Consider the following 57671-nt stretch of genomic DNA (forward strand, 5'->3'; position numbering starts at 1 on the left):
ATGTTGGCGTTGTCCCAGATCCGGAGTTCGCCTTCGCTCGGCCCCAACTCATCGCCCGATGGCTGGATCGCATCCGGCAGCGCGGTGATGGGGCGGGCCTGTAAAATCCACAGGGCGTCGTCCGCGAACGCCCACTCGATGTCCTGCGGAGTGTCGAAGACCGTCGCGATGTGCGCCCCGGCCTCGTGCAGCCGCGCTATGTCCTTCGGCTCCAGCGACAGCTTCTCCCGGTCGGCCCGCTCCACTTCGGCGATCAGATATCCGGAACCGGCCGGATCCAGGCGATAGCGCTCCTGCTTGTCGCCCAGCACGGTGTCGTCCACCGCGCCCGTGGCGCCGTCGAGGACGACGGTGTCGGCGTCCACCGCGCCCGAGACCAGGCCCTCGCCCAGTCCGTACACGGAACTGATCACATACTGCCGCCGGTTGCCGGTCACCGGGTTGGCGGTGAACATGACGCCGCTGAGCTCGGCATCCACCATGTCCTGCACCACGACGGCGATGCCCGCGTCACGCAGTGGCAGCCCGTGGCGCAGCCGGTAGTGCAGCGATCGCTCGGAGAACGCCGAGGCCCAGCACTTCTTGACGTGCGCTGTCACTTCGGGGAGCCCGGACACGTTGAGGAAGGTGGCGAACTGTCCGGCGAAGGAGAGCTCCGAGCCGTCCTCCTCGACACCGGAAGAGCGCACCGCGACCCGGGGGCGCCCCACATGCGAATATGCCTCTTCGACGACCGACGCGGCGTCGTCGCTCAACTCCCCCGACTCAATGATTTCGGCCAACTGCCGGGAGATTCGTTTCACATTGTCCTGAGTGACCTCGGCGAGCAGATCCTCGATGCGTCCCGCCTCGTCAAGTGCGGCGATGAATTCCTGGAACACATCGAGCCCGACGACTGCCCACCGGGGGACGGCGAGCCCGTTCCTGGAGAGCTCATGGAGATTCTTCCCCTTCCCGCCCGCCAGCTTCGCAGCCTCACCTGGGAGGCTGTCGTCGACTATGGCTCGCATCGGTTTCCTTGACCTCCGGGCACGCATGTCGCGAAACACACCCCGCTTGATCACGAGGAAGTTTCACCGTACCCCACGGGTCTGGCGATTGCGATCCGTCCCCCCTCTTTTGCAAGGCCACTTCATGACGTCCTGATTCAAGACGCCGTGAGACTTTGGCTGGTTGCTACGCATTTCCCTAGCGATTGCCGGCCGGCTCCCCCTGGTGCCCGGCCTTCGCCGGGGGTAGTAGTGAGCTGGTAACGCTAGGACCCTTGCCATTGCTCCCGCCCGTTTCCTGCCCCCCACGCCCTTTGTTCTCCCCGGACGGTGGCGAATCCCTGGTGGGCCGCACAGTGGCCACTAGTGGCCGCTACCGACTAGTGGCCGCTACCTCGTGGACGCCGGAGAACCGAGCGGACGCTGGACAACTGGAGAATACCGATGTCCCTCCTTCCTCCCGGCTCCCGGCAGCCCGCCCTTCTGCAGACCATGCGCATGCGCGACCCGGTCCACTACTTCGCGTCACTCCGGCGGCGCTACGGTCCGGTGTTCCGCATGCAGCTGATCGGCTTCCCGCCCCAGGTGGTGGTGTCCACCGCGGAACTCGCCGCGGAGATCTACAGCACGGACGGCGACGGCAACCGGGCCGGGGCGCTGCGCGCGGGATACGTGCCCTGGCTCGGCGACTATTCGCTGTTCACGAACGACGGCGAGCCGTGGTGGCGGCACCGCAAGCTGCTCAGCCCGGCCCTGCACGGCCGGTCCATCGCGAGCTACCCGGACCTCATCGCCGAGATCGCCGCGGAGGACATCCGGACGTGGCCGCTCGGCAGGCCGTTCGCGCTCCAGGAGCACATGCAGGCCATCACGCTGGAGGTCACCCTGCGGCTGGTCTTCGGGATCCGCGACGTCACGCAGCTGGCCCGGCTGCGGGCGTTACTCCTCACCCTGTCCAAGGCCAGTGGCTCCCCGCTCCTGTTCCTGATGCCCGCGCGACTGCGGGCATGGGCGGAGAAGTCACCGCTGGCGATGCGCATACCGGTCCTGCCCACGACCCGCACCATGAAGGCCGGCGCGGCGGTGGACGAGATCCTCTTCGCCGAGATCGCCCGGCGCAGGGACGAGGCGGACAGCGGCGCCACCGATGTGCTGGGGCGGTTGCTCCAGGCGCGGGACGACCAGGGCCGCTCGATGAGCGACCAGGAGATCCGCGATGAGCTGCTCACTCTGTTGGAGGCCGGACTCGAGACCACGGCGACGGGCCTCTCCTGGGCCTTCGAACGGTTGATGCGTTCCCCCGACGTACTGCGGCGGCTGCGGGAGGAGTTGGAGCGCGGCCAGGACGACAGCTACCTCGAGGCGGTCGTCAAGGAGGTGCTGCGGCTGCGCCCGGTGATCACCGGTTCGGGGCGTCTGCTGGACAAGCCGCTGCGGCTCGGCGGATACGAGATCCCGGCCGGGTGGGTGGCCATCCCCATGTTCTCGCTCATCCACCAGGACAGCGAGGCGTATCCGGACCCCGAGGAGTTCCGGCCGGAGCGGTTCCTCGGCGAAGCGGCCCAAGCGGCGCAGAAGTCCTTCCTGCCGTTCGGTGGCGGCCGACGCTACTGCGTCGGCGCGCAACTCGCCATGATGGAGATGAAGGTGATCATTCGGGAGGTGCTGCGGAGGGTGGAGCTGACCGCCGCCGACCCCGCGCCGGAGGCCCAGCGCATGTGGCACGTCACCCTGGTCCCGGGAAAGCGCGCCGTCGCGGTGGCCCGCGAACAGCCCCTGAACCGCGCGCCGTTGAGCGAAGAGCCGAGGTGCCCCGTACACCCGGCCCCGTCCGAATAGGCCATCACTCGCGCGGGGCGGCGGCGAGTCGGTCACCGAGGGGACTTCGCCGGTACAGCACCTGCCGCCCGTGGCGCGCCCGGGTGACCAGCCCGGTGGCGTGCAGGACGCGCAGGTGCTGGGACACGGCGCTCGGAGTCACCCTCAGCCGGCGGGCGAGCTCAACCGTGGGCAGGGGCTCCTCGAGGAGACCGAGGAGCCTCGCCCGTGGCGCGCCGACGAGTGACACCAGCGCGGCCGCGTCGTGGCTGGGCGCCGAGGCCCACAGCGTCGCCACGCCACGGCTGGGGTAGACCAGCGACGGAGGTTCTTCCGGGCTCAACGGGGGCGCGGGCTTGTGCGCGAAGACGGAGGGCAGGAGGAGCAGACCTCGGCCGGATGCCACGACACGGTGCCGGCTGATCATTTTGGCGATGTGCAGCACCCCGTCGTGCCAGCGCAGATTGGGATGCATATCGGCGAAGAGCAAGCGGGCGCCTCCCATGGCCAGTTGGCGCGCGCGGTAGGTCATGTCCGCCTCCACGACGAGTCGCATCCGCGGCCACATCGGCTTGACGGCGATCTCCCAGTACTGGCGCAGGAGAGCGCAGATGGTGTCGCGGAGTCCGGCGACGGACGCGTCGTCGGCGGCGGTGGCATCGCGCAGCGCCGGGGGCGGCGGGTCCGGCGCGTGCGTGGCCAGCAGATCGCGGCGGACCAGGCCGGGAGGGGTCTGGCGGACGACGGCGAGTTCGTCCTCGAAGGCCGGGGCGAAGCTCGCCGGCCGTGGAGTCAGAAAGTCCGGAAGGGTGCGTCGCCGCGCCACCAAGGACATCAGCAGGTCGGTGTCCAGGTCGCCGAGTCTGCCCAGCACGGATCTGCGCCACGACAGATGTACCGCGGACAGGCTCGGGTCGTGCAGCACCCGCAGGCTGAACACCGTCTCGTTCAAGGGCGATACGGCGAACCGCGTGTCCGCCAGATCCTCGACATCGAGCACAAAGCTGATCATTAAGCCATACGCTACATCGATTGGCAGCGGGGCTCCGGTGCCATGGACTTCGGCCCATGACACATCCCGCGACACATCCCACGACACATTCCGTGAGACACCCCCTGAGCCACCCCCTGCGTGTGCGGCCCCCGCGTGTGCGGACCACGGCCGGATGAGCCGCCGCATGGTCCTGCTCCTCGCCATCACCTGCGCGGTGGCGGTGGGCAACATCTACTTCCCGCAGGCCATCGGCCCGCTGGTGGCCGACGGGCTGAAGGTGTCCGCCGATTCGGCCGCCGTGGTGGTGACCGCCACCCAGGTCGGCTACACGGCCGGAATCGTCCTGCTGGTGCCGCTCGGCGACCGGATTCCGCACCGTACGTTCCTCGTCGTCCTGCTCGGCCTCACCGGCCTGGCGCTGCTCGCCGCGGGTTGCGCACCGGCCCTGCCGCCCCTCGTCGCCGCCAGTGCTCTCGTCGGCCTGACCACCGTGGCGGCGCAGATCGTCGGCCCGCTGGCGGCCGGTCTCGTGGCCGCCGACCGCCGGGGAGCGGTGATCGGCACCCTGCTGAGCGGATCGACCGGCGGCATGCTGCTGGCCCGCACCTTCAGCGGCACCCTCGGCGATTGGCTGGGCTGGCGGGCCCCGTATCTCGTGGCCGCGGTCCTGGCCGTGCTGCTCGCCACCGTCCTGGCGTTCACCGTCCCCGCCACGACCCCGACTTCCCGGCAGTCCTACCCCGCCCTCCTGGCCGAACCGCTGCGTCTGCTGCGCACCGAGCCGGAGTTGCGCCGCTCCTGCTGGTACCAGGCGACCGTATTCGCCGGATTCTCGGCCGTCTGGACCTGCCTGGCGCTGCTCCTCACCAGTCCCGCCTACGGGCTCGGCGCCCAGGCCGTCGGCATGCTCGCGCTGGTCGGCGGGGCGACCATGCTGTGCACTCCGCTCGTCGGGCGCCTGGTGGACCGGCGAGGGCCCGATCCGGTGAACCTCGTCTGTCTGCTCGGGGTGCTCCTCTCCGCCGCGGTCCTCGCCGCGGGCGCCCTGGGCGGGACGCCGGGCCTGGCCGCCCTGACGGTCGGCACACTGCTGCTGGACATCTCGATGCAGTCCGGCATGGTGGCCAACCAGGCCCGCGTCTACGCCCTGCGCCCGGACGCCCGCTCCAGGCTCAACACCGCCTATATGACCTGCGCCTATCTGGGCGGCAGCGCGGGTTCCTGGCTCGGGGTACGCGCCTGGGGCCGGTCCGGCTGGTGGGGCGTGTGCGCACTCGTCGCGCTTCTCACCGTCCTCGCCCTGGTCCGCCACCTGCCGGTCCTGCGCCGACCTCGGGGGAGCCTGCCGGTTCCGGCTCAGGCTCCACGCCGTAACACGGCCCCTACGCCGCCGGACCCTCCCCTCGCAGCGCGGTGAGGAGCTCCCTCGTGGTGAGGATGGCATGGGCGAAGGTGGGGCCGTTCAGCTCGTGCGCGGAGTGCATCATCTCGGGTTTGAAGGCGGCTGTGGCGTCGCGGACCAGTGTGACGTGGTAGCCCAGCTCCATGGCGAACCGGCCGGTGGACTCGATGCAGGTGTTCGCCAGCAGCCCGACGAGGATCACATGAGAGATGCCGTGCTGCTTGAGCTGCATATCCAGGTCGGTGTTGGCGAATCCGCTCTGGGACCAGTGTTCCCGGGCCACCACCTCCCCCGGCCCCGGCTGGAAGTCGGGGTGGAACTCCCCGCCCCAGGTGTCCCGGGCGAAGGAGTGGCTCACCATGATGTTCCGCTGGGTCGGGTTGGGGTGGTCCCACGACTCGTAGTCACCCGGCTCCCAGCGGCGGTGCGGGACGAACACCACCCGCACCCCGGCCTGCCGGGCGGAGCCGACGATGGCGCGCAGATTGTCCAGCAGACCTACCTCCCGCGCGACGCTCTCCACGGCCGGCCAGATCTTGCCTCCCTCGGAGAGGAAGTCGTTGTAGGGATCGACCAGCAGCACCGCCGTCCGCCGGGGGGCATAGGTCTCGGCCATGACGTCTCCTCCGTGGGCTCGTGGAAGATCACTCATCGCCTGAACAGGCACATCCCGAAGGCTCCGAGTACCCATCCGTCGCCCTTCGAACGCCGCACGGCATACCCACCCACTTCCGGGAGGCCCTCGGCGCCTCCTATAGTAGGTAGACCTACCTACCTAATCTGTCAGGGTGTATGCGATGAGTGAGACGGGCGTGAGGACGTCGGAGCCCGGGAGGCGGCGGCCCGCGCGGGAGCGTCTGCTGGCGGCCGCCGCGCGCCGCTTCTACGCCGACGGCGTGACGGCGACCGGAATCGACACGATCACCGCCGAAGCGGGCGTGGCGAAGATGAGCCTGTACAACAACTTCTCCTCCAAGGCCGATCTCGTCAGGGCCTATCTCGACGCCCGCCACGAGGAGTGGCTGGCGATGTACCGGTCGCGGCTGGAGCGGGCCGAAAGCCCCCGCGACGGCGTCCTCGCGGTCTTCGACGCCTACGCCGATCACGCGGCGTTCGCCTACGAGCGCGGCTTCCGCGGCTGCGGCCTGCTCAACGCGGCCGCCGAGCTGCCCGCGGGGGACGACGGGCGGACCGTCGTGCGCCGCCACAAGGAGGAGGTCGAGCGACTGATCGCCGGTCACCTCGAGGAGCTGCTGCCCGAGCGCCCCGACGACGCCCGGACGATGGCGGAGCACCTGGCGTTCCTGCTGGAGGGCGCGATGGCGCGCGCCGGTCTGGAAGGGGACGACAGCCGTCTGCGGCACGCCCGCGCGATGGCGGCGGCCCTGCTGGACCGGCTGTGACGGCCCCCGGACACGGCGCCCGCCCGGCGGGCGCCGGATCGTTGTGCGTGCTCGCCGCGTCCGTACTGTGGGGCACCACCGGCACGGCGGCCACCTTCGCCCCGGACGTCGGCCCGCTCGCCATCGGCGCCGTCGCCATGGGCCTCGGTGGGCTGCTCCAGGCTCTGTTCGCCGCTCCCCGCATCGCCCGCCAGGCCCCGCGGCTGCGTGCCCGGCGTGGCACCGTACTGCTCGGCGCGGTCGCGGTGGCGGCCTACCCCCTGGCGTTCTACAGCGCGATGCACCTGGCCGGAGTGGCCGTGGGCACGGTGGTGTCGATCGGCATGGCCCCGCCGGCCTCGGCCGTGATCGAACGCGTCATGGACCGGCGACGGCTGACCCGCCGCTGGAAACTCGGCGCCGCCCTGGGCCTGCTGGGCACCCTCATGCTGTGCGCGGGCCAAGCCGCCGGGGCCCCTGGCAGCGCGGAGCAGACATCCACGGCCGCCACGGTGGTCGGTGTGGGGCTTGGCCTCGTGGCGGCCACGACCTATGCCCTCTACTCCTGGGCGGCTCACCGCCTGATCACCCAGGGGATCACCTCGCGCGCGGCGATGGGTGCGGTCTTCGGCGTGGGCGGACTGCTCCTGGTGCCGGTCCTCCTGGTCACCGGCGCCCCGCTCCTCGACTCCGGGTCCAACATGGCCGTCGGGGCGTACATGGCGCTGGTGCCCATGTTCGCGGGTTACGTCCTGTTCGGCTGGGGGCTGGCGCATGTGCCCGCCAGTACGGCGACCACGCTCTCCCTGCTGGAACCGGCCATCGCGGCCGTCCTCGCCGTGCTGGTCATCGGCGAACGCCTCCCCGACGCGGGCTGGGGCGGTATGGCACTCGTCCTCGCCTGTCTGGCCGTCCTCACGGCCCCGGCGGGCGTCTCCGGGCGACGCCGAGAGCGGCGGGACGGCGTGACGCCGCCGCGGCGCACAGCGGTGGAGCACACCGTTGCCCGGTCGGACCCGGCGCCGTAGCGAGGCTCCGGCCCGACGCCAGGGCGTCCGCCGTGCGGTGATGTCATTCAGCCCTTCGCGGGCCGGAAAACCTCTCCGCGAGCTCGCGATGCTTTTCGGCGGCCAGCTTGGCCTGGGCCGTGCTGATGGCCGATCCGGCCATCCCTCCCAGACGTTCGATCTCGCCCGCGAAGCGCAGATGCTCCTGCCACGCATGCTCACGGCAGGCGAGGCAGGTGACGTTCTCCGGGCGGGGCGAGGTCATCGCGTACGGCGCCCGCAGTCCGCATCCAGTGTCGACGAGGCTCGGCAGGTCACCGGCCAGGCCGAATGTGGATGCCATCATCTCGCGGACGGCGGCCACTCCGCGGACGACCTTCGACTCGACATGGATATGCGGATCGTCCCCGCCCAACGCGTCCTCCTCGCCACGGCGCGTGGCCGACCGGGAGTGCTCCCGGTCGGCCACGGAGTGCGGGACGAGTCTCCCACGTCCGCGCGCCCGCCGGGTCAGGTCGCGGTCGCGGACGCCGCCGCGCGGCCCGCGGTGCGGCCCGAGAAGAGGCAGCCGCCGAGGAAGGTGCCCTCCAGGGAGCGGTAGCCGTGCACTCCTCCCCCGCCGAAGCCCGCCACCTCACCGGCCGCGTACAGGCCGCCGATCGGGTGGCCGGAGGCGTCCAGGACGCGGCCGGAGAGGTCGGTCTGGAGGCCGCCGAGGGTCTTGCGGGTGAGGATGTTGAGGCGCACGGCGATCAGCGGTCCGGCGCCCGAGTCCAGGATCCGGTGCGCGGACGCGGTGCGGCTGAGGGTGTCCCCGGGGTAGGCGAGCGCGTTGCGGATGCCCATGACCTGGACGTCCTTGGTGTACGGGTTCTCGATCTCCCGGTCGCGGGCCTCGATCTGCCGTTTGAGGTCCGCCAGGTCGATCAGGTTGTCGCCGGTCAACTTGTTCATGCCCGCGACCAGTTGGGGCAGGGAAGTGGCGACGACGAAGTCCTCGCCCTTGTCCCGGAACCGCTGGATCGGCTCGGGGGTCTGCCAGATGCGGGAGAGGAGCTGCAGGATGTCCTTGTTGGTCAGGTCCGGGTTCTGCTCCGAGCCCGAGAGCGCGAACTCCTTGGCCATGATCTTCTGGGTGGTGACGAACCACGAGTAGTCATAGCCGGTGGCGGTGATCGATCCGAGGGTGTGCAGGGTGTCGTAGCCCGGGATGTCGGGGCTGGAGAATCGTCTGCCCTTCGCGTCGAACCACATCGACGACGGGCCGGGCAGAATGCGGATGCCATGGCCCGGCCAGATCGGGTCGTAGTTCCTGAGGCCCTCGGTGTAGTGCCACATCCGGTCGGGGTTGACGATTCGTCCGCCCGCCTGCTCGGTGATCGCCAGCATGCGGCCGTCCACATACGCCGGGACGCCCGTGACCATGAACTTCGGCGGCGAGCCCAGCCGGTCGGGCCAGTTCCGGCGTACGAGGTCGTGGTTGGCGCCGATACCGCCGGAGGTGACGATCACCACCGGGGCGTTGAGCTCGAAGTCGCCCACCACGGTGCGCGAGGTCTGCTTGCCGCGGGCGGCGTCGCTCGGCTCCAGGATCGAGCCACTCACCCCGGTGACGGCGCCACCGGTGACGATCAGCTCGTCCACCCGGTGACGGAACTTGAAGGTCACCCGGCCGTCCTTCGCGGCGGCCCGCACCTTCTTCTCGAACGGCTCGACCACGGCCGGACCGGTGCCCCAGGTGACATGGAAACGCGGCACCGAGTTGCCGTGGCCGTCCGCGAGACCGCCGCCGCGCTCGGCCCAGCCGACGATCGGGAACCATCGCACACCGAGTCCGTGCAGCCAGGACCGCTTCTCCCCGGAGGCGAAGTCCACGTACGCCTCGGCCCACTTGTGGGCCCAGTAGTCCTGGCCACCGGGGTCGCTGACACCGCGGTCGAAGCCGGCCGTGCCGAGCCAGTCCTGCCAGGCCAGTTCGGGGGAATCCTTGATCCCCATCAGCCGCTGTTCCTCGGAGTCGACGAAGAACAGGCCACCGAAGGACCAGAACGCCTGGCCGCCGAGGTTGCTCTCGGGCTCCTGGTCGAGGAGGAGCACCTTGCGCCCCGCGGCGGCCAGTTCCGCCGTGGCCACCAGGCCGGCGAGCCCGTGGCCGACCACGATGGCGTCCGCGTCCGAGGACGCCCCGGAGGCGGCGAAGGCCGGGACCGCCGCCTGGGCGAGCGCGGCGCCGGCGAGCACCCCGCCCGCCGCCGTCAGGGCGCGGCGGCGGCTGATCCCGCTGGTCCCGCTGGCCCCGCTGATCCCGGCGGGCGACGCGGAATTCTCTGTGGAGTTCTCCATGAGCTGCCTTCCGGAAGGGGGTTCGGAGGGTGCGGGAGATACGGAGGGGGTCGCCGGGACGGAATCGTGTTACCGGCCGGCAACGTGTTACCGACGGTAGCCCACCGGGTGCGAGGCCGCCAGAGTTCTGCTCACCAGAGCAACTCCCGCTCGCGACAGGGGACTTCGGGAGTTCAGCGACCGTCCGGCGACATCTCGGCCGAGGCACTCCCCCGTGGCGAGAAGGCGTACAGATCGAGGATGTCGGGCAGCGGTGCCACCCCGGGGCCGCCCGCCCGGACCCAGGCCACGATGTCCTCCGTCGCGTCCGGGTCGTTGACCAGACCGAGCCACACCGGCCGGCCCCCGGCGGCCCGTCCGGCGGCCGACGGCTGCACCACGATCACATTGGCCTGGTCGCAGACGTCCAGACACTCGGAGACGCGTACAGGCGCCTCCTCGCCGAGCCGCGCGAGCTGGGCGGCGTGGTCGACGCCGGTCACCTTGGGACTGCCGCAGCAGCAGTCCCGGCACACGGTCACCCGGCACGGCAGTGGGTCGGTCGGCCTTACGGGCACGCCGCATCACCCCTACTCCGGGGAAGTCCGCCCCGGTGTCGTCGCTCGAGGAGGCGACCGCGTGAGTCTCCTGGCTCCCGGGTCGATGCTCGTCCCGGCCTTCCCACCCGCGTAAGCGGGCAGTGGCCTGTTCGGGATCCGCTCGCCGATCACAGTGGCGGTACCGCGCCGGATTCACACCGGCTTCCTCGTTCCGCCGTCGCCTTTGTCGCCCGGCATCATCGCATCCCGGACCCCACCACACCACGCGGCCCCGGCCCCCGGCGGGGCGACGGGCGGCCCGGCGTCAGTTCCGACGAAGGCCGGAGCCACCCGGAGAAGCCGGGGCTTGACGTCGAGGGCCGGCGGGACCCGATGGCCGATCGTGTCTCACGTATTGACTTGCAGAAGCGCTTCACCAAGGATGTGCCACACAGTTTGCAGAAGCGCTTCTGCTGCGCAATCCAGGAGGTATGTCGTGTACACATGGCCTGACATCAGCATCGACCGGCTCCGCACGGAGCGGCGCGAGCGACTGACCTCGCTCATGCGGGAGCAAGGCCTGAGCCACTTGGTTCTCACCGGGTTCGATCACATTCGGTACGCATCCGACTACCGTACGCAGATAATCGCGGAGGCGTTCGACTGGTTCGCCGCCGTGGTCGACGCCGACGGAGTCATCGAGCTCTTCGTGCCTTGGGCGGATGAGGACGTCAAGCAGCCCGACGCCGATCTGCCGTGGATCCGAGCGATCCACCCCATCCCGTCGTGGGCGCCGGCGGTCGGGCACCCCGTCTACTGGACCACCCACGTGGCCCAGGCGCTTACCGGTGCGAGCCGGGTGGGTCACGAGCTGATCGACCCGCAGGTCCTGGACGGGCTGCGGGCCGCCTCGCCCACCACCGGTTTCGTTCCGGTCGGACACCTGCTGTACGAGCTGCGGATCGAAAAGACAGTGGAGGAGATCGCGCTGCTCGATGCCGCGAGCAAGGTCAACGCTCGCGCCGCGGAAGCTGCCCTGCACACGGCCGCCCCCGGTCTCGCCGACTTCGACGTCCTGGCAGCCGCCATGGCCTCCGCGCAGCGGGACGGAGCGGAGTTCCTGTCGCACTCGCTGTGTAACCACCGCCGCGGCAGCGGCACCTGGTTCGGCCAGGGAACAACCTTGCGTGAGGGCGATGCGTACTTCTTCGACATCGGCCTGTACGGCGCCCATGGCTATGCCTCCGACATCGCCCGCACCGGCTTCGTGGGGGAGCCTCCGAAGGCCGTCGCGGACGCCTACCGCACGCTGATCACGGCCCATCACATCGGTGAGGAGGCCGCGAAACCGGGCGTACGCGCCTCGGAGGTCGACGCCGCGGTCAACACCTATCTGGAGAGTCGAGGACTGCCGCGCACCCCGTACGCCATGGGCCACGGCGTGGGCCTGCGGGCCTGCGAACTGCCGACGATCTACCGTTCCCATCTCGTCGACCGCGACTTCGTCCTGCGGGAGAACAGCGTTATCTCCCTGGAGCCGGAAACCGGCGTGAGGGTCGGCGACCAGTTCGTCCTGCTGAAGGTCGAGGACAACTACCACGTGCGCGCCGACGGCCTGCGCCGCCTGTCCGACGCCGGCTACGGCCTGGGGCTGACGTGAGCGCACCCATCGGACCGGCCCGGGAACTGCGGGTGGTGTTGGCCCAGCTCACACCTCACCCGGCGGACGTCGTTGCCAACCTCACGCGCCTTGAGACCCTTGTCGGCCAGCATGCGCAGGCCGAACTGATGGTGTTCCCCGAGCTGTTCCTCACCGGCTACAACCTCGACGCGGTCCACCAACTGGCCCTCGCCCCGCAAGGCGACGTGGTCGTGCGGGTACGGACGCTGGCACGTCACTGGCGCACCGCCATCATCGTCGGCTTCGCCGAGATACACGGCGACAAGGTCGCCAACTCCCTGGCATGCATCGACAGCGACGGCTGTATGACAGGCATCTACCGCAAGACCCACCTGTTCGGCCGGGAACGAGACCACTTCACCGGCGGCGACCGACTCCCTGTCGTCGAGCTCGCCGGGATCCGCGTGGGACCGATGATCTGCTTCGACATCGAATTCCCCGAACCGGCACGGACACTCGCCCTCGACGGCGCACAGCTGCTGGTGAGCGCCGCGGCGAACATGGAGCCCTACGAGCCCGACCACCATCTCGCCTCTCGCGCCCGAGCCCTGGACAACCGGCTGCCCCACATCTACGTGAACCGCACTGGGTGGGAGAGCCCGTTCGTGTTCACCGGCCACTCTCGCATCGTGGCCGCCGACGGCTCCGTCCTTCTGCAGTTGGGCGCCGACGAATGCGTGGCCTCGTCCCGCGTGACCATCGATGCCGGGACCAGCGAGCCGACCGACTACCTCAATCAGCTACGTCCCGACCTGTACGGCGGGGAGCTGCGGACAGCGCCAGGCTGACAGCCGACCCACGGGAGCACGTCATGATTCCCCCTCCACACGCACCACCCCACCCCTCGGACGAGGACCAGCTCGCCGCGCTCGGCTACACACAGCAACTTAAGCGCGAGCTGGGCTTCTGGACCAACTTCGGCCTCGGCTTCGCGTTCGTCTCGCCGGTCGTGGGCCTGTACTCCATCGTCGGCGCGGGCATGTTCGCCAGCGGCCCCGCGTGGATCTGGGCCCTGCTGATCGCCCTGAGCGGGCAGATACTGGTGGCCCTGGTGTTCGCCGAACTCGCCTCACAATTCCCCATCAGCGGCGGCATCTACCAATGGAGCAGACGCCTGGTCGGCCCCCGCTACGGATGGTTCTCCGGGTGGATCCACTCCTGGACACAGATCATCACCTTCACTTCCGTCAGCTACCTCGGCGGCTTCTGGATGGCCGCACTCTTCGGCCGCCACCCGGACGCGACCGAGCAGCTCCTTTGGGGATTTGGTGTGCTGCTGCTGGTCAGCGCCATCAACCTGCTCGGGCAGAACCCCCTGAAGTACTCCGTCAACGTCGGTATCGCCGCCGAACTCATCGCCAGCATCGCCATCGGTCTGCTGCTCCTGCTGTTCTTCGCCGAGAACGACTGGTCGGTGCTCCTGCACGACCTCGGCGCGAGCCACAACTGGAACGGTTCCGCCGCGGAAGGGTTCCTTGCCGCCATCGCCGTCGCCGGCTGGGCCTTCGTCGGCTTCGATGCCTGCTCCGCACTCTCAGAGGAGGTCAAGGACCCGCGCCGGCATGTGCCCCGTGCCCTGCTGATGTCCCTCGTAGTCGTCGGCCTGGTCATCGTGATGAACGCGGTAGCGGTCATCCGGGCCCAGCAGGGCGTGACGGGACTGGTTCAGGTACTCAGCGTCGACCCGCTCACCCCGCTGGTCACCGACGCCTTCGGAGCGTGGCTCAGCAAGCCGTTCCAAGCCGTGGTCCTGGCATCCTTCCTGGCCTGTGCCATCGCCATCCAGACCACCGCCACCCGCATACTGTTCTCCCTGAGCCGCGACCAGGCGCTACCCCTGTCCCGCCATCTGCAGAAGGTGGCCCCCAATCAGGTCCCCGCCAACGCGGTACTCACCACCACCCTCATCGGCGCAGTGATCCTTTGCGTCGGGCTCAACGGCTCCGCCGTCAGCACCCTGATCGCCTTCACCTCCGGTGGCTTCTACGCGTCCTTCACCCTCGCCGTCGCAGCCGCTCTGTGGGCCCGGCTGCGAGGACGCTGGGATCCCGGCCTCGGCGCTTTCCACCTCCGTGGCTGGGGACTGCTTGTCAACGTGATCGCCGTGATGTGGGTTTGCTTCGAGACCGTCAACATCGCCTGGCCCCGGCCCCAGCTTCTGGCCCCCGATGCCCCCTGGTACCTCGAATGGGCCGTACCCCTGATTGGCCTTGGCCTGACCCTCACCGGCGCCCTCTACCTGGCGCGCAACCCCCGCCCAGGAGTCCCTGTCTCCACCGAGAAGACTGACACCGCCGCAGCCGTCCCGCAGTAACCCCTTCAGCTGACACCGCTGAACCGAGCCTGTCATGCCGCCGAACCCGGCGTGCGTGACAGGCTCCTGCCGCTCACCGGCGCCACCCAGCTACCTCACGGTTGTCATGAAAAGTCCTCAAGCCGCTCCGCGAGCCACCGATACCAGGAATGACCGCATCACGCCGAAGCGTCGACGATGCGGAGGTCCAGCCCATGGGGCGCCGGTAGCATATGAGGTCAGTCGGACACGGCCTCCGGCGAGGCTGTCCCCGTCGAGCCGCGTACGTGCATCCTTGTCGGCACGAGGAACGACTCCGCGTCCGCGGCCTCCTCGATGGCTTTGATCAGCAGCTGGACTGCTTCTTTGCCCGTCGCGACCGGGTCGAGATCGACTGCCGTCACTGCAGGTCGGGCCTGACGGGCGGCCTCGCTGTCGCTGAGCGTCGCGATCTGCAGGTCGTGCGGCATATCCAGCCCGAGAGACTGCGCGGCAAGGTGCACTCCCAGCGCCAACGAGTCCAGGGTGGTGAACACCGCATCGGGACGTTTCGACTCGGTCAGGAAGCCCCGTGCGGCTTCATACCCCGCACCCTGGGTGAGACCGCCTGCCGCGGTCACGACCTGGGGCGTCATGGCACGGGCGGTGCACCAGACCTGGTATCCGTCGACGCAGTCCCGCACATAAGAGGAATCCGCCTCGCTGGCCAGCAGGGCCGGCCGCTCGGCGCCTGCTTCCGCCATCAGGTCCAGAGCCTCCCGCACGGCCGCCGCGTGATCGTTGTCGACGTGCAGCCGGTCGGGATTCTCCAGATCTCGTCCCACCGTGACGACCGGCTTGCCCTCGGCATCCGCCAGGCGCAGGAGAGCGTCGTGCGGCCGGGGGTCGACGACGATGGCACCGTCGAAGTCGACGGGTACGGACCACTCTCCGCCCGTGGCCGGAGCCAGTACGAGCGCCCAGCCGCGCTGCAGCGCAGCGCCGGAGGCGGCACTCATCAACCGCACGAAGAACTCGATGTCAACAGCCGAGCCCGGCGTGGACTCCGGCAAGGAGACCGACAGCATCAAGATGCCCGAGCGTCCCTTGGCCAGACTCCTGGCCGTACGGTGGGGCTGAAAGCCGAGTTGCTCGGCCACGTCCCGGACCCGTCGGCGAGTGGCTTCGGGCAGGCGCCCGCGGTCATTGAGCGCATCGGAGACGGTCGTCAGTGACACCCCGGCCGCAGCCGCCACGTCCTTCATGCTCACGCGTGATCTGGTCATCTTGCTGCGATTGTAAGCAGGATGCACCGAACAGCAGAAGCGCTTCTCCCGAAAACGGAACGATGACGCACAAGGGTGACCCCTTCCACGCCAGGTACGTCACTCCGACCCCAAGTTGAGGGTCTACGGACGCTGGTGCCCACGACTCCCGCATGTCCGTGGAAGGTCAGGCATCCCTGCGTCGCGCGATACGGAGGCCGACGCATACCTGCCATCCGTGCGTCTCACGCCGGATGTCGGTCCAGTCCGCCAGAGAGTCGACCAAGCGGAGCCCTCGGCCCGCTTCATCCGTGGGTGTGATGATGCAGGATCGCGCACGGGAGCGTCCACCGGTGTCGACAACTTCGATGCGCAGGTCACCATCGACCAGCGAAAGGTGCACCGTCACATCCGACCCGCCATGCCGGACGGCGTTCCCCACCAGCTCGCTGGCAATGAGCTCAGCGCGGTCCCGGTCGGCGTCCACGACACCCCAGCGGGTCAGATGATCAATGGTGAAACGGCGCGCCGCGCGCACCCGGCTCGCCTCCGCAGGCAGGGCGATCATGGCGCGATGGGCCCTCGTCGAGGCAGCCGAGACCAGAGCGGAGGCCCTGAGCAGGACCGATCCAAAGCGCGGCCTCGGGGCAGTGGCGGTGGAACTGAAACTTACGGAGTACACGGTTGCACCTCCAGCGGTGCGGCAGATGCTCCGCCTGGCCGGGAGCCATCTCGGATGGAGGAGGTGCAGAAGCGCTTCTGCACTCACGAGACCCATATTTGCAGAAGCGATTCTGCAAGTCAAGGAAGAGCCGCCCCTCCGCCTAAGGAGAGCCGGCCGTCTCGCCACCCAAGGCCGCGCGCCGCCGCCGCTCACTCCCTCGGGGCCCCGCAGCGCGCACAGCGAGCGAACTGGGCGGTGTCCTGGATCGCGCCGCAGTCGGCGCACACCCTCTCCAGCCAGCAGGCGGGGTCCCCGCCCTCGGGCTCGGCGGGCGCCGGGTCCGCCATCTCCGGGCCCGGGTCCGGGTCCGGGTCGCCGGGCCGAGCCGTGCCGCTCATCGTGTGCGCCTCCTCATCCGGACCGTGCGCGGGTCCGTCAGCCGACCCTCTACCCCTGACCTCGTCTCCGGAAGCAGCCAAGCCATAGATCCGATCTCTCACCCGCCCGCAACCCTTGACGGGGCGTAATACCGCTCAACCCCTCCCCAGTTATCGGATGACTCGGTAACGTATCCGCCTCGGGAGGCAACGATGCCGAGATCTTACCGACGCTCCGCAATGGCATTTCTGCTCTGCGGCGTCCTGGCCATGACGCTCTTCATCACCGGGCCCGCACAGGCGAAGGACTCCGCCTGGACCGTGCGCGGCCCCTCGCCCCACTCCGGTCCCCTCGCCCAGCTGCGGCTTGACGGTGCCTCGGGAGCGCTGACGCTCCAGGTGTCCCGGGGCGGACGTACGGTGGTCGAGCCCTCGCCCGTGGGCATCGTCACCGAGCGGGCGGATCTGTCGCACGGGCTGCGCTATCTGGGACGCCACGACCGCACCGTCGTGGAACGCTACCGGTCGACGGCCGGCAAGCAGCGCTCGCGCACCGCGCGGATGACCGAGACCCGCTTCCGGTTCCGGGGCGGCGGGAACGCCCGGCTGGACCTCGTGGTGCGGGTCTCGGACGACGGGGTCGCCTATCGCTACGACCTGCCCTCCGGCAGCGGCGATGTCCTCGGCGAGGCCTCGGCCTTCACCCTGCCCCCGGACGCGGCCGCGTGGCTGGGCGACTACCGCAAGGACAACGAGAACCTGTTCAAGGAGTACACCGCGGCGACCGCGCCCACCGGTGAGTACATGGCACAGGCGCTCTTCGAGACGGGCGGCGGCTACGCCCTGATCGCGGAGTCGGATCTCACCGGCCGCTACTCCGCCGCCCGGCTGACCCACCAGCAGGGGCTGCCCACGTACCGCATCGGCCTGTGGGACGAGCGGGTCGAGTCCGACGGGCCGCTCAGCACACCCTGGCGCGCCCTCATCGTGGGCGACCTGTCGACCGTTACCCAGTCCACCTTCACCGACGATCTGGCACCGGCGTCGCGCGTCGCCGACACCTCGTGGATCCGGCCCGGCCCCGCCCTGTGGACGTGGCTCGCGGGCGGCAAACCCGCCGGGCAGAGCCTGTCGATGCAGCAGGGGTACGTGGACTACGCGGCCCAGCGCGGATGGCCGTATGTGGTGGTGGACGCGGGCTGGTACTTCGACCCCGACCAGTGGGACGTCACCGACCCCGACTGGCAACGGAACAGCTGGATCCCGCAGCTCGTGGACTACGCCCGCGAGCGGCATGTGGGCATCCAGGTCTGGATCCACCACCGTGACCTCGACACCGCCGAGGAGCGCGAGCAGTGGCTGCCCACGCTGGAGCGGTGGGGGGTGAAGGGCGTCAAGATCGACTTCATGGACTCCGAGTCCCAGGAGACGCTGCGCTGGTACGACGAGATCCTCAGGGCCACCGCGGCCCACCATCTGCTCGTCAACTTCCACGGCTCGACGATCCCCAAGGGCATCCAGCGCACCTGGCCGCAGGTGATGTCGATGGAGGGCGTGAACGGCGAGGAGAAGCGGACCAACACCCCGCAGCACCTGGCGACGCTGCCGTTCACCCGCAATGTCATCGGCTCCATGGACTTCACCCCCGGGGCCTTCCACCGGCCCGAACGCCCCAACGCGGCGTCGGACGCGGGCGAAGTCGGCCTGTCGGTGCTCTACGAGTCCGGGATCCAGAACCTGGCGGGCACCCCGGAGTCCTACGAAGCCCGTCCGCTCGCCCGCCGGTTCCTGGAGCAGATCCCGGCCACCTGGGACCGCACCCGGCTGCTGGCGGGGCGGCCGGGTGAGAGCGCGGTGCTCGCCCGTGCCAGCGGCTCGCGGTGGTTCATCGGCGGTACGTTCACCGGCCCCGCCCACACCGCCGAGGTGCCGCTGCGGCTGGAGCCGGGCCGCTGGCTCGTCGATCTGGTCCTGGACGGCCCGGACGGCCTGGTCCGCACGCCCACCGTGGTGCGCGGCGGGCAGACCCTGTCCGTACCGGTCGCGGCGGACGGCGGGTTCGCCGCCATCGCCTGCCGCTGGCGGCCCGGCCTGTCGACCTGCGACCGCCCCTGACCCTCCCCTGCGACCCGCGCCGACCACCCGTCACGCGGACACCCCGTCCAGGACGCCCGTCCAGATGCCGATCGCCGGAAGGCAGACGCCGGCCGCGAAGACCCATGCGGCGGCGACGGCACGGGCGTAGGGGGCGGGGTGGCCGCCGGTCCAGCCGCGGGAGAGGGCCAGCAGCCGGTCGGCCTTCTGCCGTGTCGGGTTCCTCTTCTGCTGAGCGGTGAGGAAGGCGGACAGCCGGTCCGCCGACTCCGCGTCCGTGACCGCCTCGGCGTCCGCCCGCATCTCCATCAGCGTGACCAGGACCCGGCCGGCGCGGCTGTTGGCGTAGAGGCCGCAGGTCAGGGTGAGGACGAAGACGGCTATCGACGTGAGAGTCTGCGCCGTGCTCTCCACGGGGGTGATGGCGAGGGCCGTCATCCCATCGAAGAACACGGCGGCCTTCCCCGCCGCCGGCGCATGACGCAGATAGCGCCGTCGCATCGGATCACCGTGGCGCAGATGCGAGATCTCATGCCGGAGCAGGACCGCACCGGCCGGGCTTCTGAGCAGAGTGCGCCAGCTGCGCGGGATGGCGACATGGACGGTGGGCCTGCGGACGTTCAGGGTGAGCGCGTGGTACAGGAAGGTGCCCGCGACCGCCCAGAGCGCGGCGACCAGGATGACCGCGGGCACCAGGAGACGATCCCCGTCGAACGGCAGGGAGATCCGGTCCTGCAGTACGGCGAAGGCCAGTCCGCCCGCGGCGCCGACGGCCCAGACGGACTTACGGCGCTGCAGTCTCGTCCCCCAGTCCTCCATCCTGCCGAGCCGTCCCGGGGACGGCTGAGGCACGTGGACCACCTTCAGGTCGGCCACCGGGGACCAGCTGGAGACCGCGTCCAGCCGGGCGGTGTCCAGTCCGGCGGAGTGGAAGGTGTCCCGGACGCGCGCCCAGCCCTTCGCCGACCAGTCAACCGGGTGCGGCGCCTCCTCGGCCTCACGACCGCTGAGGGAGTCGGCCCGCCACTCGTTGACGAGGGGCAGCAGGAAGACCACGAGGAGGACGAGGACGGCCAGGAACGCGGTGGCGCCGACCGCGGCCGGCGCGGACAGCCGATTGTCCCCTGTGGTCAGCACGCTCGCCCCGGTGGCGGGCGCCGCGCACAGTGGCCCGATGAGTACGGCCCAGCAGGTCCGCTCGGCCCGGCGCAGCCGGCGGACCGGGGACACGGAGGTCATGGGCGGCCGAGCGCTGCGGGGTCCGCGGAGTCGGCGGAGTCGGCGTTGTCGTCGGGGTCGGGCTCGGGGCCGGACTCGGAGTGGATGAGCGCTTCCGCCTGGATCCGTACGACGGCCCTTACGGTGGCCGGATCCACCTCCGGGGGAAGCCTCAGCTCCACCGTCACCCGCCGGGCGAGCCCCGCCGCGCCGTCCTCGTTCCCGCCACCCTCCGTGCCCGTCCCGCCGGAGGCGGTGTCGCCGCGCAGACAGCGCTTGAGATAGCCGACGGCGTCCCGCACTCCGCGCTGGACGGCCATCTCGGTCGCCGTCGAGAGCACGGTGAAGGCGATCTGACCGAGCACGGACAGCCCGATGGTGAGGTACACATGGGTGTCGACCGCGGGTGCCCCGCTGAGGTCGTCGAAGAACTCCCCCGCGCCGGGCACCCGCCGCCCGGCACGCATCTCCTCGGCGAACTCCTCGAAGAGTTCCTCGTGTTCGTCCTCGGCGACGGTGCGCGCCGAGGCGTCGACCATCGTCAGGATCCGCTCGATCGCGGCGTCGTCCAGCCCCGTCATGTCTGTCATGCGGTTCCCCCCGTGCGCCACGCCCCCCGGCGGGGACGTACGACCTCTCCACGCTAGCCCGCCCGGAGGAGAAGATGTAAGGACTTACCGCAAATAGGCGAACTCTCCGCCCATTTCGCGTATGGTCCCCGTCAACTCCCGTGCCCCGTACGGCGCGGGGGCCTGCGCGTGCGGGTCCAGTCCACCAACTGGCGGGCCGTCCAGGTGGTGATGACGCGCTCCACCGGCACCCCGCATTCCACGGCCCGTGCGCATCCGCCTGGCTGCCAGTCGAGCTGGCCGGGCGCGTGGGCGTCGGTGTCGATGGAGAAGAACGTCCCCGCCCGCACGGCCTCGCGCAGCAGTCCGCGCGGCGGATCCAGCCGCTCCGGGCGGCAGTTGATCTCCACGGCAGTGCCCGCCTCCGCGCAGGCGCCGAAGACCTCCTCGTGGTCGAAGGCCGACTCGGGGCGCTTGCCACCGAGCAGCCGTCCGGTGCAGTGGCCCAGCACATCGACCAGCGGATCGCTGACGGCGGTGACCATCCGACGGGTCATGGGGCGGGCGTCCATCCGCAGCTTGGAGTGGACCGAGGCCACCACCACGTCCAACTGGTCCAGCAGCTCCGGCTCCTGGTCCAGGGAGCCGTCGGGGAGGATGTCGACCTCGATCCCGGTGAGCAACCGGAACGGGGCGAGTTTCGCGCGCAGCTCCGCCACCACGTCCAGCTGGGCGCGCAGCCGGTCCGCCGAGAGGCCGCGGGCCACCGTCAGCCGTGGGGAATGGTCGGTGAGCACCGCCCACTTGTGCCCCAGCCGCGCCGCCGTACGGGCCATCAGCTCGATCGGAGAACCGCCGTCGGACCAGTCCGAGTGCATATGGCAGTCCCCGCGCAGCGCGGCGCACAGCTTCGCCGCACCCTCGTCGGGCTCGCGCCCGGCCTCGGCGGCCTCGGTCTCCAGCTTCGCCAGATACCCGGGCACCTGGTCCTTCAGCGCCTCCTGGACCACCTGCGAGGTCTTGGGGCCGAGTCCTTTGAGCGACCGGAGGGTGCCGTTCGCGGCCCGCCGCTCCACCTCCTCGGGGTCCAGGTCGGCGAGCACCGACTGGGCCGTGCGGAAGGCACGCACCCGGTAGGTCGGCGCCTGGTCGCGCTCCAGGAGAAACGCGATCCGGTCCAGGGCCTCCAGGGGGTCCATCGGCGCTCCTCGCTGTGGGCGTCCGTGCCTCAGGCGCGGCGGTTGGGGCGGCGGCCGGGGGGCTGATGGGGTTCGGGACGTGCCGTCAGCTCGTCGATATCGCAGGTCCGGGGGGTCTTCTCGGAGACGGTGATGGGCCGGCCGTAGTGCCGGATCTCCAGGGGGGCGCCCTCGGCCAGGGAGTAGGTGACGGAGCGGTCGGTGATCTCCACGCGCAGCCTCCGGCCCAGCACCTGCATGGTGAAGGCGAGCCGGGCCAGCTTCTCGGGCAGTTTGGGCGAGAACTCCAGCCTGCCGTCGCGGTGCCGCATCCCGCCGAACCCGGCGACCAGGGCGATCCAGGTGCCGGCGAGCGAGGCGATGTGCAGACCGTCGCGGGTGTTGTGCTCCAGGTCCTTGAGGTCCATCAGGGCCGCCTCGCCCAGGTAGTCGTAGGCGAGCCGCAGATGGCCGACCTCGGCCGCCATGACGGCCTGGGCACACGCGGAAAGCGAGGAGTCCCGGACCGTCAGCCGCTCGTAGTAGTCGAAGTTGCGTGCCTTCTCCTCCTCGGTGAAGCACTCGCCGCGCAGATACATCGCCAGCACCAGGTCGGCCTGTTTGACCACCTGCTTGCGGTACATGTCGAAGTACGGGAAGTGGAGCATCAGCGGGTACTGGTCGGAGTGCGTGCCCTGGAAGTCCCACTCCTGGTGGCCGGTGAAGTCCGCGGACTGCTCATGGACGCCCAGGGTCTTGTTGTACGGGACGGACATCGACTCGGCGGCGTCCCGCCAGGCGGCGGCCTCCTCGTCGTCGACGCCCAGTTCGGCGCCCTTGTCCGGGTGGCGTTCGACGATGTCCGCGGCGGCCCGCAGATTCGACTGGGCCATGAGGTTGGTGTAGACGTTGTCGTCCGCGACGGCGCTGTACTCGTCCGGCCCGGTCACTCCGTCGATGTGGAAACGGCCGTGGTGGTCGTGGTGGCCGAGGGAGCGCCACAGCCGGGCGGTCTCCACCAGCAGCTCCACGGCGGTCTCGCGCTCGAACTCGTCGTCGCCGGTGGCGGCCACATAGCGCACCACCGCGTCCGCCACATCGGCGTTGACGTGGAAGGCCGCGGTACCGGCCGGCCAGTAGGCGGAGCATTCGGAGCCGTCGATGGTGCGCCAGGGGAAGGCGGCGCCCTCGTGGCCCAGCTGCCGGGCCCGGTCCCGGGCGGCGGGCAGGATGGACTGCCGCCAGCGCAGCGCCTCGGCCACGGACTCGGGGAAGGTGTAGGTGAGCAGGGGCAGGACGAAGGTGTCGGTGTCCCAGAAGGAGTGGCCGTCGTAGCCGGAGCCGGTGAGGCCCTTGGCGGGGATGGCCCGTTCCTCGGCGCGGGCGCCGGCCTGCAGCACATGGAAGAGGGCGAACCGCACGGCCTGCTGGATCTCGGCGTCCCCCTCCACCTCGACGTCGGCGCGGGACCAGAAGTCCTCCAGCCAGGCGCGCTGCTGGTCCACCAGGCCACGCCAGCCGGTACTGGCGGCCCCGGCCAGCGCGGCCTCGACCTGGTCCCGTACGGCGGGCAGCGAGCGGGCGCCGGACCAGCCGTAGGCCACCAGCTTCTCCAGCCGCAGCACCTGGCCCGGCTCCAGCACCGAGGTGACGGTCAGCCGGGCGACGTCGTCGGTGCTCTCGCTGGAGTGGCGGGTGGGCGGCGGCCCGGTGATCAGGTGGTCGGCGGCGGTCGCGACCCGCAGACAGCTGGCGTCGGTGCAGTGGATCAGCCGCAGCCGCTTGTCGGCGGCCGCGTTCTCCTCGGGCTTGAGCGGGGACTCCAGGGCCTCGGCCACCCGGGGGTCGCCGCCGGGCTCGGGGAGTTGCTCGTTGGCGACCAGTTCGGACTGGACGACGACGCGGATCTGGGCGTCGACGGCCTCCACCTCGTAGGCGACGGCGGCGATGGCCCGCTGGGTGAGGGAGACCAGCCGGGTGGAGCGGACCCGCACGCTGATGCCGGAGGGGGAGGTCCATTCGCAGGTGCGATGGAGCAGCCCGCCGCGCAGATCGAGCACCCGCTCATGGGAGCGCAGCCGTCCGTAGCGCAGATCGAAGGGCTCGTCGTCCACCAGCAGCCGGATGATCTTGCCGTTGGTGACGTTGATCATGGTCTGGCCGGCCTCGGGGTAGCCGTATCCGGCCTCGGCGTAGGGCAGGGGACGCCGTTCGTACACCCCGTTGAGGTAGGAGCCGGGGAGGCCGTGGGGCTCCCCCTCGTCGAGGTTGGCGCGCCAGCCCACATGGCCGTTGGAGAGCGCGAAGACCGATTCGCTCTGGGGCAGCAGATCGAGCCGGAGATCGGTCTCCCGCAGCGCCCAGGGGTCGACGGCGTACGAGGAATCGGTGATCACGAGTCGTCCTCCAGCAGCTCGGCGAGATCCTTGACCACGATGTCGGCGCCGTGTGCGCGCAGCGCGTCGGCCTGGCCCACTCGGTCCACGCCGACGACACGGCCAAAGTGCCCGGAATGCCCGGCCTCCATGCCCGCCAGGGCGTCCTCGAAGACGGCGGCCGCCTCGGGCCCGATGGCCAGCTCCCGTCCGGCCTCCAGGAAGGTGTCGGGGTGCGGTTTGCCGGGCAGCTTGCGCTCGGCGGCGACCACACCGTCGATCCGCACCTCGAAGAGGTGCTCGATACCGGCGGCGATCAGCACATCGCGGCAGTTGGCACTGGAGGAGACGACCGCGGTCCGCAGGCCCTCGGCGCGCACGGCCTCCACGAAGCGCACCGAGCCCGGGTACGCCTCCACCCCCTCCTTCCGGATCTTCTCCAGGACGAGGATGTTCTTGCGGTTGCCCAGGCCGTGCACGGTGTCCCGGTCGGGCGGGTCGTCCGGCTCGCCGTCGGGGAGCTCGATGCCCCGGGAGGCCAGGAAGGTGCGCACCCCGTCGGCGCGCGGACGGCCGTCCACGTACTCGTCGTAGTCGCGGCCCGAGTCGAAGGGGCGGAACGAGGGGCCGTCGCGCCGCCGCAGATACTCGTCGAACATCTGTTTCCACGCCGCCGCGTGCACCACCGCGGTCCTGGTCAGCACGCCGTCGAGGTCGAACAGGCAGGCTCGGATGCCATCGGGCAGGCAGAGCTTGGTCATGGCCCCCGGTTCCCCCGGGAACGCCGGAATATGCGGGGGAAGGGGAAGCCTTCCCCCGCTCGGCGGAGCACGGCGCGCACTCGGCGCGGGACGGGCGCGCTCAGCACGGGACGGGTGCGCTCAGCACGGGACGGGCGCACTCGGCGCGGGACGGGTGCGCTCAGCACGGGACGGGTGCGCTCAGCACGGGACGGCGTTCGTCCACCAGGGACGGCGCTAGCTCACCACGCAACAGCGCTCGCTCAACGCGGCACGACGGTGCGCCCCTCGCGGCCGGAGCGGTCGGCGGCCTCCAGGACGGCGACGACCTCCCGGCCGAACCGTACGTCGCACGGGTCGGCGGCGCCGCCGTCGCGGGCGGCGCCCAGCAGCCGGTCGACGGCCGTGGCGAAGGCGTCCAGGGCGGTGGTCCCCGCCTCGGGCACCGCGGCGATCCCCCGCTCGCCGTAGAAGTCGCACGAGAAGCCCTGGGCGGCGGGCCGGGCGTCCAGGGTGAGCGCGAGGGTGCCGATGGCGCCGGAGTGGTGGCGCAGCAGCACATGCGCGGCGCCGCGCGGCCCCTCGAGAGCGGTGACCTCGGCCACCGGGCCGAGGACCGGCAGCAGGACGGACAGCGAGTGCGGGCCGACGTCCCACAGCCCGCCACGCTCCCGCCGCCAGTGGGAGTCGCCGTAGTGGCCGCCGGGCTGGAAGATCGAGGCGAAGGCGGTGGCACGGCCGCCGTCCCAGCCGCCGTCCGCCGCGGCCTGCCGGAGGAAGGACTCGACGGGCGCAGCGAAGCGGTTGGTGAAGAACACGACCGAGGCCAGCCCGCGCTCGTCCACGGCGCGCACGATCCGGTCGGCCTCCTCGGTGCCGAAGGCCAGCGGCTTGTCCAGGAGCAGATGGCATCCGGCGAGCGCGGCCCGCTCGGCGAGGCCGCTCTGGATGTCCGGCGGAAGGGCGATGGCCACGGCGTCCACGTCGGCGATCAGGGCGTCGGCGTCCGGATGGGCGCGGGTGCCCCAGCGGTCCGCCAGCACCTTCGCCTTCGCCGGGTCGCGCCCCCAGATCCCGGCCAGTTCGGCCACGGGGTGCGCGGCGAGCGCCGCCGCGTGGGTCTCGGCCGCCCAGTGTCCGGTGCCCAGCACTCCGAACCGCACTGTCCGTCCCCCTCCGCCTCCGCGCGAAGCCCCCGGAGTCCTCCCCGGGCGTCGGCCGCGATCCTACGCCCGTACGGCCCGGCCGCTTCGGCCGAGGGCGGTACGCCGCTCCCCCGCTTGGCCTCGGGCGGATGCCGGTGGCCAGGGGCGGTGCCAGGGTGAGGCCATGGCCGGCCACGGTGCGGGTGACGGCCGAAGCCCACCCTCACCGCTGGAGGAACCCGTGGCCCGTGGCTCGTCGCGCTCCCTCTCCCGCGCACACCGGCGGCGTGCCACGGTCCGGGCCGCGGCGGCCCTGCTGCTGTGCGGGGCAGCGGTGCCGGCCTGCGCCTCCTCCAGCGAGCACCGGCCGGACCGGGCGGCGTCGGCGTCTGCGCGGCAGCGCGCGCTCCAGGCGTCGGCCGCGGCGAAGAGGAAGGCGGAGAAGGAGGCCGAGCGGGCCCGGCTGCTGCCGGGGATGCCGCCCCCGCTGGACCCGCATGACCTCTACGCGGCCGACCGGCCGGGGAAGCTGTCCCGGACGGTGCGGGACTATCCGTCGCGGGTGTACGTACCCAATACGCTCTCGGACACGGTGAGCGTCATCGACCCGAAGAAGTTCAAGGTCGTCCGCACGATCCAGGTGGGCCATCAGCCGCAGCACGTGGTGCCCTCGTGGGATCTGAAGACGCTGTGGGTCAACAACGACCTGGGCAACACCCTCACCCCCATCAATCCCGGCAACGGCCGGGTGGGCCGTCCGGTGGACGTCCACGACCCGTACAACCTCTACTTCACCCCGGACGGGAAGTACGCCGTGGTGATGGCCTCCATGGACCGGGCGCTGGTCTTCCGGGACGCGCACACGATGAAGGTGGTCAAGTCGGTGCCGGTGGACTGCTACGGCGTGAACCACGCGGACTTCTCACCCGACGGGCGCTACTTCATCGTCTCGTGCGAGTTCTCCGGTGAGCTGCTGAAGGTGGACACGGCGAAGAAGAAGGTGATCGCCAAGCAGCGGCTGCCGATCGCCGGGGCCATGCCGCAGGACGTCAAGATCTCGCCCAACGGCAAGACCTGGTACATCGCCGACATGGTGGCGAACGGCCTGTGGGTGCTCGACGGCGACACCTTCGGCAAGCCGCGGCTGCTGCCCACCGGGAAGGGCACACACGGCCTGTACGTCAGCCGCGACTCCCGCGCCATGTACATCTCCAACCGCGGCGAGGGCACCATCTCGGTGCTGTCCTTCAAGAGCGGCAAGCTGGTGCGACGGTGGCGGCTCCCCGGCGGCGGCAGCCCCGACATGGGCGGGGTGTCCGCCGACGGCAAGGTGCTGTGGCTCTCGGGCCGCTACAACGCCGAGGTCTACGCGATCGACACCCGCACCGGCCGGCTGCGCGCCCGGATCCCGGTCGGCGGTGGCCCGCACGGGCTCGCGGTCTATCCCCAGCCCGGCCGGTACTCCCTCGGCCACACCGGAATCTTCCGCTGAGACGGTATTCCCTGATTCCCGGGGCGCCACCCGGGTCCTGCGGCCTGTGACCATCTGCATAGCCTGCCTATATAGAGGCATGATATAAAACTAGATGTGGAATACACACAGCAGTCCGGTGCCCGGGAATCCGACGCCCCCGCCACCCGTGAGGAGGTCGCGGAGGCGCTGGAGCGGCTGGCGTTCCTCGCGGTGCGCCATCTGACCAACCGGGACATCAGCTTCACCGCGGCCTCGACCCTCGGCCGGCTCAGCCGGGAGGGCCCGTCCCGTCTCACGGCCCTGGCCGCCGACGAGGGCGTCACCCAGCCCTCGATGACCCAGCTCATCCAGCGGCTGGAGCGGCAGGGTCTGGTGACCCGGGTAGACGATCCGCACGACGGCCGGGTGGTGCTGGTGGCGATCACCGATGCCGGGCGGGAGCTGCTCGCCGAGCGGCGCCACGGCCGTACGAACCGGCTCGCCGAACTGCTGGCCACCCTCCCCCCCGAGGACGAACAGGCACTCGCCACCGCCGTCCGCGCCGCCACCCCCGCCTTCCAGCGGCTCGTGGAGAACGCGGCACGGGCGCGGAAGTCCCCGGGAAACACCGCTTCCTGATCAACCGGCACCCTGCCGCGCCACGGCTCGCCATGTCGTCACGGCTCGGGCCCTGAACGACGGAGCATCATTTGTCCGCTCATCCCAGCGCCCCCAACCCCTTCAAGCAGCCGAAGGCCGTATGGGCGGTCGCCTTCGCCTGTGTGATCTCCTTCATGGGCATCGGCCTCGTGGATCCGATCCTGCCCTCCCTCTCCGCCAAGCTGCATGCCACGCCGAGTCAGGTGTCGCTGCTGTTCACCAGCTATCTGGTGGTCACCGCCGTCGCCATGCTGGTCACCGGGTTCGTCTCCAGCCGTATCGGCGCCAAGCGAACCCTGGTGGCCGGTCTGGTACTCATCGTGGTCTTCAGCGCGGCGGCCGGGGCCTCCGGCAGCATCGACGGGATCGTCGGCTTCCGCGCCGGATGGGGGCTGGGCAACGCCCTCTTCATCGCCACCTCGCTGGCCGTCATCGTGGGCTCGGCCAGCGGTGGCTTCGCCGGCGCGATCATCCTCTACGAGACCGCACTGGGCATCGGCATCGCGATCGGGCCGCTGCTGGGCGGCGAGCTCGGCGCGATCAGCTGGCGCGGGCCGTTCTTCGGCGTGGCGGTCCTGATGGCCATCGCGCTGATCGCGACCATCGTGCTGGTCCAGCCCACCCCGACACCGGCGCGCCGGGCCTCGATCGCCGACCCGCTCAAGGCGCTGCGCCACCGCGGGCTGCTCATCATGGGGCTGACCGCGCTCTGCTACAACTGGGGCTTCTTCACGGTGCTGGGCTACGCCCCGTTCCCGATGGACCTGGGCACCCATGAGCTCGGCTATGTCTTCACCTGCTGGGGTGTGCTCGTCGCCCTCTTCTCGGTCTTCGGGGCCCCCTGGCTCCAGGCACGGCTCGGCATAGCCCGCTCCCTGTATCTGAATCTGGCGCTGTTCGCCCTCGACATCCTCGTCATCGGCCTGTTCACCGACTCCAAGCCGACGCTGATCGTGGCGGTGATCGTGGCCGGGGCCTTCATCGGGATCAACAACACCATCACCACCCAGGCGGTGATGACCGTCGCCCCCGTCGAACGGCCCGTCGCCTCCGCCTCCTACGGTTTCGTCCGCTTCATCGGCGGCGGTCTGGCCCCGTACGCGGCGGGGAAGATCGCCGAGCACAACGGCGTGCATCTGCCCTTCTACATCGGGGCGGCGGCGGTCGCGCTGGGTATCGGCGTCCTGGCCACCGGGCATTCGCTGCTCGCCGAGGCCGAGCGTGTCCAGGCGGCGGAGGCGGCCGGACACACCCCGGCCGAGGAGCGGCGCGAGACGCTGGAGAAGCAGGCGCTGGCCGAGGAACTCGGCTCGGCGGGCTGACGCGGGGCGGGGCCCCGGCGGGCCCCGCCCGTCCCCCTCAGATCCGCCGGGACCCCAGATCCGCCGGGAGCCTCAGGTCCGCCGGGAGTCTCAGATCCGCCAGGAGCGGATGTGGCTGGCCGCGTCGAAGACATCCGCCTTGCTGGAGAGGATGTCGCGGACCAGGTCGATCAGCGCACCGTACGGCGGGTCGATGCCCTCGCCGGAAGCGTGCATATAGGCGACCGCGGTCGCGGCGGCGAACCGCGCGTTGCTCGCCGGGAGCGGTCTGAGCAGCGCGATGGTGTGCAGCAGGGCCGCGGCCCGCCACGCCGAGTCGGGATCGACGCCCAGGCGGGGCGGGTCGACGCGGTGGCGGGCGACGGCCGCGACCAGACCCGAGAAGTCCGAGATGGCCGGCTGTTCCGGCATGACCTCCTCATGGCGCTGCAGCAGCCAGGGGACGTCGATATGCAGCAGCGGGGCCATGGTCAGGCGGCCTGCCCGGGTCGGCGGTGCTCATCGTCGGGGAACGCGTCCGCGAACGCGGCGGCGTTGTCCGCGAAGAACCGCCGGAAGACCTCGGCACCCTCCTGCAGAGCGCGGTGACGCGCGATGTCGGCCACGGTCGCCTCGCGGACGAGGGCCTTCATGGTGGTACCGCGTTCCTTGGCGATCTGGCGGAGGTCCTCAAGTTCCCGATCGCTGAATTCCACGTTGAGAGCTGACATGGGGACACCCTACTCACCAGGTACCCCGTCAGCAATCGCCCCAGCTCAGATCATGTTTTTGTAGGTACTTGACAAACCTTTTCAGCCATCAGGGACGGCTGCGGCCGGGGAGGGGACCGCCGTCGGGCCCGATCCTGACGAACGGCTCGCGCACCTCACGGTCCATCAGGCTCCGGTACGCGGCGGGGCGGCGGAAGGCGTCTCCCCAGGTCTCCCGGCGCCGGTTGGCGCGCAGCGCGTCGAGGTCGAAGACCGCCGGATAGACCCCCTCGGCCTCGCCCGCCTCGACCACCAGGGTGTCCCGCGACCGCCCGTCCACGAAGGCGACGCCGTCGTGGGCGACGGAGTGGCCCCAGCCGGGACCGGCGTAGTTGGCCATGGCCATGCCGGTCATGTTCTCCACGGCGCGGGAGCGGAACTGGGAGAGCCGGTTGATCTCCAGCTCGCAGGCGTTCGGGGTGAGGACGATCTCCGCCCCGGCGAGCATCAGGGCGCGGGCACTCTCCGGGAACTCCCGGTCGTAACAGATCATCGCCCCGGTCATCACCTCACCCACCGCCGTGTCCAGGGCGCACGCCTCGAACCCCTCCCCCGGGGTCAGACCCGCCTCCGGCAGGTCGAAGGCGCAGGTGTGCACCTTGGCGTAGGTCAGCACCAGGCGGCCGTGCCGGTCGATGAGGGAGAGGGTGTTGCGCGGCGGTCCGTCCCAGCGCTCCAGATAGGTGAGCGCGATGGCCATCTCGAGCTCGGCGGCCAGCTCGCGGAAGCGGGTGACGAAGGGCGAGTCGCGGGTGATGGGCTCGCCCAGCCAGACGGGCTCGGGCCACGGCTCGGCCGGGGTGCGGACGCCGTCCCACAGCGACGGATGGCGGTAGACGTCACCGCCGGCGGGGCCTTCGGGGACGGCGCAGCTGTAGCCGTTGCTCCACATCTCGGGGAAGAGCGCGATATCGGCGCCGAGCGCCCGCGCCCGGCGGCAGGCCGCCTCGCCGAGGGCGAGGTTCACCGGCAGATCGGGCCCCGGCGGGGCGAGTTGGAGCAGCGCGACGGTGAGGGTGGTCATGGCGGATGCCTCCTTCGGTACCTGACGCCTCCGGATCCCGGCGGCGGGAAGCGGGTAGAGCTGCCCGTACGGCGTGATCGCCGAAGGGACCGGCCACGAGAAATGGGGTATGCGGTGAGGATCGAGTCGGCCGAGGTCGTCGTCACCAGTCCGGGACGCAATTTCACCACCCTGCGCATCGTCACCGAGGACGGTGTCACGGGTCTGGGGGACGCCACGCTCAACGGCCGTGAGCTGGCCGTCGCCTCGTATCTGCGGGACCACGTGGTGCCGCTGCTGCTCGACCGGGACGCCTCGCGCATCGAGGACACCTGGCAGTATCTGTACCGCGGGGCGTACTGGCGGCGCGGGCCGGTGACCATGGCCGCCATCGCGGCCGTCGACACCGCGCTGTGGGACATCAAGGCCAAGGCGGCCGGGATGCCGCTGTACCAACTGCTGGGCGGGGCGTCGCGCAGCGGGGCGCTGGCCTACGGGCACGCCGCCGGCCGGGACGTCCCCGAGTTGCTCGACTCCATCCGCGCCCATCTGGAACAGGGCTATCGCGCGATCCGTGTCCAGACCGGCATTCCGGGGCTGGCCTCGGTCTACGGCGTGGCCTCCTCCAGCGCGGGCGGCGGGGAGCGCTATGACTACGAACCGGCGCGCCGGGGGGCGGGGCCCCGGGCGCTGCCCGCCGAGGAGAGCTGGGACACCCGGGCCTATCTGCGCCATCTGCCGACCGTGTTCGAGGCCGTCCGGGCGGAGTTCGGCCCGGAGCTGCCGCTGCTGCACGACGGCCACCACCGGATGACACCGATCCAGGCGGCCCGGCTCGGCAAGGCGCTGGAGCCGTACGACCTGTTCTGGCTGGAGGACGCCACGCCCGGCGAGGACCAGGCCGCGCTGCGGCTGATCCGGCAGCACACCACCACTCCCCTGGCCATCGGCGAGGTCTTCAACCACGTCCACGACTACACCACCCTGCTGAGCGAGCGGCTGATCGACTACGTGCGCTCGGCGGTGACCCACACCGGCGGGGTCACCGGGATGCGCAAACTGCTGGACCTGGCCGCGGTCTACGGGATCAAGTCCGGGATGCACGGCCCGACCGACATCTCCCCCGTGGGCATGGCCGCGGCGCTCCACCTGGATCTGGCCGTCCACAACTTCGGCATACAGGAGTACATGCCACACACCGCCGACACGCTGGAGGTCTTCCGCACCTCCTTCCGCTTCGAGGACGGGCTGCTGCACCCCTCCGACGCCCCGGGCCTGGGCGTCGAGCTGGACACGGAGGCCGCCGGGCGATTCCCGTACCAGCCCGCGTATCTGCCGGTGAACCGGCTGGCGGACGGCACGGTGCACGACTGGTGAACGGAGGTACGGTGAGCCGCGTCGCCGTAAGTGAGAAGAGGGAGCATGGAGCAGCGTGAGTTCGGCCGGCTCGGCCGGAAGGTCTCGGTCGTGGGCCTGGGCACCTGGCAGCTGGGCGCGGACTGGGGCGAGGTCGGCGAGAACGACGCCCTGACCGTGCTGGACACGGCCGTCGAAGCGGGCGTGACGTTCTTCGACACCGCCGATGTGTACGGGGACGGGCGCAGCGAGCAGTTCATCGGGCGGTACCTGAGGTCGCGCCCGGACGCCGGGATCTTCGTGGCCACCAAGATGGGGCGGCGGCTGCCGCAGCTCCCGGAGAACTACACGCTGGACAACTTCCGCGCGTGGACCGACCGTTCGCGGGCCAATCTGGGCGTGGACACCCTGGATCTGGTCCAGCTGCACTGCCCGCCGTCCTCGGTGCACTCCTCGGCCGCGGTCTTCGACGCGCTGGACACGCTGGTGGCCGAGGAGCGGGTGGCGGCGTACGGGGTGAGCGTCGAGACGTGTGCGGAGGCGCTGACGGCGATCGCGCGTCCGGGCACGGCGAGCGTGCAGATCATCCTCAACCCGTTCCGGCTCAAGCCGCTGGAGGAGGTGGTCCCGGCGGCGCGGGAGGCCGGTGTCGGGATCATCGCGCGGGTGCCGCTGGCATCCGGTCTGCTGTCGGGGAAGTACACCAAGGACACCGTCTTCGCCGAGAACGACCACCGCACCTTCAACCGGCACGGCGAGATGTTCGACCAGGGCGAGACGTTCTCCGGCGTGGGGTTCGAGGAGGGCGTCGAGGCGGCGGTGGAGTTTGCCGGGCTGGCCCCGTCGGGAGCCACCCCCGCGCAGGCGGCGCTGCGGTGGATCGTCCAGCAGCCGGGCGTGACCTCGGTCATCCCGGGGGCGCGTTCGCCCGAGCAGGCTCGGGCGAACGCGGCCGCGGCGGGGCTGCCCCCGCTGCCGGGTGCCGCGCTGGAGGCCGTCGGCGAGCTGTACGACCGGCGGATCCGGGCCCAGGTGCACCATCGCTGGTAGCGGTGGCACGCGGGGCTCAGAAGCCGGCGTCCGCCGCCCATTGCGCGAGTTCGCGCTGGGCGGCGGCGCGCTGCTCCGCCGAGGGGGCGGCGGTGCCGTCGGCGATCAGCGCGTAGTGCAGGGTGCCGGTGGACTCACCGGCCGGGGCGGACAGCACCAGCCGGTTGCCTTCGCTGTCGCCGGGCTCCGCCGCGGTGGCGACGGGGTGGTCGGCGGTGTGGCCGTGCGCGGTGTACGCGGGCGGGCCGGTGAGGGTGCCCAGATCGGAGACGACGGTGGTCCGGGCGGGGTCGAAGTCGCGGGGCAGCCGGAGTTCGGTGGGCGCGTCGGTGGCGCCGTCGGAGCGCCACACCAGCATGGAGTAGCGGCCGGAGCCGGTGACCTTGGCGACGTGTCGCAGGCTGGCGGGGATGCGGTCCCAGCTGAGCGTGGTGGAGCCGTCACGCGCACGGTCCTCGAAGGTGAAGGCGAGGGTGCGGCCCGCGACGGCGCGCGGATAGATCCGGTCGAGCAGCCGGGCGTCCTGGCGCGGCGCGGCGTTGCCGGAGTCGTCGAGGCGCACGGCCGAGAGATCCTCGTCGTTCCAGGCGTCGCCCTCGGTGAGGACCTTCCCGGTGTTGCCGTTCATCGCCTCGTGGTGGCGGCCGTTGTAGATGTCCCACTGCCACTGGGTGGAGGAGAGCACGGCGCCGGAGGCGGCCGGTTTGGCCCACCAGGAGGCGCCGGGGAGGCGGGAGTCCAGCGCCTGGTACATGCCCTTGACGACGGTGGGGGCCTTGTCGGAGGTGAAGCCGGCCAGCGGATGGCCGAATTCGCTCATGACGGCGGGCAGGCCGAGGGCGGTGGAGCGGTCGCGCAGGGCGCCGAAGTCGCCCGCGTACTGGCCGTCGGCCGCCTTGCCGGGCATGAAGATCCCGGAGATGGCCTTCTGGTCGTAGTAGTGGGTGTTGAAGACGTAGTCGGGGCCGGGTTTTCCGGCGTCGAGGAGTCCGCCCTCCTGGCGCTGGAAGTCCAGGTTGGAGTTCCAGAACATATTGGGCTCCACGAAGGCGGGCTTGTCCTGCCAGCCCGCGGCGTCCATACGGGCGCGGAACTTCTCGTAGAAGGGCCAGAGCACGCTCTTCTCCCAGCTGCGGCTGTTCTGGCCGTCGTCGTACGCGCCCGCATACGGCTCGTTGAGCGGGTCGAAGCCGACGACGCGGGTGAACTGGTCGTCGGTGAGCTGCCGGGCGAGGTAGGCCATGGTCTTCTCGGCGGTGGCCAGGAAGGCGTCCTGGACGCGGACGGTGCCCGCGCCGGTGGTCAGGGCGCGGTTGCGCCAGAAGTCGCGGGTGGCGTCTCTGACCGCCTGGTTCTGGGTGATGTTCTGGCCCCAGTGGAAGCAGATGCCGCAGGACTCCTTGGGGTATCCGCCCGCGTCGATGACCCATTTCGGGGCGCCGTCGCCGCTGTACCAGCTGTCCTTGTCGAAGAGATGGCCGGAGTACAGATCCTGGTGGAAGTCGGGGAAGACCCGGATTCCGGCGTCGAGGAACGCCTTCATCTGCGCGGTGGCCTTCTCCAGATAGCCGGTGTCCACCTGGCCCGGCTCGGGCTCGGCATGAGCCCAGGAGAGCAGGAACCGCACCGCGTTGGCGCCGGTCAGGTGGCGCATGGCGGCGGCGGATTTCCGGGCGTCGGCGGTGGTGGCGAACGGGAGCCCGCCGTTCTCCTCCAGTTTGGTCTCGCCGGACACGTTGAAGCCGCGCAGCACGACCTCGCGGCCGTGGCCGTCGGCGAACCGGGTGCCATCCACGGTCACCTGGTCCGCCGCCCGGCCGTCGAACCAGGGCGCCTCGGCCGCGGCCGCCGGAGTGCCCGGGGCCGCGGCCGCCGCCAGCAGCAGGACGGCCGCCCCGAGCAGCCGGGTGCGACCCGGTCGGGGGCGGCCGATCCGTATCCCTCGTGTCTCATGAGTCGGCATGGACCTACCGTCCAGTAAACCTGAGGGCTCGTCAACTGTTCGCGCTCGAAGGACAGTTCGACGCCGAGGCGTTGTGGTTACCGCTGGAAACCGTGTCCCAGGGCCGCACCGGCCTCCGGCGCCCCGAGGGAGTCCGGCCCGAAGGAGACGACACCGTCCGTGGTCAGGCCGCCCGTCTGGCCGCGCAGCGCCCAGGCCGCACCGCTGGTGGACTGGGCGCCGTCCTCGTCGGGCGCGCCCACGGCCAGGTCGTCCTTGCCGTCGCCGTCGGTGTCGGCGAGCCCGGTCGCCATGGCGAAGTGGTCGCCCGCCTCCGCGACACCGGGGACACCGGCGGTGTCCTGGGTGAACGCCTGGGCACCGGTGCCGGACAGCCCGCCCCGGCCGCCGTAGAGCTGGACGACGCTGCCCGCCTCCTTGACCGAGTCCAGGCCCTCGTACGGGATGCCGACGGCGATGTCCGCGTAGCCGTCGCCGTTGACGTCGCCGGAACTCAGCGAGTAGCCGAACTGGTCGCCGTCCTCGTTGACGCCGGGGACGCCCGCGGTGTTCTGGTCGATGGTCGTGGTGCGGGTGGTGCTCGGCCCCGACGCGGTGCCGTAGAGGACCTTGATCGTGCCGTGGTCGTACGGCAGGTTCTCGATGACGTCGCCGGGGACGGTGCGCAGGACCAGATCGCCGTGGCCGTCCTTGTCGACGTCGCCGATGGTCGCGGAGGCGGCGTCGGTGAGGTCGGCGGCCTTCTGCGACAGGCCCTTGTCGTCGCCCTTGAAGAACAGGCTGGACTCGGACATCTCCTCGAAGGCGTGGGTGGAGACGAGGTCGTCCTTGCCGTCGCCGGTGATGTCGCCCGCGGTCAGACTGGTCGGCGCGTCGAACCGGCCGGTGTCGGAGAAGGAGCTGCCCGCGTCCTTGCCGTCACGGGTGAACGGGCCGAGGCGGACGCGCACTCCGGTCTTCTCGTCGTCCGGGCCCTCGCCGGTGGTGACCAGGTCGACCAGGTCGGCCTGGCCGTCGCCGTTGAAGTCACCGCCCGCGATGACGCTGTCGCCCCAGTGGTCGCCGTTTCCGGCGGGCAGCTGGGTGCCGCCGGTCAGCCCGCTCGGGGAGCCCCACAGGACCGTGATGGCCGGGGACTTGCCGGTCTGGATCGCCAGATCGGTGTAGCCGTCGCCGTCGAGGTCGCGGGCGACGGTGTGGGCCCCGAAGAACGCCGACGCGGCGGGGTCGCCGGGAACGCCCTCGGTCGCCTGGCTGACGACCTGGCGGTGGGCGGTGTCCGCGCCGGAGGCGGAGCCGTAGACGACGGCGACATAGCCCGCCTCGGCCTTGCCGCCCACCGCGCCGGCGGGGGCGGAGACGGCGAGGTCGGCGCGTCCGTCCTTGTTGAAGTCGACCTTCGGGGCGGCGGCCGCGGCGGGGCGGGCCCCGGCGGCGCCCGCGGAGGGTACGGCGAGTAAGGCGGGGGTGGTCACAAGTGCGGCCACCGTCGCGCAGCGCACAACGGTGGTGAGGGAACGGGGGCGCACACTTCCTCCTGCTCGTTGATGAGCGTTTACCTCATGTACACCCAGCAGGACCCGTGACTCCGCCTCAGGGTTGCACGGCCGATTCCAGGGTTTTCCCTAGTCCGTCTCGTTCGCATAGCGGAGCACGCTCATCATGTGCGTCTCGTCGATCTCTTCCTCGGGCGCCGCCACGCACTCGGCCAGCCGTTTGGTGAGGGTGTCGGCGTCGATCCCGGTGCCGATCATCACCAACTGGGTGGTACGGGGCTCACCGCGCTCCCAGGGCGAGAGCTGGAAGCGGAGGTACGAGCCGACCGCGTGCAGCCCGAACTTCCACTCCCGGCCCGCGCCCGCGAAGTGGAGGAACCCCTTGGCTCGGTAGAGGCCCACCGGGCGGCTGTCGAGGAAGTCCATCAGCCGGCGCGGATGGAGCGGCTCGGCCGTGGAGAACTCCACGCTCTCGTAGGCAGCGTGGAGGTGGTCGCCGTGGTCATGGCCGTGGCAGCCGCTGTCGTCCCCGCACCCGGCACCAGATGCCTCGTCGGCCCATACGTCGGCGAACGAGAGCTGCCGGAAGCCTTCCTCCGTGGTCTCGCGGGGCCGGTGGTCGAAGAGGAGAGCGGGGTCCACACGCCCGTGCGCGGCGGCCACGACCGGCGCGCCGGGGGCGATCTCCTGGAGGGCCTCCAGCAGACCCCGCCGCTCGCCCTCGGCGACGCGGTCCGTCTTGTTGAGCACGATGAGGTCCGCGGCGCGGACATGGCGGTCGAGCTCGGGGTGCCGGACGCGGGTGTCCGGGAACTCCGCGGCGTCCACGACCTCCACCAGGCCGCCGTAGACGATCCGCTCATTGCTGCTGGACAGCAGCGCGCGGATCATGCTCTGCGGCTCGGCGAGGCCGCTGGCCTCGATCACCACGACATCGATGCGCAGCTCGGGATCGGTGAGCCGCTCGAGCATCTCGTCCATCTCGGTGGCGTCCGCCGCACAGCACAGACAGCCGTTCTCGATCGGGATCATCGAATCGACCTGCCCAGCGACGGCCAGGGCGTCGATGTTGATCGATCCGAAGTCATTGACGATGACGCCGATCCGGGTGTCCGCGCTGTCCCGCATCAGATGGTTGAGCATCGTCGTCTTGCCGGAGCCCAGAAAACCCGTGACGAGAATGACCGGAATCCGTTGTGTGGCCAAGGCTGTGTCTCCGTGCGGCGGTCCGTGGTGATCTCGGGCGGGCCGCTCATGCTATCCGGCCGCCGACGACCATGTCGCGCACGTGACCGAGGCCCGCCACGCCGGGCGCGGCGGGCCTCGGGTCCTTCGTGCTCCCGGGGCGGGGCCCGTCAGGGGATCTCGATCCCCGCCTCGGCCGAGAGCCGGTCGATCTCGGCCAGCTCGGCGTCGCTGAAGTCGGGCGAGTCCAGCACCGCGACATTCTGCTCCAGCTGGGCGACGCTGCTCGCGCCGATCAGCACCGAGACCACCCGGGGGTCCCGCAGCACCCATGCGAGCGCCAGCTGGGCGAGGGTCTGGCCGCGCCCCTCCGCGAGCTTGTTGAGGGCGTGCAGCAGGGCCAGCCGCTCCTCGGTGAGCGTCTCGCGCTTGAGGAAGTGGCCGAGCGCCATGCGCGAATCGGCGGGCACTCCGTGCAGATAGCGGTCGGTGAGCTGCCCCTGCGCCAGCGGCGAGAAGGCGATGACCCCGGCGCCCGCCTCGGCCGACGCCTGGAGCACCCCGCCCTCGACCCCGCGCTGGAGGATCGAGTACGGGTACTGGTTGATCAGGTACGGGGTGCGCAGCTCCTTCAGGATCGCGGCGGCCTCCGCGATCGCCTCCGGCGGGTAGTTGGACACGCCCGCGTACAGCGCCTTGCCCTGGCGCACCGCGCTGTCGAGGGCGACCATCGTCTCCTCGATCGGGGTGTCCGGGTCGAAGCGGTGGGAGTAGAAGACATCGACGTAGTCCAGCCCCATCCGGGACAGCGACTGGTCGAGGCTGGCGAGGACGTACTTGCGCGAACCCCACTCGCCGTACGGCCCCGGCCACATGAGGTGCCCCGCCTTGGTGGCGATGAAGAGCTCATCGCGGTAGGGGCGGAAGTCCTGGGCGAAGACCGAGCCGAAGTTGCTCTCGGCGCTGCCGGGCGGCGGACCGTAGTTGTTGGCCAGATCGATATGGGTGACGCCCAGGTCGAAGGCGCGGCGCAGCACCGCGCGCTGGGTCTCCAGGGGGTGGGTGTCGCCGAAGTTGTGCCACAGGCCGAGCGAGACCTTCGGAAGCAGCACACCGCTGCGGCCGCAGCGCTGGTACTGCATGGAGTCGTAGCGGTTCTCGGCGGCGAGGTGGACCATGCGCGTCGTCCTTGTCCGTACGGTGCGGTTGGGAGCGGACGGGCCGTGGTGACGGCCCGCCCGCCTGAGCTTGTCAGCTTTGGGCCAAAGTGGCGACCTCATTAGCGCTGAGTGTCCTGCCGTACACACGGACGTCGTCGAACGCGGCCTTGAGGTACGGGTCCGGGTACTGCGACTTGCCGAGATAGCCGGCGCGGATGTGGTTGCCGAAGTGGACCGGCTCGACGGTGATGGCGGTGTTGCGCCCCACCTCGCGCCCGCCGGTGTAGAGGATCGCGGTGCCGCTGCCGTAGGCGACGGCCACATGGACCCACTGGCCGGTGGGCAGCGGGGCGGCCTCGATGCGCTGCTCGGCTCCGCCGCCGCCCGCGGTGATGGCGAAGCGCAGCTTTCCGGAGTCGGCCACGGGGGTGAGGAACATATTGGCGGTGACACCGGTGCCGATGTCGAAGATCCGGGTCCAGGTGGCGGGGGTGCCGTCCAGCCGGACCCAGGTGGCCAGGGTGTACGCACGGGCCCCGGCCAGGAGGTCGTCGGCGAGGACGACATGGCCATCCGTGCCGTTCAGGGCGACCGCGCCCCCGGTCCTGCCCGCCGTCCAGGAGGCGCCGCCGACGAGCCGGGCGGTCTTCTCCCGGCCGGTGGCGTCGGCCGCGGTGGTGCCGGAGGTCTCGTCGAAGCGGTGCCAGGCGGCGAAGGCGGGCGGCGGGGTGGGCGGCTGCCCGGTCAGCCAGTACACGTTGTAGTGCTGGTGGTGGACGCGGGCGACCGGCAGCAGGGTCACGCTCTCCGCACTGGCCGTGGCGCTGAACCGCAGGGGGCTGGTGGCCGTCTGGGACACGGATCCGGTGTCCAGGCGCGGCATGGTCATTCCGGTGCGGCCGCCGTACGCCCCGGCGAGCACCACCGGCCCGTAGAGCACGGCCCGGATGTCGGGGTCGTCGGGGGCGGGGTCGAACGTCAGCTTCATCGGCAGTGTCACCTCGACCCGGTCGCCGGTCTTCCACTGGCGGTCGATGATCAGCCGGCTGCCGGGGGCCGGCCGGTCGGCGAGGGGGGTGCCGTTGAGCGTGGCGCGGGCCCCGGCCGCCCAGGAGGGGATGCGCACGCGCAGTTCGAGGGAGGCCGCGCCGGAGGTGACGGTGAGGGTGGTGTTCTGCTGGTCGGGGAAGCCGGTGGTCTGGCGCCAGGTGATGCCCTTGTCCTGCCAGCGCAGCTCGGAGGGGATGAAGAGGTTCACCAGCAGACTGCGGTCGGCGTGGGTGTAGATGGTGTCCGCGAACTTGGCCTGGGTCTCCATGCCGCTGCCGTGGTCGCAGGAGAAGTTGTCGTAGTCGGTGGAGTACTGGTTGGGGTCGGTGCCCATGAAGGACGGCTGCTGTTTGAAGGAGCCGGGGGCGAGGCCCGTGTAGTAGATGTTGAAGCCATGGGCCGAGTCCGGGTCCTGCTCCCCGAGCATCTGGTTGAGCAGGGTGCGCTCGTAGTAGTCGAGCAGGTCCACGCGCTCCGGTGCGTGGAAGTGGATCAGCCGGGTGAGCTTGAGCATGTTGTACGAGTTGCAGTTCTCGCAGCAGTTGTCGGAGAGCTGGGCGGCGATGGCGTCGGGCTCGTGGAACGCCTCCCCGTTGCTGTTCCCGCCGATGACGTAGGTGTGGTGATCGGTGACGATCTTCCAGAAGTTCTCGCCGATGGTGCGGTAGCGGCTGTCGAGCCCCTCCTCCCACAGCCGCATGGCGCCGACCATCTTGGGGATCTGGGTGTTGGCGTGCAGCCCGGCGAGCCGGTCCTCATTGCGGGCCAGCGGGTCGAAGACGCGGGCGTGGGTGAAGCGCTCGGCCACCTTCAGCCAGCGGCTGTCGACGGTGATGGCGTGCAGATCGGCGAGGACGTCGTTCATTCCGCCGAACTCGGTCTGCAGCACCCGCTGCATCTGGTCGTAGCCGAGTTTGCCGGTGCGGGTGTCGACCCAGGCGGCTTGGCGCAACACGGTTTCCAGGGCCTCGGCGTTGCCCGCGAGCCGGTACTGGTCGACGAGCCCGGCCATGATCTTGTGGATGGTGTAGTACGGCGCCCACACCCCGGTACCGGCCTCCAGCCGGTCGAAGAAGCTCTCGGGGAACGCCGAGAGATAGCCCTGACCGTAGCCCGCGGCCGGGGACTTGGCCTGGCAGGCGGCGAGCGCCGAGACCAGCTTGCGGCCCTTGTCGAGCAGTGCGGTGTCGCCGGTGCCCGCGTAGCCGAGGGCCAGCCCGGACAGAAGGTGGCCGGTGCTGTGGCCGCGCAGTTCCGTGCTGGGGCTCTCCCAGCCGCCGCAGGGCTGGGCGCTGCTGGGGAGCCCGACGTTGCGGCGGAAGGTGTGCAGCAGCCGGTCGATGTCGACGAAGCGCAGATAGGCGGTGTTACGGGACTGGTTGTCCTTGAAGGCGCCGGGGAGCAGGGACACGGCGGTGAGCGGAAAGGGCTGAGCACTGGTCAGCGCCTTGGGCCCGCGGTGGGTCGCGGCCGGGGTGGCGCCGGGGGCCGCCGCCTCGGCGGTGGATCCGGCGGCGACGGTGAGCGCCACGGCCGCGGCCCCGGAGGCCGTGGTGGCGATGAAGTGCCGTCTGTCGACTGGTTCGCTCATGACTTCCCTCGCTGAGGTTCGAAATTACGAACAATGTCCGACATCGTGTGCACCGTGAAGGTACCGGCCCTCCCGGGGACGTCAACAGCCCCCAATCAGGCGGGTACCGGCGGTGCGGGGTCGGTCAGCCGCGCCGCCACTGCTGGTTGGCGCCGCCGGTGCAGCTCCACTGGAGGAGCGCGGCCTTGTCCGCCGTGGACTCGTCCGCGACATCCAGGCACTTGCCGCTGGAGCGGGCGGTGAACCGGACGTAGCCGTCACCGGTGTCGGTGGCCCGCCACTGCTGGTTCGTCCCCGTGCCACAGGCCGACTGGACCACGGCGGCGCCGTCGGCGGTGGAGCCGCCGGCCACCGTCAGACACTGGGAGCTGTGCCGGGCGATCAGCTGGATCTGGCCACCGCCCACGTCCTTGGACCAGAACAGCTGATTGCCACCGCCGTTGCAGGTGTACTGGACGGCCGCGGTGCCATCGGTCTGCGAGCCGGAGACGATGTCGGCGCACTTGCCGCTGTGCCGCGCCATGAGCGTGGTGTACGGACCGCCGGAGCCGGTCACCGTGCCCGCCGCCGTGTCGATGGTGAGTTGCGGATACCAGTCCATGGTCAGGGTGGTGGCGGTGGGGAAGGCCAGCGGCAGCCAGACATAGCGCGAGTCGTTGACGGTGCCGCCGAAGGAGTTCCCCCAGCGGTCGCCCAGATAGAGGTACGAGGTGGTGCCGCTGCCCTGCACCGGCAGGACGTACGCGGTCTGCGAGCCGTAGGCGGTGGCGTCGCCCACGTCGCGCATGGCGCTCCAGGGGCCCGCAGGGCTGGTGGCGGTGGCGTACTGCTGCTGGTTGGGGTTCCAGCCGGTGGCGCCGGAGGTCAGCATGAAGTACACGTTTCCGCGCTTGAAGAGCGCCGGTGCCTCGCGGTGGCCGCCGGGCCAGGGGTTGGCCACCAGGCTCGCCACCCCGGTGTAGTCGTCGGTCAGCCGGTAGATGTGCAGGTCGTAGTTGTCCCGGGCGGCCGAGACCATGTATCCGGTGCCGTCGCCGTCCTGGAAGAGGGTGATGTCCCGGGACATGTGCCGGCCCAGCGGGCGGAAGCTGCCCCGCCAGGTGTAGTCGCCGTCGATGGTGGCGGAGGTGGCGACGGCCGCGCGCGCCTCGCTGTAGTCGCCGCCGTTCTCCTTGTGCATCCACATCACGTACTGCCCGGTCCGCTCGTTGTAGAGCACCTTGGGCCGCTCGATGTTGGCGGAGGCCAGCTCGGGGTCGGTGGCCTGGGTGAGGACATGGCGGCGGAACTCCCAGGTCTTCAGATCGGTGGAGCGATAGGCGGAGACATAGCGGAAGGTGTTGTCGGCGTTGCGGTTCTCACCGAACCAGTAGTAGTAGCCGCCGGACTTGATGACTCCCCCGCCGTGGGCGTGCACCGCCTCGCCCGATGTGGTGGTGAACTGTGTGCCGTTGGCGACGGTGACGGGAGCGGCCTGCGCCGCCCCGGCTCCCGCCAGCGGGGCGAGCAGCCCGAGGACGGCGGCCACGACGAGGGTCCACAGACGTGCTTGGGGACGTCCGCGCATCACACGGTCTCCTTCAGGACGGTGAAGTGGCGGGCGAATCCGGTGAGTCCGGGCAGTTCCCGGATCGGGGTCCAGGTCCGGAAGCCGTCGAGGCTGTCGCTGTAGTAGTACTTCTGCTCGGTGTAGCCGTCGAAGTAGATCCGCCAGCCGCCGTTGTCCAGGCGCACCAGCGCGGGACCCTCGCGCCAACTGCCCCAGCCCGCCCAGTCGCCGGTGCCGCGGAAGGTGTACGGCCCGCCGAGGCTGTCGGCCGTGGCGTGCTCGATGTACTTGGTCGTCTCCTGCTTGGTGAAGGCGTGGTACTGCCCGGCGTGGCGGACCACGAAGGTGTCGATGTAGTTGGCGGCGTCCAGGCCCTTCAGCGGTGTGGGCGTGGTCCAGGACGACAGCGCGGCGTTGGTGGCGGTGAGCAGATGCGGCCGGAAGATGTAGTCGGGTGTGGAGGTGGTGTCCAGCGAGACGACGATGTGGACGCCGCCGCCGTCCACGAAGAACTCGGGCGCCCAGGTGCGCTCGAGCCCGACCACCGGGAGGGTGTGATTACGGACGAAGGTCCAGTTGACGCGGTCGCGGCTGCGCGCGAAGCCGATGGTGTCACCGGTCCAGTTGGTCGTGTGGACGATGTAGTAGTAGCCGTCGGTGTGCTTGATGACGCTGGGGTCGCGGATCAGCCCGGACGGCGGAGTGTAGGCGGGTCCCTTCAGCAGTGTGTACGTGGTCGCGTCGGACGACTGGTAGACGTACATGTTCGACTCGCTGCTGTTGGTGAACGCCGTCATGGTGAAGCGGGTGGCGGCCGTGGTGTCCCGCGCGGGCGCGTCGGCCACGGGCACACCGAAGTCCGGGGTGCCATCGGCCCTCCAGCCGAGCGCCTGGACGCGGGTGTGCCGGTTGGGGTCGTTCAGCGGGTCGCCGGTGATGTCCTTGTACTGGCGGGCGTGGTAGACGAGGAGATCGGTGCGGCCGTCCTCGGCGACGGTGAAGGAGTTGTGGCCGGGCCCGTACTGCTTGGTGGTGTCATCGCTGGTGAAGACCGGCTGCGGGCTCTTCCTCCAGGACGAGGCGGCGAGCAGGTCGCTGTCGGCGGAGGCGGTCAGCAGCCCCATGCAGTAGTTGGCGTCGGTGGCGCTGGCGGAGTAGGTGAGGAAGACCCGGCCGTTCCGCTGGAGGACCGAGGGGCCCTCGTTGACCTTGAAGCCACGGGTCTCCCAGTCGTACGTCGGCCGGGAGATCTCCACCTGGGGCCCGGTGACGGTCCACGGATTGGCCATCCGGGCGAGGTAGATGCTCGAGTTGTTGCCGACGTCCGGGTTGCTCTGGGCCCAGACGAGATAGCGGGTGCCCCGGTGGGTGAAGGTGGAGGCGTCGAGGGAGAAGGAGTCGACGGGCGTGACGATGCGGCCCTTCTCGGTCCAGGTCCCGGCGAAGGGGTTGGCGCTCGCGTTCTCCAGCACCCACATCCGGATCTTCCAGACGTCGTTGGCGGGCGCCGAGGCGAAGTAGACGTACCATCTGCCGTCGATGAAGTGGATCTCCGGGGCCCATATATGGGCGCCCATGTCGCCGCTGGTGTGCTTCTTCCAGATCACCGACTCGGCGGCGGTGGCCAGCCCGCCGATGGTCCTGGAGCGCCGCAGGACGATGCGGTCGTACTCGGGGACGGTGGCCGTGAAGTAGTAGTAGCCGTCCGTGTGCTTGAGGATGTGCGGATCGGCGCGCCGGCGCACCAGCGGATTGGCGTACGCGGGGGCCTTGGCGGGCGCTTGCGGCGCCGCGGGGGTGGCGGCCGACGCGATGCCGGGTGTTCCGGCGGCCGCCCCCAGGACGAGGGCGCCCATCACCACGCGTCTGCGGCTGGGCTGGTGTTCTTCGCTGCGGCTCATACGGTTCTCTCCTGCTCTGGCGGATGATGCGCCTGACATCGGACGGGCTTGGCGCCGGTCTATGGGACGGGCTCGATACCGGCCTGCGTCGGGCGGATCTTCTGGATGGTGCCGTCGGGGTCGAACCGCATCCGGTCGATGGCGACTTCGCGATGGGTGCCGTCGCCGCCGGGGCGGGCGAAGCGGTGGTAGACGACGTACCACTCGTCGCGGCCCGGGACCTGGATGACGGAGTTGTGCCCGGTGCCGAGGATCTGATCGCCGGGGTCCTTGGCCAGGACCGGGTTGCCCGCCGCCTTGGTGAAGGGGCCGAGCGGTGAGTCGGAGACTCCGTAGGCCACGCGGTAGTCCGGGCTGCGGGTGTCGTCCTCCGACCACATCGCGTAGTAGCGGCCCGCGCGCTTGAAGACGGTCGGGGCCTCGTTGTAGCCGGGCGGGGTGATCTTCACCGGCTGGGTGGCGAAGGAGACCATGTCGTCGTTGAGCCGGGCCGCCTCCAAGGCGCCCTGCCCGAAGTAGAGGTACGGGGTGCCGTCGTCGTCGACGAAGGCGTCCGGGTCGATCGACTGGTGGCCGAACTGCCCCTTGGCGACCAGCGGTTTGCCGAGGGCGTCGGTGAACGGCCCCTGGGGGCTGGAGGACTTGGCGACGCCGATGGACTGGCAGGCGCTGAAGTACATCCAGTAGGTGTCGCCCTTCCTGACCACCGAGGGGGCCCAGGCGTTCTGGTGGCACCAGGAGACATCGGCGAGGTCGAGGGCGGGGCCGCGGTCGGTCCAGTGGACGAGGTCGGGCGAGGAGAAGCCGTTGAAGCGGGTGCCGCTCCAGCCGGGGTGGCCGTCCTCGGTGGGGTAGATCCAGTACCGGCCCTCGGCGTACATCACATCGGGGTCGGCGTGGTAGCCGGGCAGGGCGGGGTTGGCATCGCCGGGCCGCACGGTGGCGGTCTCCCGGATCACGGTGCCGTGGCGTACCACCCCCGACAGACCGGGCAGTTCCCGTTTGGGCGTCCAGTCTTCCAGGTCGGGGCTGTCGCTGTAGTAGTACTTCTTGACGGTGTAGCCGTCCATGAACATGCGATAGCCGCCGTCGGGGAGCGCGACGACGGTCTGGCCCTCCAGCAGGCCGCCCCATCCCGCCCAGTCACCCTTGCCGGTGAAGCGGTACGGGCCGGTGACGCGGTCGGCGACGGCGTGCTCGATGAGTTCGCCCGTGGCGTTCTTGGTGAACGCGTGATAGGTGGCGCCCTTACGGACCACGAAGGTGTCGATATAGCCGTTGTAGTCGCTCTCGCTCGGCGAGATGCCCTCGAGCGGCTGGGGCTCGCTCCACTTGGTGAGGGTGTCGTCGAGGGCGGTGAGGACGTACGGCTGGAAGTGCCGGTAGGCGGTGGGCCCGGTGGACAGCGAGACGACGATGCGGACCTTCCCGTCGGGCGCGTCGGTGAAGAACTCCGGTGCCCAGGTGTTGTTGGCGGCCACGCCGTGGTCGATGTCGGCGAGATGGGTCCAGGTGCGGCGGTCGTCGCTCACGGCGAGGCCGAAGGTGGTACCGGTCCATCCGGTGGTGTACGCGACGTAGTAGCGGCCGCCGCGGTGGATGACGCTGGGGTCGCGGACGAGACCGGAGGGCGGGGTGTACGCCTTGTCCTGGATCGACCAGAAGTTCTGCGCGTCGTCGGACCCGTAGACATACATATTGCTCTCGCCGCTGTTCGTGAAGGCGGTGAACAGATAGCGGGAGACCGTGGTGGACCGCTCCACGGCGCGTCCGCTCCCGTCGCTCCGGTGGTGCTCCGCGGCGTGCACTCGGTTCGCGGTGAGGGGGACCACGAGGGCGAGGGCGGCCAGCAGCGCGAGCAGCACTGCCGGCGCTCTCCAGGGTCGGGTGGCATGCGGGGGCATCAGAGGGCTCCTGCGATCCGAAGTGATCGAATTTGTTCGGAGATTAAGGGTTCTGATGACTTCCGACAGCCCCTGGAGAGGGTGCGAAAGTTTCGAAAACCCTGGAGCCCTGGAGGACGCGCGATGAAGCGGTGGAGGGGAGGGGGCGGGTCAGACGAAGGTCTGGCGCTGCAGCCAGAGGTCCCTGGCGGTTCCGCTGCCCTGGATGAAGACGTAGAGCAGGTTCTCCTCGTTGAGGATGGGGACGCCGACGCCCGCGGAGCCGATGACCCCGCCCAGGGACTGGAAGCCGCTGTACGCCGTGCCGCTCTCGGTGTTCTGCACCGCGACCCACAGGGCGTTGTCGGTGGCCTTGATGAACACGTTGATCCGGCCGTCCTGGGCCAGGGCGCAGGTGGGCCGCCAGACGATCTGCGCGCCGAGGCTCACGGCGGCGCCGAACGAGTCGTAGTCGTCGCTCTGCCCGACCCGCCGGACGGACCCGTCGGAGCCCCGGTAGAAGATCTGCACCCGTCCCGCCGCGTCCAGGCACACCGACGGACGGCTCGTCATATTGGTGGCATTGGGGGAGAACGCCTCCCAGACGGCGGAGTTCTCGGTCTGCTGCTGGATGGTGGACAGGATCTCGCCCGCGGCCTTGACCGCCACCACCAGCCGCCCTCCCCCGTCGAGGATGGGCGAAGGCGTGGCGAAGATGGCACCGCCCAGCGAAGTCGCGGAGGTGTAGGTCTCGTACTGGAGATCCTGGTTGCGGATGTACCACAGGGCGTTGTCGGTGCCGGGGAAGAACACATAGATGCGGCCGTCGGCGCCGAGCGCCGCGGCCGGGTCGTCCCCGATGCCGGTGACCAGGGTCTGGGGCGGTCCGTACCCGGAGTTGATGGCGGTCTGGGTGATGACCTCCAGATTGTTGCCCGGGGTGCGGTAGAAGACCCGGATCTTGCCGTCCTTGCCCCGGATCGGTGCCGGGATGCCGTCGACGGACAGGCCCGGGTATTGCTGCCACGGCCCCCAAGTGCCGTCCCGGGCCTCCACCCTGCTCCACAAGACGTTCGACCCGCCCCGGATGAAGACCTGCACCCGGTCGTCGGCGAAGGCGACCGGGGCGGGCTCGGAGTGGATGCCACCCTGGAGATTGATCCAGGTGCCCCAGACGATGCCGGGAGTGGTGGAAACGGTCATGGGAGGACCTCCCTCTTCTCGTGAGGCCCGGTGAGGACTCATGAGGCCCCGAGAGTGTGCGGATACACCGTCAATTCCCGGGGCAAGCATGGCGGATACCCGAAGAAGGCAAGATGTATGGATATGACCGACTCATCGCCATGAGAGGTTGTTATCGGATTGAATGCGCTCGCTTGCTTCGGAATTCGTCCTGCGGGAAGAGCGATACTGATCGCGAGCCTGGCGGTCCCCTTCGCCCCTGCTCCGCTTCTCCCGCTTCTTCGGCTTCTTCGGCTTCTCCCGCTCGTTCGGCTTTTTCGGCTTCTTCCGCTTCTCCAATTGACCTTCCCCCTTGGGGAAGCCCGAGCATCGTGGTCGCCGGGCGAGGTGCCCGGCGACGAGGAGGGCGAGCATGGGGCTGCTGACCATCGGTGCGTTCGCGCGGGCGTCGCGGCTGTCCCCCAAGGCGCTGCGCCTGTACGACGAGCTCGGGCTGCTGCCGCCCGCCCGCGTCGATCCGTACTCCGGCTACCGCCTCTACGATCCGGCCCAGCTTGAGCGGGCCCGTCTGGTGGCGTGGCTGCGGCGGCTCGGCATGCCGCTGGCCGACATCCGGGCGGTGTGCGAGCTGGAGCCGGAGGCGGCGGCGCGGGAGGTGCGCGCGTACTGGGCGCGGGTCGAGGCCGACACCGCCGCCCGGAGGGACCTGGCCGCCTTCCTCGTCGACCATCTTTCGGGGAAGGACACCACGATGTCTTCCGACCACACCACCCTGAGGATCCACTACGCCGTGCTCTCCGACACCGGCTCGGTCCGGGAGAGCAATGACGACGCCGGTTACGCCGGTCCGCGCCTGCTCGCCGTGGCCGACGGCATAGGGGGCGGGCGACGCGCGGGCGAGGCGGCGATCGAGGCGCTCAAACCGCTGGACGCGGGCGTTCCGGGCGGGGAACTGCTCAGCGCCCTGGAGGAGGCGGCGCACCGGGCCCATGAGTCGGTCTCCGCACTGGCCGCCTCCGAACCCGCGCTGCGGGATGTCGGCACGACGCTCACCGCGATGGTGTGGTCGGGCTCCCGGCTGGGGCTGGTCCACATCGGTGACTCGCGCGCCTATCTGCTGCGCGACGGTGAGCTCTTCCAGATCACCCATGACCACACGGTCGTCCAGTCGCTGGTCGACGAGGGGCGGATCACCCGCGAGGAGGCCGCATCGCACCCCCAGCGGGCGCTGCTGCTGCGCGCCGTGGGCGCCGGTTCGGCGTTCGAGCCGGACTTCGCCCTGCGGGACGCCCGCGCCGAGGACCGCTATCTGCTGTGCTCGGATGGGCTGACGGGGGTCGTGCCCACCGAGGAGATCCAGCGCGTGCTCGCGTCGGAGGACGACCCGGGCACGGCCGTACGGGAGCTGGTCGCCCTCGCCATCCGCGCGGGCGGACCCGACAACGTCACCTGTGTGGTGGCCCATGTGGCCGAGCAGGCGGCGCTGACCACGGCGTAAGCCGCCGCTCCGGCCGTCTCGCGGCCGTCTCGCGGCCGTCTCGCCCGCCCGCCGATTTCGGTTGTTGAACGTTGATGAATGGTGTGTGCAAGGTCTTGTCGGCCGGAAGAACGCGTCCATATGCTCGCGTCGGAAACCGGTTTCCACTCCTGCGTGGCCGGGAGACGGGCATGGCCGGCGGCGCGGTGTAAGGGGTGGGCGGATGTCCGCAGGTCCGATCCGGCTCTCTCGGGAAGCGCACACCGCGCTCCGCCCGGCCACCTCGGCACGGATCACCGGCGGCTTCTGGGCCGCCAGACGCCGCGTCAACGCCGAGGTGAGCGTTCCCCAGGGGCCGGACCGGCTGGAGCGGGCGGGCAATCTCGCCAACCTCCGGGCCGCCGCGGGAGCGGCGCCGGAGGAGTCCGGCTTCCGGGGCGACTTCCCGTTCCAGGACTCCGATGTGCACAAGTGGCTGGAGGCGGCGTCCTGGCAGCTGGCCGACGGCGCCGAGGGACCGGCCGAGGAGGAGCTGTCGCGGCAGGTGGAGCGGCTGGCCGGGCTGGTCGCGGCCGCCCAGGCCGAGGACGGCTATCTCCAGACGTACTACCAGCTGGGCCCGGACGCCCGGCGGTGGGCGGATCCGCACTGGGGGCACGAGCTGTACTGCGCGGGCCATCTCCTCCAGGCCGCGGTCGCCCACCACCGGGCCACCGGCCGGGACGGGCTGCTCGATGCGGCGGTGCGGTACGCCGATCTGATCGACGCCACGTTCGGGCCCGGCAAGGACGAGGCGGTGTGCGGACATCCGGAGATCGAGACCGCGCTGGTCGAGCTGTACCGGGAGACCGGTGAGCGGCGCTATCTCGATCTGGCCGGGTACTTCGTGGACCGGCGCGGGCGGGGCAGCCTCGGCGACGGCCCGCCGGACGGCTCGCCCGGCCCCCGCCCCGGGGCGGCCTACTGGCAGGACCACGCCCCGGTGCGGGAGGCGACGGCGGTCGCCGGGCATGCGGTGCGCCAGCTGTATCTGCTGGCCGGGGCGGCCGATGTGGCGGCGGAGACCGGCGACGAGGGGCTGCGGGACGCCCTGGTGCGGCTCTGGGAGGACATGGCCGCGACAAAGACCCATCTGACCGGCGGGATGGGCTCCCGGCACGAGCTGGAGTCCTTCGGGGACGCGTACGAGCTGCCGCCGGACCGGGCGTACGCCGAGACCTGCGCGGCCATCGCCGCCATCCACTTCGGCTGGCGGATGGCGCTGCTGACCGGGGAGGCCCGCTACAGCGATCTGGTGGAGCGGACCCTGTTCAACGGCTTCGCGTCGGGAGTGTCGATCGACGGTGAGCGCTGGCTCTATGTGAATCCGCTGCGGGTCCGCCACGACGCTGAGGACGGTGAGGACGGTGAGGACGGTAAAGGCGATGAGAACCGTAAGGCCGCCGCCGGGGACCGGAGCACCCACCGGACGCCCTGGTTCCGGTGTGCCTGCTGCCCGCCCAATGTGATGCGGCTGCTGGCCTCGCTGCCGCACTACATGGCGAGCGGCGACGCCGAGGGGCTCCAACTGCACCAGTACGCGTCCGGCTCGTACGAGGCGGGCGGCGGCGCGATACGGGTGGGGACCGGCTACCCCTGGGAGGGGCGGATCGCGGTGGTCGTGGACGCGGCCCCGCCGGAGGCGGACTGGACGCTGTCCCTGCGCATCCCGCACTGGGCGCGGACATACGAGGCGACGGTCGGCGGGGAGCCGGTGGCCGAGCGAGCCGAGGACGGCTGGCTGCGGCTGCGGCGGCGCTGGCGGCCCGGTGAGACGGTCGTGCTGAGCCTGCCCCTCGATCCCCGGCTCACCCGGCCCGATCCACGGATCGACGGGGTGCGCGGCTGTACCGCGATCGAGCGCGGCCCGCTGGTGTACTGCCTGGAGCAGCCCGATCAGCCCGCCGGGCTGCGGCTGGACGACATCGACCTCGACCCGGTTGCCGCGCTGACCCCGGAGCACCGGCCGGAGCTGCTGGGCAGGGTGACCGTGATCACCGCCCTGGCCCTGCCCCACGCCGCCGCGCGCGACGGCTGGTGGCCGTACCGGAGCGACGGTACGGGCTCGGGCGGGCCGGGCGGCGCGAAGGCCCCCGAGCCGGTCCCGGTGACCGCGATCCCGTACTACGCGTGGGCGAACCGCGAGCCCGGCGCGATGCGGGTGTGGATCCCGGTCCGCACCCCGCCCGGCTGACGGTCCAGACCCCGCCCGGCTGACGTCCGGACCCCGCCCGACCGATCCTCGCCGACCAGACAGGGGCACCCCGCACCCGCCGGAACCCGCCAGAACCAGCCGGAACCCGCCGGAACTCGGCGGACACCCCACGCGTTCATCGCTCGAGGAACACGCTCCTGTGCCCGAGCGGCACCGGCCGACGGGAGGTGCCCCGTGAGCACCGGATCCACACCCCCAGGGGACGACGCCGACGACTGGGACGACGTCGTCCTCGACGCGGACTTCATACGGGATGCCGAGGTCACCGAGCCCGCCGCGCGCACCCGGATGCTGACCGCGCGCTGGCGGCGCGGCGCGCCCGAGCCCCAGCCCTGGCGGGCGGACGAGCCGCCGGCCGGCTGGTTCTGGAGCAAGCGCCGCAGGCGGCGCAGGCGGCGCTGACCTCGCCTCTCCGTTACCCGGTCGCAATTGCACGCGTAAAGACACCGCGCCACTTCCGGTGGGAGGATGCGGCCCGACTCACTGATCATGAGATCCGTGGTCGTCCGCCGACCCTGCCCCCGGAGGTGCCGTGTTCGCTCGCTCCGCGTTGCCGCCCGTCATAGCCGTCGCCGCCGTATCCGCCCTGCTGGCCGGGTGTACCAGCACCAAGTCGTCGGGGTCCGGCGGCAAGGACATCAGCCTGGTGAACTCCGGGAAGCTCACGACCTGCACTCACCTGCCCTATCCGCCCTTCCAGTCCAAACAGGGCAAGAAGATCGTCGGCTTCGATGTGGACATGGTCGATCTCGTGGCCTCCGCGCTCCATGTGAAGCAGGAAATCGTGGACACGCCCTTCGAGGGCATCCAGTCCGGGGAAGACCTCAACACCAACCAGTGCGACGTGGCCGCCGCCGGGATGACCATCACCGAGGTGCGTGAGAAGAACCTGGACTTCTCCGCCCCCTATTTCGAGGCCACACAGGCGCTGCTCACCACCAAGGGCAAGCCGTTCAAGTCCCTCGCCGATCTCAAGGGCAAGAAGCTCGCGGTCCAGCAGGGGACCACCGGTGAGGCTTATGCCCAGAAGCACGCCAAGGGCGCGAAGCTGGTCCAGTTCGAGGATCTCGCGCTGCTGCTGACCGCCGTCAAGACCGGGCAGACCGACGCGGGCATCAACGACAACGGTGTGCTCTACGACTACGTCAAGGACAACCCCGACACCGCGGTGGCGGCCGAGTTCGACACCGGGGAGCAGTACGGCATCGCCGTGCGGACCGGCAATGACGCACTGCGCAAGAAGATCAACGCCGTGCTGAAGGACGCCCGGACGGACGGCTCCTACGACCGCATCTACAAGAAGTGGTTCGGCACCGCGCCCAAGAAGTGACGCCCGCCGACGGCCATCGGAGCTGAGGAGTCCGCACAGTTATGGCAATGACCCGCCGGCAGCGGGCGCGGGCGATACGAGCGGTGCAGTACGCCGTGCTCATCGCCCTGCTGCTCGCCATCGTCCTGGCCGCGGACTGGGGTGAACTGCGGCGCGCCTTCTTCGACGCCGAGGTCGCCCGGTCCCTGTTTCCCGACATCATCACCACCGCCCTGGTCAACACCATCGTCTACACCCTGCTCGGCTTCGGCTTCGGCCTGGTCCTCGGGGTGGTGCTGGCGCTGATGCGGCTCTCGCAGGTGCCGCCGTACCGGTGGCTGGCGGTGGCCTACATCGAGTTCTTCCGCGGGGTACCCGCGCTGCTGGTGTTCATCGCGCTCGGCTTCGGGGTGCCGCTCGCCTTCCAGGTGGCGCTGGACCGGTATGTCACGGTCATGCTGGCGCTGGGGCTCGTCGGCGCCGCCTATATCGCGGAGACGATGCGGGCGGGCATCCAGGCGGTGCCCAAGGGTCAGATGGAGGCGGCGCGTTCGCTGGGCATGTCCCACAGCCGGGCGATGGCCTCGATCATCATCCCGCAGGCGTTCCGGATCGTCCTGCCGCCGCTCACCAATGAACTGGTGCTGCTGACCAAGGACTCCTCCCTGGTCTATCTGCTGGGACTCTCCCTGGACCAGTACGAACTGTCCAAGTTCGGCCGGGACGCGCTCAATCAGCACCGCAGCCTCACCCCGATCCTGGTCGCCGGGGTGTGCTACCTGATCATCACCGTTCCGCTCGGCCACCTGGTGCGCCGGCTCGAGGCCCGTTCGGCGAAGGCGAGGTGACCGGGATGAAGGAGACGACGGAGGCGAAGGGGACCGGCGAGGCGGACGGCATCGCCATCCGGGTGGCTGGTCTGCACAAGTCCTTCGGTGAGCTGGAAGTGCTCAAGGGCATCGATCTCACCGTCCGGCGGGGCGAGGTGGTCTGTGTCATCGGCCCCTCGGGATCCGGCAAGTCGACGCTGCTGCGCTGTGTGAACCTCCTGGAGGAGCCGACCTCGGGCTCGGTCACCGTGGCGGGGACCGAGGTCACCGACCCGGATGTGGACATCGACCGGATGCGACGGCGGATCGGCATGGTTTTCCAGGCGTTCAACCTCTTTCCGCATCTGACGGCCCTGGAGAACCTCACCATCGCCCAGCGGCGGGTGCTGCGCCGCGACAAGGCGGAGGCGGTGCGGATCGGTCGGGAGACCCTGCGGCGGGTCGGCCTGAGCGACAAGGAGTCGGCCTATCCGGCGCAGCTGTCGGGCGGACAGCAGCAGCGGGTGGCCATCGCCCGTGCGCTGTCGATGGACCCGGAGCTGATGCTGTTCGACGAGCCGACCTCGGCACTCGATCCGGAGCTGGTCGGCGATGTGCTCGCGGTGATGCGCGCCCTGGCCGACGAGGGCATGACGATGCTGGTCGTCACCCATGAGATGAGCTTCGCGCGGGAGGTCGCCGACCGGGTCGTGTTCATGGACGACGGGGTGATCGTGGAGGAGGGCGGACCGGAGCAGGTCGTGTCCGATCCGGTCCACCCCCGCACCCGGGCCTTTCTCACCCGGGTGCTGAACCCGGCCGCGGCGCGGGTCGGGGAGGTGCCGGACACGGGCCCGCACGGAGCGCGGATCGACCGCTGAGCTCCGTGCGGGCGGGGGCCCGCGTGGTCGATGCGCCGACGGCCCCCGAGACCACACGAAGAGCGGGCAACCTTTTGGCGGGCGGCGGCGACAAGGAGTCGCGGGCCTTCCACCTCGACGACCGGGGTCTTCCCGGCGCCTTGAGGCGGCCTTAGGGTTGGTAACCGATTGCTGCCCGGTCAGGGGTTCCACGTGGGCGGTTAGGGAAGGGAGTCTCAATGGCTCGTTCCTCGGGATCGACGGGCCCCACACTGGCGGTCGTCGCCCGTGAGGCGGGTGTGTCGGTACCGACCGCGTCGAAGGTGGTCAACGGCCGGGAGGACGTGGCCCCCGAGACCCGCCGCCGGGTCACCGAGGTCCTGGACCGCCTGGGGTACATCCGCAGACCGCGCTGTGAGGCGCCCAAGCCGACCGCGATCGTCGACCTGGTGGTGCACTCACTCGACAGCGCCTGGTCGGGGGCGGTGCTGCACGGCGCGGCGGAGGCCGCGCACGAGGCGGGACTCGAGGTGGTGGTCTCGGCCGCGGCCACCCGAAGCCGGGGCGGCCGGCTCGAGTACGGCTGGCCGGAGAAGCTGTACGCCCGGGGCAGCTCGGGTGTGCTGTTCCATCTCGTGGAGCTCGCCCCCGCCCAGCACTCCTGGCTCGGCGAGCGGCGGATCCCGTTTGTGCTGATCGACCCCGCGAACGACCCGCCGCCCGGGGTGCCGTCCGTGGCTGCCGCCAACTGGCAGGGCGGAATGGCCGCGACCGAGCACCTCATCGGGCTGGGGCACCGCCGGATCGCGGTGATCGGCGGTCTGGGGCGGGCAGTGCGCGACGGCGGCCGGGTCGCCGGGTACCGTTCGGCGATGGCGGCGGCCGGGTTGCCGGTGCCGTCCGCGTATGTGCGCTACGGCGAGATCAGCGAGGCCGGGGCGCGCCACCGGATGGGTGAGCTGCTGGATCTGCCCGAGCCGCCCACGGCCGTCTTCGTGTGTTCCGATCAGATGGTGCCGGGTGTGTATCAGGCGGTCAGGAGACGGGGGCTGAGGGTGCCGCGGGACATCAGCGTGGTGGGCTTCGACGATCTGCCGCAGGCCCGCTGGATCACGCCCGCGCTGACGACGGTCCGTCAGCCGCTGTCGGAGATGGCGGGTGCGGCGCTGCGCACGCTGCTGCGGCTGATGACCGGCGAGGTGCCGGAGGCCATCCGGACCGAACTGTCCACCCGGCTCATGGTCCGGTCAAGTACCGCTCCGCCACTCCGCGCTCCCTTATGACCGAGGGGTCGAACACTGCACGGATGACCGGACGAGCCCGTATCCCCCGTCCCCTCCAGCACCCCTGACCCTCCATCGCCCCTGACCCGGCTCCTAAGCCCACTCCTCACCCGTAACCCCTTCACCGCACCGATCGCTACGGAGGTCCGCCCACCGTGTTCATCGACCTGCCCCTGGAGCAGCTGCGCACCTACCAGCCCCCGCTGCCCGAGCCGGACGGCTTCGACGCCTTCTGGAAGCGGACCCTCGCCGAGGCCCGCACCCGCGAGCTGAACGCGGTGTTCACCGAGGAGGACACCGGACTGACCCGAGTGCACACCTACGACGTGGAGTTCTCCGGCTTCGGCGGGCACCGGATACGCGGCTGGCTGCTGGCCCCGCGGGACGTGGCGGGCCCGCTGCCGTGCGTGGTGCAGTACCTCGGCTACAGCGGCGGCCGGGGGCTGCCGCACAACTGGCTGCTGTGGCCTTCGGTGGGCTACGCGGTCTTCGTGATGGACAGCCGGGGCCAGGGATGGGTCCAGCACTCCCCCGGCGTCACCCCCGATCCGGTCGGCGGCACCGGGCCCGAGACACCGGGCAAGATGACCCACGGCATCCTCTCCCCGGACGACTACTACTACCGCCGGCTGTACACGGACGCGGTGCGGGCGGTGGAGGCCGCCCGTGAGCATCCGCTGGTGGACCCCGCGCGGATCGTGGTCAGCGGGGGCAGTCAGGGCGGTGCGCTGGCCCTGGCGGCGGCCGGGCTGGTGCCGGACCTGACGGCGGCCCTGGTGGATGTGCCGTTCATGACCCACATCCGGCGCGCGGTCGAGATCACCGACGCGGAACCCTATGGTGAACTGTCCCGGTTCTGTGCCACACAGCGCGAGCTGGCCGAGCGGGTGTTCGCCACACTCGACCACTTCGACGGGCTCAACTTCGCGGTCCGCGCCAACACACCGGCGCTCTTCTCGACCGCCCTGCGCGATGAGACCACCCCGACCTCCTGCGGCTTCGCCGCCTATCACCACTACGCCGGGAGGAAGGACCTCAAGGTGTGGTCCTTCAACGGCCATGAGGGCGGGGGCACCCATCAGCAGGCCGAGCAGA

General features: G+C 70.6%; 48 protein-coding genes and 1 riboswitch (2 of these 49 cut by a window edge). Of the genes, 21 read left to right on the forward strand and 27 right to left on the reverse strand.

Annotation, left to right across the window (positions count from 1 at the left end):
- Positions 1-1010, reverse strand: the 5' portion of a protein-coding gene (locus tag J2Z30_RS40010) for a phosphoenolpyruvate synthase (RefSeq protein WP_078956423.1). Its footprint begins 1756 nt before the window's first position; the window shows 1010 of its 2766 coding nt (coding positions 1-1010); it begins with the start codon at positions 1008-1010; the stop codon falls past the left edge of the window.
- Between the two features lie 423 nt (positions 1011-1433).
- Between J2Z30_RS40010 and J2Z30_RS40015 the strand changes: the two genes are divergently transcribed.
- Positions 1434-2828, forward strand: coding sequence for a cytochrome P450 (locus J2Z30_RS40015; protein ID WP_044567191.1), 1395 nt, complete (start codon positions 1434-1436; stop codon positions 2826-2828).
- Between the two features lie 4 nt (positions 2829-2832).
- Here J2Z30_RS40015 and J2Z30_RS40020 read toward each other — a convergent pair whose 3' ends face one another.
- Positions 2833-3819: an ArsR/SmtB family transcription factor gene (locus tag J2Z30_RS40020; protein WP_044567193.1), complete on the reverse strand. Its 987-nt coding sequence runs from the start codon at positions 3817-3819 to the stop codon at positions 2833-2835.
- A 154-nt stretch (positions 3820-3973) separates the two neighbouring features.
- Here J2Z30_RS40020 and J2Z30_RS40025 point away from each other — a divergent pair, with 154 nt between their 5' ends.
- Positions 3974-5218 (forward strand): MFS transporter, encoded by a 1245-nt coding sequence (locus J2Z30_RS40025; protein ID WP_044567194.1) that lies wholly within the window; start codon positions 3974-3976, stop codon positions 5216-5218.
- Here the strand turns inward: J2Z30_RS40025 and J2Z30_RS40030 are convergent.
- Positions 5184-5819, reverse strand: a complete 636-nt coding sequence (locus J2Z30_RS40030) for a cysteine hydrolase family protein (protein WP_044567197.1) — start codon at positions 5817-5819, stop codon at positions 5184-5186. The genes J2Z30_RS40025 and J2Z30_RS40030 overlap by 35 nt on opposite strands.
- 181 nt (positions 5820-6000) lie before the next feature.
- Between J2Z30_RS40030 and J2Z30_RS40035 the strand changes: the two genes are divergently transcribed.
- Complete coding sequence (locus tag J2Z30_RS40035; protein ID WP_044567199.1) at positions 6001-6606, forward strand: TetR/AcrR family transcriptional regulator; 606 nt, start codon at positions 6001-6003, stop codon at positions 6604-6606.
- A complete protein-coding gene (locus tag J2Z30_RS40040; protein WP_372453384.1) occupies positions 6603-7613 on the forward strand; it encodes a DMT family transporter in 1011 nt (336 codons plus the stop codon). Before J2Z30_RS40035 ends, J2Z30_RS40040 begins: the two co-directional genes overlap by 4 nt.
- 43 nt (positions 7614-7656) lie before the next feature.
- On the opposite strand, the gene J2Z30_RS40045 is transcribed toward J2Z30_RS40040, so the two are convergent.
- From J2Z30_RS40045 to J2Z30_RS40055, 3 genes are all read right to left on the reverse strand, one after another.
- Complete coding sequence (locus J2Z30_RS40045) at positions 7657-8061, reverse strand: hypothetical protein (protein ID WP_308280232.1); 405 nt, start codon at positions 8059-8061, stop codon at positions 7657-7659.
- A 41-nt stretch (positions 8062-8102) separates the two neighbouring features.
- The gene (locus tag J2Z30_RS40050; RefSeq protein ID WP_044567201.1) at positions 8103-9935 is read right to left on the reverse strand and encodes an FAD-binding dehydrogenase; all 1833 of its coding nucleotides are present in this window, start codon (positions 9933-9935) and stop codon (positions 8103-8105) included.
- A gap of 173 nt (positions 9936-10108) precedes the next feature.
- Complete coding sequence (locus J2Z30_RS40055) at positions 10109-10492, reverse strand: hypothetical protein (protein ID WP_078956425.1); 384 nt, start codon at positions 10490-10492, stop codon at positions 10109-10111.
- A 48-nt stretch (positions 10493-10540) separates the two neighbouring features.
- Positions 10541-10718: riboswitch (cobalamin riboswitch) on the reverse strand.
- A 231-nt stretch (positions 10719-10949) separates the two neighbouring features.
- Between J2Z30_RS40055 and J2Z30_RS40060 the strand changes: the two genes are divergently transcribed.
- Genes J2Z30_RS40060 through J2Z30_RS40070 form a run of 3 tightly spaced genes read left to right on the forward strand, consistent with a single transcriptional unit; the run spans position 10950 to position 14448 of the window.
- Positions 10950-12113, forward strand: coding sequence for a M24 family metallopeptidase (locus J2Z30_RS40060; RefSeq protein ID WP_044567203.1), 1164 nt, complete (start codon positions 10950-10952; stop codon positions 12111-12113).
- Positions 12110-12922, forward strand: a complete 813-nt coding sequence (locus J2Z30_RS40065) for a nitrilase-related carbon-nitrogen hydrolase (RefSeq protein WP_052701151.1) — start codon at positions 12110-12112, stop codon at positions 12920-12922. The genes J2Z30_RS40060 and J2Z30_RS40065 overlap by 4 nt, the downstream gene beginning before the upstream one ends.
- A 23-nt stretch (positions 12923-12945) precedes the next feature.
- A complete protein-coding gene (locus J2Z30_RS40070; RefSeq protein WP_209469036.1) occupies positions 12946-14448 on the forward strand; it encodes an amino acid permease in 1503 nt (500 codons plus the stop codon).
- A 218-nt stretch (positions 14449-14666) separates the two neighbouring features.
- Here J2Z30_RS40070 and J2Z30_RS40075 read toward each other — a convergent pair whose 3' ends face one another.
- The 3 genes from J2Z30_RS40075 to J2Z30_RS40085 all read right to left on the reverse strand — a co-directional run bounded on the left by J2Z30_RS40075 (position 14667) and on the right by J2Z30_RS40085 (position 16733).
- On the reverse strand, positions 14667-15671 hold the full coding sequence (locus J2Z30_RS40075) for a LacI family DNA-binding transcriptional regulator (RefSeq protein ID WP_052701153.1): 1005 nt from the start codon (positions 15669-15671) through the stop codon (positions 14667-14669).
- 187 nt (positions 15672-15858) lie between these two features.
- A complete protein-coding gene (locus J2Z30_RS40080) occupies positions 15859-16239 on the reverse strand; it encodes an ATP-binding protein (protein ID WP_044567205.1) in 381 nt (126 codons plus the stop codon).
- 305 nt (positions 16240-16544) lie between these two features.
- Entirely contained in the window at positions 16545-16733 is a 189-nt protein-coding gene (locus J2Z30_RS40085) for a hypothetical protein (protein ID WP_044567206.1), read from the reverse strand.
- Between the two features lie 192 nt (positions 16734-16925).
- Between J2Z30_RS40085 and J2Z30_RS40090 the strand changes: the two genes are divergently transcribed.
- Positions 16926-18827, forward strand: coding sequence for a glycoside hydrolase family 97 protein (locus tag J2Z30_RS40090; RefSeq protein WP_044567208.1), 1902 nt, complete (start codon positions 16926-16928; stop codon positions 18825-18827).
- 30 nt (positions 18828-18857) lie between these two features.
- Here J2Z30_RS40090 and J2Z30_RS40095 read toward each other — a convergent pair whose 3' ends face one another.
- From J2Z30_RS40095 to J2Z30_RS40120, 6 genes are all read right to left on the reverse strand, one after another.
- Positions 18858-20045 carry a hypothetical protein gene (locus J2Z30_RS40095; protein WP_044567209.1) on the reverse strand — a complete coding sequence of 396 codons (1188 nt, stop codon included), beginning with the start codon at positions 20043-20045 and terminating at the stop codon, positions 18858-18860.
- Positions 20042-20614, reverse strand: a complete 573-nt coding sequence (locus J2Z30_RS40100) for a hypothetical protein (RefSeq protein WP_209469038.1) — start codon at positions 20612-20614, stop codon at positions 20042-20044. The genes J2Z30_RS40095 and J2Z30_RS40100 overlap by 4 nt, the downstream gene beginning before the upstream one ends.
- Before the next feature lie 131 nt (positions 20615-20745).
- Entirely contained in the window at positions 20746-21792 is a 1047-nt protein-coding gene (locus J2Z30_RS40105) for a PHP domain-containing protein (RefSeq protein WP_044567213.1), read from the reverse strand.
- A gap of 29 nt (positions 21793-21821) precedes the next feature.
- Positions 21822-24167, reverse strand: a complete 2346-nt coding sequence (locus tag J2Z30_RS40110; protein WP_044567215.1) for a glycoside hydrolase family 65 protein — start codon at positions 24165-24167, stop codon at positions 21822-21824.
- Positions 24164-24907: an HAD family hydrolase gene (locus J2Z30_RS40115; protein WP_044567216.1), complete on the reverse strand. Its 744-nt coding sequence runs from the start codon at positions 24905-24907 to the stop codon at positions 24164-24166. The genes J2Z30_RS40110 and J2Z30_RS40115 overlap by 4 nt, the downstream gene beginning before the upstream one ends.
- Positions 24908-25149: 242 nt before the next feature.
- Positions 25150-26049, reverse strand: a complete 900-nt coding sequence (locus J2Z30_RS40120; RefSeq protein WP_044567218.1) for a Gfo/Idh/MocA family protein — start codon at positions 26047-26049, stop codon at positions 25150-25152.
- Positions 26050-26215: 166 nt separating this feature from the next.
- Here J2Z30_RS40120 and J2Z30_RS40125 point away from each other — a divergent pair, with 166 nt between their 5' ends.
- The 3 genes from J2Z30_RS40125 (at position 26216) to J2Z30_RS40135 (ending at position 29466) form a co-directional block, all read left to right on the forward strand.
- Complete coding sequence (locus J2Z30_RS40125; protein ID WP_245388985.1) at positions 26216-27523, forward strand: YncE family protein; 1308 nt, start codon at positions 26216-26218, stop codon at positions 27521-27523.
- A gap of 96 nt (positions 27524-27619) precedes the next feature.
- Positions 27620-28123 (forward strand): MarR family winged helix-turn-helix transcriptional regulator, encoded by a 504-nt coding sequence (locus J2Z30_RS40130; RefSeq protein WP_078956429.1) that lies wholly within the window; start codon positions 27620-27622, stop codon positions 28121-28123.
- A gap of 71 nt (positions 28124-28194) precedes the next feature.
- Entirely contained in the window at positions 28195-29466 is a 1272-nt protein-coding gene (locus tag J2Z30_RS40135) for an MFS transporter (protein ID WP_078956430.1), read from the forward strand.
- 90 nt (positions 29467-29556) lie between these two features.
- Here J2Z30_RS40135 and J2Z30_RS40140 read toward each other — a convergent pair whose 3' ends face one another.
- The 3 genes from J2Z30_RS40140 to J2Z30_RS40150 form a co-directional block, all read right to left on the reverse strand.
- Positions 29557-29934, reverse strand: a complete 378-nt coding sequence (locus J2Z30_RS40140) for a hypothetical protein (protein WP_044567220.1) — start codon at positions 29932-29934, stop codon at positions 29557-29559.
- A gap of 2 nt (positions 29935-29936) precedes the next feature.
- Positions 29937-30176, reverse strand: coding sequence for a hypothetical protein (locus J2Z30_RS40145; protein WP_044567222.1), 240 nt, complete (start codon positions 30174-30176; stop codon positions 29937-29939).
- Positions 30177-30264: 88 nt separating this feature from the next.
- On the reverse strand, positions 30265-31239 hold the full coding sequence (locus tag J2Z30_RS40150; RefSeq protein WP_044567224.1) for a carbon-nitrogen hydrolase family protein: 975 nt from the start codon (positions 31237-31239) through the stop codon (positions 30265-30267).
- Between the two features lie 114 nt (positions 31240-31353).
- Here J2Z30_RS40150 and manD point away from each other — a divergent pair, with 114 nt between their 5' ends.
- Together manD and J2Z30_RS40160 are read left to right on the forward strand one after the other, a co-directional pair.
- Positions 31354-32595 (forward strand): D-mannonate dehydratase ManD, encoded by a 1242-nt coding sequence (manD, locus tag J2Z30_RS40155; RefSeq protein WP_044580785.1) that lies wholly within the window; start codon positions 31354-31356, stop codon positions 32593-32595.
- 45 nt (positions 32596-32640) lie between these two features.
- Positions 32641-33624 carry an aldo/keto reductase gene (locus J2Z30_RS40160; protein WP_044567225.1) on the forward strand — a complete coding sequence of 328 codons (984 nt, stop codon included), beginning with the start codon at positions 32641-32643 and terminating at the stop codon, positions 33622-33624.
- A 16-nt stretch (positions 33625-33640) separates the two neighbouring features.
- Here the strand turns inward: J2Z30_RS40160 and J2Z30_RS40165 are convergent, their stop codons facing one another.
- The 9 genes from J2Z30_RS40165 to J2Z30_RS40205 form a co-directional block, all read right to left on the reverse strand.
- On the reverse strand, positions 33641-35587 hold the full coding sequence (locus J2Z30_RS40165; RefSeq protein WP_044567227.1) for a cellulase family glycosylhydrolase: 1947 nt from the start codon (positions 35585-35587) through the stop codon (positions 33641-33643).
- A gap of 77 nt (positions 35588-35664) precedes the next feature.
- Entirely contained in the window at positions 35665-37116 is a 1452-nt protein-coding gene (locus tag J2Z30_RS40170) for an FG-GAP and VCBS repeat-containing protein (RefSeq protein WP_044567228.1), read from the reverse strand.
- A 96-nt stretch (positions 37117-37212) separates the two neighbouring features.
- Positions 37213-38289, reverse strand: a complete 1077-nt coding sequence (locus J2Z30_RS40175) for a CobW family GTP-binding protein (RefSeq protein ID WP_044567230.1) — start codon at positions 38287-38289, stop codon at positions 37213-37215.
- 149 nt (positions 38290-38438) lie between these two features.
- The gene (locus tag J2Z30_RS40180; protein ID WP_044567231.1) at positions 38439-39446 is read right to left on the reverse strand and encodes an aldo/keto reductase; all 1008 of its coding nucleotides are present in this window, start codon (positions 39444-39446) and stop codon (positions 38439-38441) included.
- A gap of 73 nt (positions 39447-39519) precedes the next feature.
- Positions 39520-42069 carry a glycoside hydrolase family 127 protein gene (locus tag J2Z30_RS40185; protein ID WP_044567232.1) on the reverse strand — a complete coding sequence of 850 codons (2550 nt, stop codon included), beginning with the start codon at positions 42067-42069 and terminating at the stop codon, positions 39520-39522.
- A gap of 124 nt (positions 42070-42193) precedes the next feature.
- Positions 42194-43636: an RICIN domain-containing protein gene (locus tag J2Z30_RS40190; RefSeq protein WP_044567233.1), complete on the reverse strand. Its 1443-nt coding sequence runs from the start codon at positions 43634-43636 to the stop codon at positions 42194-42196.
- Positions 43636-45519: a family 43 glycosylhydrolase gene (locus J2Z30_RS40195; RefSeq protein WP_044567234.1), complete on the reverse strand. Its 1884-nt coding sequence runs from the start codon at positions 45517-45519 to the stop codon at positions 43636-43638. Before J2Z30_RS40195 ends, J2Z30_RS40190 begins: the two co-directional genes overlap by 1 nt.
- 59 nt (positions 45520-45578) lie before the next feature.
- On the reverse strand, positions 45579-47423 hold the full coding sequence (locus J2Z30_RS50250; protein ID WP_078956431.1) for a glycoside hydrolase family 43 protein: 1845 nt from the start codon (positions 47421-47423) through the stop codon (positions 45579-45581).
- 150 nt (positions 47424-47573) lie between these two features.
- The gene (locus J2Z30_RS40205; protein ID WP_044567235.1) at positions 47574-48605 is read right to left on the reverse strand and encodes a DUF8189 domain-containing protein; all 1032 of its coding nucleotides are present in this window, start codon (positions 48603-48605) and stop codon (positions 47574-47576) included.
- Between the two features lie 391 nt (positions 48606-48996).
- Between J2Z30_RS40205 and J2Z30_RS40210 the strand changes: the two genes are divergently transcribed.
- The 8 genes from J2Z30_RS40210 to J2Z30_RS40245 form a co-directional block, all read left to right on the forward strand.
- Positions 48997-50082: a MerR family transcriptional regulator gene (locus tag J2Z30_RS40210; RefSeq protein ID WP_044567236.1), complete on the forward strand. Its 1086-nt coding sequence runs from the start codon at positions 48997-48999 to the stop codon at positions 50080-50082.
- Between the two features lie 202 nt (positions 50083-50284).
- A complete protein-coding gene (locus J2Z30_RS40215; RefSeq protein ID WP_044567237.1) occupies positions 50285-52294 on the forward strand; it encodes a glycoside hydrolase family 127 protein in 2010 nt (669 codons plus the stop codon).
- A gap of 195 nt (positions 52295-52489) precedes the next feature.
- Complete coding sequence (locus J2Z30_RS40220; protein ID WP_044567238.1) at positions 52490-52717, forward strand: SGM_3592 family protein; 228 nt, start codon at positions 52490-52492, stop codon at positions 52715-52717.
- A 130-nt stretch (positions 52718-52847) separates the two neighbouring features.
- On the forward strand, positions 52848-53645 hold the full coding sequence (locus J2Z30_RS40225; protein WP_044567239.1) for an ABC transporter substrate-binding protein: 798 nt from the start codon (positions 52848-52850) through the stop codon (positions 53643-53645).
- Positions 53646-53686: 41 nt separating this feature from the next.
- Positions 53687-54472 carry an amino acid ABC transporter permease gene (locus J2Z30_RS40230; protein WP_044567240.1) on the forward strand — a complete coding sequence of 262 codons (786 nt, stop codon included), beginning with the start codon at positions 53687-53689 and terminating at the stop codon, positions 54470-54472.
- Positions 54473-54477: 5 nt separating this feature from the next.
- The gene (locus tag J2Z30_RS40235; protein ID WP_044567241.1) at positions 54478-55314 is read left to right on the forward strand and encodes an amino acid ABC transporter ATP-binding protein; all 837 of its coding nucleotides are present in this window, start codon (positions 54478-54480) and stop codon (positions 55312-55314) included.
- 218 nt (positions 55315-55532) lie between these two features.
- Positions 55533-56576: a LacI family DNA-binding transcriptional regulator gene (locus J2Z30_RS40240; protein ID WP_044567242.1), complete on the forward strand. Its 1044-nt coding sequence runs from the start codon at positions 55533-55535 to the stop codon at positions 56574-56576.
- A gap of 155 nt (positions 56577-56731) precedes the next feature.
- Positions 56732-57671, forward strand: partial view of an acetylxylan esterase gene (locus J2Z30_RS40245; protein WP_044567244.1) — the 5' portion only. Its footprint extends 29 nt past the window's final position; the window shows 940 of its 969 coding nt (coding positions 1-940); it begins with the start codon at positions 56732-56734; the stop codon falls past the right edge of the window.

The organism is Streptomyces iranensis (assembly GCF_017874715.1).
Classification (GTDB): Bacteria; Actinomycetota; Actinomycetes; order Streptomycetales; family Streptomycetaceae; genus Streptomyces; species Streptomyces iranensis.

Coding starts and splice junctions, on each gene's coding strand:
- J2Z30_RS40180 (WP_044567231.1), bottom strand. CDS start 39,446: ATGGTCCACCTCGCCGCCGAGAACCGCTACGACTCCATGCAGTACCAG.
- J2Z30_RS40230 (WP_044567240.1), top strand. CDS start 53,687: ATGGCAATGACCCGCCGGCAGCGGGCGCGGGCGATACGAGCGGTGCAG.
- J2Z30_RS40210 (WP_044567236.1), top strand. CDS start 48,997: ATGGGGCTGCTGACCATCGGTGCGTTCGCGCGGGCGTCGCGGCTGTCC.
- J2Z30_RS40165 (WP_044567227.1), bottom strand. CDS start 35,587: ATGCCGACTCATGAGACACGAGGGATACGGATCGGCCGCCCCCGACCG.
- J2Z30_RS40075 (WP_052701153.1), bottom strand. CDS start 15,671: ATGAAGGACGTGGCGGCTGCGGCCGGGGTGTCACTGACGACCGTCTCC.
- J2Z30_RS40240 (WP_044567242.1), top strand. CDS start 55,533: ATGGCTCGTTCCTCGGGATCGACGGGCCCCACACTGGCGGTCGTCGCC.
- J2Z30_RS40125 (WP_245388985.1), top strand. CDS start 26,216: ATGGCCGGCCACGGTGCGGGTGACGGCCGAAGCCCACCCTCACCGCTG.
- J2Z30_RS40115 (WP_044567216.1), bottom strand. CDS start 24,907: ATGACCAAGCTCTGCCTGCCCGATGGCATCCGAGCCTGCCTGTTCGAC.
- J2Z30_RS40195 (WP_044567234.1), bottom strand. CDS start 45,519: ATGAGCCGCAGCGAAGAACACCAGCCCAGCCGCAGACGCGTGGTGATG.
- J2Z30_RS40215 (WP_044567237.1), top strand. CDS start 50,285: ATGTCCGCAGGTCCGATCCGGCTCTCTCGGGAAGCGCACACCGCGCTC.
- J2Z30_RS40080 (WP_044567205.1), bottom strand. CDS start 16,239: ATGATCGCCCTGCCTGCGGAGGCGAGCCGGGTGCGCGCGGCGCGCCGT.
- J2Z30_RS40140 (WP_044567220.1), bottom strand. CDS start 29,934: ATGGCCCCGCTGCTGCATATCGACGTCCCCTGGCTGCTGCAGCGCCAT.
- J2Z30_RS40185 (WP_044567232.1), bottom strand. CDS start 42,069: ATGAGCGAACCAGTCGACAGACGGCACTTCATCGCCACCACGGCCTCC.
- J2Z30_RS40145 (WP_044567222.1), bottom strand. CDS start 30,176: ATGTCAGCTCTCAACGTGGAATTCAGCGATCGGGAACTTGAGGACCTC.
- J2Z30_RS40190 (WP_044567233.1), bottom strand. CDS start 43,636: ATGCGCGGACGTCCCCAAGCACGTCTGTGGACCCTCGTCGTGGCCGCC.
- J2Z30_RS40050 (WP_044567201.1), bottom strand. CDS start 9,935: ATGGAGAACTCCACAGAGAATTCCGCGTCGCCCGCCGGGATCAGCGGG.
- J2Z30_RS40025 (WP_044567194.1), top strand. CDS start 3,974: ATGAGCCGCCGCATGGTCCTGCTCCTCGCCATCACCTGCGCGGTGGCG.
- J2Z30_RS40160 (WP_044567225.1), top strand. CDS start 32,641: ATGGAGCAGCGTGAGTTCGGCCGGCTCGGCCGGAAGGTCTCGGTCGTG.
- J2Z30_RS40105 (WP_044567213.1), bottom strand. CDS start 21,792: ATGGACCCCCTGGAGGCCCTGGACCGGATCGCGTTTCTCCTGGAGCGC.
- J2Z30_RS40095 (WP_044567209.1), bottom strand. CDS start 20,045: ATGACCTCCGTGTCCCCGGTCCGCCGGCTGCGCCGGGCCGAGCGGACC.
- J2Z30_RS40235 (WP_044567241.1), top strand. CDS start 54,478: ATGAAGGAGACGACGGAGGCGAAGGGGACCGGCGAGGCGGACGGCATC.
- J2Z30_RS40030 (WP_044567197.1), bottom strand. CDS start 5,819: ATGGCCGAGACCTATGCCCCCCGGCGGACGGCGGTGCTGCTGGTCGAT.
- J2Z30_RS40090 (WP_044567208.1), top strand. CDS start 16,926: ATGCCGAGATCTTACCGACGCTCCGCAATGGCATTTCTGCTCTGCGGC.
- J2Z30_RS40035 (WP_044567199.1), top strand. CDS start 6,001: ATGAGTGAGACGGGCGTGAGGACGTCGGAGCCCGGGAGGCGGCGGCCC.
- J2Z30_RS40150 (WP_044567224.1), bottom strand. CDS start 31,239: ATGACCACCCTCACCGTCGCGCTGCTCCAACTCGCCCCGCCGGGGCCC.
- J2Z30_RS40020 (WP_044567193.1), bottom strand. CDS start 3,819: ATGATCAGCTTTGTGCTCGATGTCGAGGATCTGGCGGACACGCGGTTC.
- J2Z30_RS50250 (WP_078956431.1), bottom strand. CDS start 47,423: ATGCCCCCGCATGCCACCCGACCCTGGAGAGCGCCGGCAGTGCTGCTC.
- J2Z30_RS40205 (WP_044567235.1), bottom strand. CDS start 48,605: ATGACCGTTTCCACCACTCCCGGCATCGTCTGGGGCACCTGGATCAAT.
- J2Z30_RS40015 (WP_044567191.1), top strand. CDS start 1,434: ATGTCCCTCCTTCCTCCCGGCTCCCGGCAGCCCGCCCTTCTGCAGACC.
- J2Z30_RS40070 (WP_209469036.1), top strand. CDS start 12,946: ATGATTCCCCCTCCACACGCACCACCCCACCCCTCGGACGAGGACCAG.
- J2Z30_RS40100 (WP_209469038.1), bottom strand. CDS start 20,614: ATGACAGACATGACGGGGCTGGACGACGCCGCGATCGAGCGGATCCTG.
- J2Z30_RS40085 (WP_044567206.1), bottom strand. CDS start 16,733: ATGAGCGGCACGGCTCGGCCCGGCGACCCGGACCCGGACCCGGGCCCG.